Source organism: Cohnella cellulosilytica (genome assembly GCF_042431195.1).
GTDB classification, from domain to species: domain Bacteria; phylum Bacillota; class Bacilli; order Paenibacillales; family Paenibacillaceae; genus Cohnella; species Cohnella cellulosilytica.
The window spans coordinates 1-57225 of sequence record NZ_JBHMDN010000003.1; the positions used below are offsets into that span (position 1 = coordinate 1).

At 57.4% G+C, this 57225-nt stretch carries 56 protein-coding genes; 10 read left to right on the top strand and 46 right to left on the bottom strand.

Annotated features, from left to right (window positions below):
* Positions 1-475: 475 nt before the first annotated feature.
* The 14 genes from ACFFT4_RS00460 to ACFFT4_RS00525 form a co-directional block, all read right to left on the bottom strand.
* Positions 476-682: a YezD family protein gene (locus tag ACFFT4_RS00460; protein WP_378044172.1), complete on the bottom strand. Its 207-nt coding sequence runs from the start codon at positions 680-682 to the stop codon at positions 476-478.
* 40 nt (positions 683-722) lie between these two features.
* Positions 723-1592 (bottom strand): sulfate ABC transporter permease subunit CysW, encoded by an 870-nt coding sequence (cysW, locus tag ACFFT4_RS00465; RefSeq protein WP_378044173.1) that lies wholly within the window; start codon positions 1590-1592, stop codon positions 723-725.
* Positions 1593-1598: 6 nt separating this feature from the next.
* A complete protein-coding gene (gene cysT, locus ACFFT4_RS00470) occupies positions 1599-2444 on the bottom strand; it encodes a sulfate ABC transporter permease subunit CysT (protein WP_378044175.1) in 846 nt (281 codons plus the stop codon).
* 32 nt (positions 2445-2476) lie between these two features.
* The gene (locus tag ACFFT4_RS00475; RefSeq protein WP_378044177.1) at positions 2477-3592 is read right to left on the bottom strand and encodes a sulfate ABC transporter substrate-binding protein; all 1116 of its coding nucleotides are present in this window, start codon (positions 3590-3592) and stop codon (positions 2477-2479) included.
* Positions 3593-4120: 528 nt separating this feature from the next.
* Positions 4121-5545 (bottom strand): alpha-amylase family glycosyl hydrolase, encoded by a 1425-nt coding sequence (locus ACFFT4_RS00480; protein WP_378044179.1) that lies wholly within the window; start codon positions 5543-5545, stop codon positions 4121-4123.
* 6 nt (positions 5546-5551) lie between these two features.
* Positions 5552-6436: a carbohydrate ABC transporter permease gene (locus ACFFT4_RS00485; RefSeq protein WP_378044180.1), complete on the bottom strand. Its 885-nt coding sequence runs from the start codon at positions 6434-6436 to the stop codon at positions 5552-5554.
* 18 nt (positions 6437-6454) lie between these two features.
* Positions 6455-7345 carry an ABC transporter permease gene (locus ACFFT4_RS00490; RefSeq protein WP_378044182.1) on the bottom strand — a complete coding sequence of 297 codons (891 nt, stop codon included), beginning with the start codon at positions 7343-7345 and terminating at the stop codon, positions 6455-6457.
* Positions 7346-7591: 246 nt separating this feature from the next.
* A complete protein-coding gene (locus ACFFT4_RS00495; protein ID WP_378044184.1) occupies positions 7592-9319 on the bottom strand; it encodes an extracellular solute-binding protein in 1728 nt (575 codons plus the stop codon).
* 322 nt (positions 9320-9641) lie between these two features.
* A complete protein-coding gene (locus ACFFT4_RS00500; RefSeq protein ID WP_378044186.1) occupies positions 9642-11024 on the bottom strand; it encodes a response regulator in 1383 nt (460 codons plus the stop codon).
* A complete protein-coding gene (locus ACFFT4_RS00505) occupies positions 11021-12784 on the bottom strand; it encodes a sensor histidine kinase (RefSeq protein WP_378044188.1) in 1764 nt (587 codons plus the stop codon). Before ACFFT4_RS00505 ends, ACFFT4_RS00500 begins: the two co-directional genes overlap by 4 nt.
* A 329-nt stretch (positions 12785-13113) precedes the next feature.
* Complete coding sequence (locus ACFFT4_RS00510) at positions 13114-14070, bottom strand: ATP-binding protein (protein ID WP_378044190.1); 957 nt, start codon at positions 14068-14070, stop codon at positions 13114-13116.
* 84 nt (positions 14071-14154) lie between these two features.
* The gene (locus tag ACFFT4_RS00515; RefSeq protein ID WP_378044191.1) at positions 14155-15639 is read right to left on the bottom strand and encodes a DnaD domain protein; all 1485 of its coding nucleotides are present in this window, start codon (positions 15637-15639) and stop codon (positions 14155-14157) included.
* A 56-nt stretch (positions 15640-15695) separates the two neighbouring features.
* On the bottom strand, positions 15696-16124 hold the full coding sequence (locus tag ACFFT4_RS00520; RefSeq protein ID WP_378044193.1) for a GtrA family protein: 429 nt from the start codon (positions 16122-16124) through the stop codon (positions 15696-15698).
* A 39-nt stretch (positions 16125-16163) separates the two neighbouring features.
* On the bottom strand, positions 16164-16475 hold the full coding sequence (locus tag ACFFT4_RS00525; protein ID WP_378044195.1) for a YuiB family protein: 312 nt from the start codon (positions 16473-16475) through the stop codon (positions 16164-16166).
* A gap of 246 nt (positions 16476-16721) precedes the next feature.
* Here ACFFT4_RS00525 and hemQ point away from each other — a divergent pair, with 246 nt between their 5' ends.
* Positions 16722-17468 carry a hydrogen peroxide-dependent heme synthase gene (gene hemQ, locus ACFFT4_RS00530; protein ID WP_378044197.1) on the top strand — a complete coding sequence of 249 codons (747 nt, stop codon included), beginning with the start codon at positions 16722-16724 and terminating at the stop codon, positions 17466-17468.
* 58 nt (positions 17469-17526) lie between these two features.
* On the opposite strand, the gene ACFFT4_RS00535 is transcribed toward hemQ, so the two are convergent.
* The 8 genes from ACFFT4_RS00535 to ACFFT4_RS00570 form a co-directional block, all read right to left on the bottom strand.
* On the bottom strand, positions 17527-18360 hold the full coding sequence (locus tag ACFFT4_RS00535) for a carbohydrate ABC transporter permease (protein ID WP_378044265.1): 834 nt from the start codon (positions 18358-18360) through the stop codon (positions 17527-17529).
* Between the two features lie 75 nt (positions 18361-18435).
* Entirely contained in the window at positions 18436-19335 is a 900-nt protein-coding gene (locus tag ACFFT4_RS00540; RefSeq protein WP_378044199.1) for a carbohydrate ABC transporter permease, read from the bottom strand.
* Between the two features lie 65 nt (positions 19336-19400).
* Positions 19401-20816: an ABC transporter substrate-binding protein gene (locus tag ACFFT4_RS00545; RefSeq protein ID WP_378044201.1), complete on the bottom strand. Its 1416-nt coding sequence runs from the start codon at positions 20814-20816 to the stop codon at positions 19401-19403.
* Positions 20817-20901: 85 nt separating this feature from the next.
* Complete coding sequence (locus tag ACFFT4_RS00550) at positions 20902-22512, bottom strand: response regulator (RefSeq protein ID WP_378044203.1); 1611 nt, start codon at positions 22510-22512, stop codon at positions 20902-20904.
* Between the two features lie 2 nt (positions 22513-22514).
* Positions 22515-24236, bottom strand: coding sequence for a sensor histidine kinase (locus ACFFT4_RS00555; protein WP_378044204.1), 1722 nt, complete (start codon positions 24234-24236; stop codon positions 22515-22517).
* A gap of 57 nt (positions 24237-24293) precedes the next feature.
* Complete coding sequence (locus ACFFT4_RS00560) at positions 24294-25721, bottom strand: aspartate ammonia-lyase (RefSeq protein ID WP_378044267.1); 1428 nt, start codon at positions 25719-25721, stop codon at positions 24294-24296.
* Between the two features lie 132 nt (positions 25722-25853).
* Complete coding sequence (locus ACFFT4_RS00565) at positions 25854-26129, bottom strand: hypothetical protein (RefSeq protein WP_378044205.1); 276 nt, start codon at positions 26127-26129, stop codon at positions 25854-25856.
* Positions 26129-27325 (bottom strand): NAD(P)/FAD-dependent oxidoreductase, encoded by a 1197-nt coding sequence (locus tag ACFFT4_RS00570; protein WP_378044207.1) that lies wholly within the window; start codon positions 27323-27325, stop codon positions 26129-26131. The genes ACFFT4_RS00565 and ACFFT4_RS00570 overlap by 1 nt, the downstream gene beginning before the upstream one ends.
* Positions 27326-27565: 240 nt before the next feature.
* Between ACFFT4_RS00570 and ACFFT4_RS00575 the strand changes: the two genes are divergently transcribed.
* Positions 27566-28558: an NAD(P)/FAD-dependent oxidoreductase gene (locus ACFFT4_RS00575; RefSeq protein ID WP_378044208.1), complete on the top strand. Its 993-nt coding sequence runs from the start codon at positions 27566-27568 to the stop codon at positions 28556-28558.
* A gap of 316 nt (positions 28559-28874) precedes the next feature.
* Here the strand turns inward: ACFFT4_RS00575 and sda are convergent, their stop codons facing one another.
* Together sda and ACFFT4_RS00585 are read right to left on the bottom strand one after the other, a co-directional pair.
* Entirely contained in the window at positions 28875-29018 is a 144-nt protein-coding gene (gene sda, locus ACFFT4_RS00580) for a sporulation histidine kinase inhibitor Sda (protein WP_378044210.1), read from the bottom strand.
* Positions 29019-29278: 260 nt separating this feature from the next.
* A complete protein-coding gene (locus ACFFT4_RS00585; RefSeq protein WP_378044212.1) occupies positions 29279-29950 on the bottom strand; it encodes a YheC/YheD family protein in 672 nt (223 codons plus the stop codon).
* Positions 29951-30162: 212 nt separating this feature from the next.
* Between ACFFT4_RS00585 and ACFFT4_RS00590 the strand changes: the two genes are divergently transcribed.
* The gene (locus ACFFT4_RS00590) at positions 30163-30753 is read left to right on the top strand and encodes a hypothetical protein (RefSeq protein ID WP_378044214.1); all 591 of its coding nucleotides are present in this window, start codon (positions 30163-30165) and stop codon (positions 30751-30753) included.
* On the opposite strand, the gene ACFFT4_RS00595 is transcribed toward ACFFT4_RS00590, so the two are convergent.
* From ACFFT4_RS00595 to ACFFT4_RS00610, 4 genes are all read right to left on the bottom strand, one after another.
* Complete coding sequence (locus ACFFT4_RS00595; protein WP_378044216.1) at positions 30750-30998, bottom strand: Spo0E family sporulation regulatory protein-aspartic acid phosphatase; 249 nt, start codon at positions 30996-30998, stop codon at positions 30750-30752. The two genes, ACFFT4_RS00590 and ACFFT4_RS00595, sit on opposite strands and share 4 nt — an antisense overlap.
* A gap of 583 nt (positions 30999-31581) precedes the next feature.
* The gene (locus ACFFT4_RS00600; protein WP_378044218.1) at positions 31582-31995 is read right to left on the bottom strand and encodes a hypothetical protein; all 414 of its coding nucleotides are present in this window, start codon (positions 31993-31995) and stop codon (positions 31582-31584) included.
* A 236-nt stretch (positions 31996-32231) separates the two neighbouring features.
* Positions 32232-32591, bottom strand: coding sequence for an iron-sulfur cluster insertion protein ErpA (gene erpA, locus ACFFT4_RS00605; RefSeq protein ID WP_378044268.1), 360 nt, complete (start codon positions 32589-32591; stop codon positions 32232-32234).
* A gap of 66 nt (positions 32592-32657) precedes the next feature.
* Positions 32658-33107, bottom strand: a complete 450-nt coding sequence (locus tag ACFFT4_RS00610) for a hypothetical protein (protein ID WP_378044219.1) — start codon at positions 33105-33107, stop codon at positions 32658-32660.
* Positions 33108-33365: 258 nt separating this feature from the next.
* Between ACFFT4_RS00610 and mqnE the strand changes: the two genes are divergently transcribed.
* Together mqnE and ACFFT4_RS00620 are read left to right on the top strand one after the other, a co-directional pair.
* On the top strand, positions 33366-34469 hold the full coding sequence (mqnE, locus tag ACFFT4_RS00615; RefSeq protein WP_378044220.1) for an aminofutalosine synthase MqnE: 1104 nt from the start codon (positions 33366-33368) through the stop codon (positions 34467-34469).
* A 76-nt stretch (positions 34470-34545) separates the two neighbouring features.
* Positions 34546-35604 (top strand): NAD(P)/FAD-dependent oxidoreductase, encoded by a 1059-nt coding sequence (locus tag ACFFT4_RS00620; protein ID WP_378044222.1) that lies wholly within the window; start codon positions 34546-34548, stop codon positions 35602-35604.
* Between the two features lie 32 nt (positions 35605-35636).
* Here the strand turns inward: ACFFT4_RS00620 and ACFFT4_RS00625 are convergent, their stop codons facing one another.
* A complete protein-coding gene (locus tag ACFFT4_RS00625; RefSeq protein WP_378044270.1) occupies positions 35637-35903 on the bottom strand; it encodes a YuzB family protein in 267 nt (88 codons plus the stop codon).
* A 99-nt stretch (positions 35904-36002) separates the two neighbouring features.
* Here ACFFT4_RS00625 and ACFFT4_RS00630 point away from each other — a divergent pair, with 99 nt between their 5' ends.
* Positions 36003-36245 carry a NifU family protein gene (locus ACFFT4_RS00630; RefSeq protein WP_094050128.1) on the top strand — a complete coding sequence of 81 codons (243 nt, stop codon included), beginning with the start codon at positions 36003-36005 and terminating at the stop codon, positions 36243-36245.
* Between the two features lie 53 nt (positions 36246-36298).
* On the opposite strand, the gene ACFFT4_RS00635 is transcribed toward ACFFT4_RS00630, so the two are convergent.
* The 5 genes from ACFFT4_RS00635 to ACFFT4_RS00655 form a co-directional block, all read right to left on the bottom strand.
* Complete coding sequence (locus ACFFT4_RS00635; protein ID WP_378044271.1) at positions 36299-37069, bottom strand: SDR family oxidoreductase; 771 nt, start codon at positions 37067-37069, stop codon at positions 36299-36301.
* A gap of 33 nt (positions 37070-37102) precedes the next feature.
* Positions 37103-37813, bottom strand: coding sequence for a Cthe_2314 family HEPN domain-containing protein (locus ACFFT4_RS00640; protein WP_378044223.1), 711 nt, complete (start codon positions 37811-37813; stop codon positions 37103-37105).
* A 111-nt stretch (positions 37814-37924) separates the two neighbouring features.
* Entirely contained in the window at positions 37925-38887 is a 963-nt protein-coding gene (locus ACFFT4_RS00645) for a COX15/CtaA family protein (RefSeq protein ID WP_378044225.1), read from the bottom strand.
* Positions 38888-39220: 333 nt separating this feature from the next.
* Positions 39221-39598: a thioredoxin family protein gene (locus ACFFT4_RS00650; RefSeq protein ID WP_465252426.1), complete on the bottom strand. Its 378-nt coding sequence runs from the start codon at positions 39596-39598 to the stop codon at positions 39221-39223.
* Between the two features lie 9 nt (positions 39599-39607).
* Positions 39608-41173: a stalk domain-containing protein gene (locus ACFFT4_RS00655; protein WP_378044228.1), complete on the bottom strand. Its 1566-nt coding sequence runs from the start codon at positions 41171-41173 to the stop codon at positions 39608-39610.
* 285 nt (positions 41174-41458) lie between these two features.
* Here ACFFT4_RS00655 and ACFFT4_RS00660 point away from each other — a divergent pair, with 285 nt between their 5' ends.
* Complete coding sequence (locus tag ACFFT4_RS00660) at positions 41459-42520, top strand: DUF2515 family protein (protein ID WP_378044230.1); 1062 nt, start codon at positions 41459-41461, stop codon at positions 42518-42520.
* Here ACFFT4_RS00660 and ACFFT4_RS00665 read toward each other — a convergent pair.
* The 10 genes from ACFFT4_RS00665 to ACFFT4_RS00710 all read right to left on the bottom strand — a co-directional run bounded on the left by ACFFT4_RS00665 (position 42451) and on the right by ACFFT4_RS00710 (position 53013).
* Positions 42451-44076 (bottom strand): putative polysaccharide biosynthesis protein, encoded by a 1626-nt coding sequence (locus ACFFT4_RS00665; protein ID WP_378044231.1) that lies wholly within the window; start codon positions 44074-44076, stop codon positions 42451-42453. The two genes, ACFFT4_RS00660 and ACFFT4_RS00665, sit on opposite strands and share 70 nt — an antisense overlap.
* A 23-nt stretch (positions 44077-44099) precedes the next feature.
* Positions 44100-44585, bottom strand: a complete 486-nt coding sequence (locus ACFFT4_RS00670; protein WP_378044232.1) for a DUF456 domain-containing protein — start codon at positions 44583-44585, stop codon at positions 44100-44102.
* A gap of 4 nt (positions 44586-44589) precedes the next feature.
* On the bottom strand, positions 44590-45345 hold the full coding sequence (locus ACFFT4_RS00675; RefSeq protein ID WP_378044234.1) for a Cof-type HAD-IIB family hydrolase: 756 nt from the start codon (positions 45343-45345) through the stop codon (positions 44590-44592).
* Between the two features lie 151 nt (positions 45346-45496).
* Positions 45497-46381, bottom strand: coding sequence for a metal ABC transporter permease (locus tag ACFFT4_RS00680; protein WP_378044235.1), 885 nt, complete (start codon positions 46379-46381; stop codon positions 45497-45499).
* Positions 46378-47325 (bottom strand): metal ABC transporter permease, encoded by a 948-nt coding sequence (locus ACFFT4_RS00685; RefSeq protein ID WP_378044237.1) that lies wholly within the window; start codon positions 47323-47325, stop codon positions 46378-46380. Before ACFFT4_RS00685 ends, ACFFT4_RS00680 begins: the two co-directional genes overlap by 4 nt.
* Positions 47326-47331: 6 nt before the next feature.
* Entirely contained in the window at positions 47332-48120 is a 789-nt protein-coding gene (locus ACFFT4_RS00690) for a metal ABC transporter ATP-binding protein (RefSeq protein WP_378044238.1), read from the bottom strand.
* A gap of 17 nt (positions 48121-48137) precedes the next feature.
* Complete coding sequence (locus ACFFT4_RS00695; RefSeq protein ID WP_378044240.1) at positions 48138-49088, bottom strand: metal ABC transporter solute-binding protein, Zn/Mn family; 951 nt, start codon at positions 49086-49088, stop codon at positions 48138-48140.
* 225 nt (positions 49089-49313) lie between these two features.
* Positions 49314-51431 carry a peptidoglycan D,D-transpeptidase FtsI family protein gene (locus tag ACFFT4_RS00700; protein WP_378044242.1) on the bottom strand — a complete coding sequence of 706 codons (2118 nt, stop codon included), beginning with the start codon at positions 51429-51431 and terminating at the stop codon, positions 49314-49316.
* A complete protein-coding gene (locus ACFFT4_RS00705; RefSeq protein WP_378044244.1) occupies positions 51428-52576 on the bottom strand; it encodes a transglutaminase domain-containing protein in 1149 nt (382 codons plus the stop codon). The genes ACFFT4_RS00700 and ACFFT4_RS00705 overlap by 4 nt, the downstream gene beginning before the upstream one ends.
* A 2-nt stretch (positions 52577-52578) precedes the next feature.
* Complete coding sequence (locus tag ACFFT4_RS00710) at positions 52579-53013, bottom strand: hypothetical protein (protein ID WP_378044245.1); 435 nt, start codon at positions 53011-53013, stop codon at positions 52579-52581.
* Positions 53014-53186: 173 nt separating this feature from the next.
* On the opposite strand from ACFFT4_RS00710, the gene ACFFT4_RS00715 reads away from it, so the two are divergent.
* The 3 genes from ACFFT4_RS00715 (at position 53187) to ACFFT4_RS00725 (ending at position 55200) form a co-directional block, all read left to right on the top strand.
* Entirely contained in the window at positions 53187-54398 is a 1212-nt protein-coding gene (locus ACFFT4_RS00715; protein WP_378044246.1) for an MFS transporter, read from the top strand.
* Between the two features lie 223 nt (positions 54399-54621).
* Complete coding sequence (locus tag ACFFT4_RS00720; RefSeq protein ID WP_378044247.1) at positions 54622-54711, top strand: sporulation protein YjcZ; 90 nt, start codon at positions 54622-54624, stop codon at positions 54709-54711.
* A gap of 135 nt (positions 54712-54846) precedes the next feature.
* Positions 54847-55200, top strand: coding sequence for a DNA primase (locus tag ACFFT4_RS00725; RefSeq protein ID WP_378044249.1), 354 nt, complete (start codon positions 54847-54849; stop codon positions 55198-55200).
* Positions 55201-55307: 107 nt separating this feature from the next.
* Here ACFFT4_RS00725 and ACFFT4_RS00730 read toward each other — a convergent pair whose 3' ends face one another.
* Together ACFFT4_RS00730 and cyoE are read right to left on the bottom strand one after the other, a co-directional pair.
* The gene (locus tag ACFFT4_RS00730; RefSeq protein ID WP_378044251.1) at positions 55308-56033 is read right to left on the bottom strand and encodes an SCO family protein; all 726 of its coding nucleotides are present in this window, start codon (positions 56031-56033) and stop codon (positions 55308-55310) included.
* A gap of 4 nt (positions 56034-56037) precedes the next feature.
* Positions 56038-56910 (bottom strand): heme o synthase, encoded by an 873-nt coding sequence (gene cyoE, locus ACFFT4_RS00735; protein WP_378044253.1) that lies wholly within the window; start codon positions 56908-56910, stop codon positions 56038-56040.
* Positions 56911-57225 lie beyond the last annotated feature (315 nt).

The window sequence follows — 57225 nt, forward strand, 5'->3', positions numbered from 1 at the left end:
GCAGCAAGCACGTCAAAAAACGCCTCCTGTCCCACATGAACTCGCAAAATTACCGAGTGGGAGAGAAGGCGTTGTGTTTAGCCACAGTTAATCGACGGCTTCCGTCAGGCCGTTAAAAGGCTGATCAGCGGCGGATCACCGGAATAGCGGTCCGTCAGGCCGTTAAAAGGCTGATTAGCGGCGGATCACCGGAATAGCGGTCCGTCAGGCCGTTAAAAGGTTGATCAGCGGCAGATCACCGGAATAGCGGTCCGTCAGGCCGTTAAAAGGCTGATCAGCGGCAGATCACCGGAATAGCGGTCTGTCAGGCCGTTAAAAGGTTGATCAGCAGCCGAATCGCCGGAGCAACAGCCTGCGAGACCGCCAAGGAACGTTCCATTACGCAAAAAAACGGCGCCGGGAAAAGCTCCCTAACGCCGCCATTAATGATCCGTCCTCCAAGCGCTTCCGGAGACGACCTGCCCCGCCCGCCTGCTCAAGATGGCTTGAGCGATTCCCGCTGCCCCTGCTTCGGCGTGGCGCGCGCTGTGGCTGCGTCGTCGTACCGCCTTCTCTCCTTCCGCTCGATCTGCACGATTCTTCCGTCATGCACGACGATGTTGACCTCGCCGTATTCCAATCCGTTCACCTGCTCGGCGATCCGCGCCAGCCAGCGTTCGTCTACTTCTACCGGTTTAGCCATCTGCGATTCCTCCGTTTCCCTTTGTCGATGTTGACTGAGTTTAGCGATTTTCCTCGCTCATGCGGCTTTCCAAAATGGACTTAACGACAAGAGTGACGACGGCCAGCACCATCAGCAGGGAAGCGACGGCGAACGCGGCGCTGAACTGATACTCGTTATACAAAATTTCGATATGCAGCGGCAGCGTGTTCGTCTCGCCCCGAATATGGCCGGAGACGACCGATACCGCGCCGAATTCGCCCATCGCTCTCGCGTTGCACAAAATCATGCCGTACAGCAGCCCCCACTTGATATTCGGCAGCGTCACCTTGAAGAACACACGCCACCCTTTCGCCCCGAGGCTGACCGCCGCTTCCTCGTCCGTTACGCCCTGCGTCTCCATAAGCGGGATCAGCTCCCGGGCCACGAATGGGAAGGTAACGAACATCGTAGCGATCACGATGCCCGGCGTCGCGAAAATGATTTGAATGTCGTACTTGCCCAGCAAAGGTCCGAGCAGCCCTTGCGCGCCGAACAGCAGCACGTAGATCAGTCCGCTCACGACAGGCGACACCGCGAACGGCAAATCGATCAGCGTAACGAGAAAATTTTTCCCGCGAAACTTGAACTTCGTAATCGCCCACGCCGCCGCCAAGCCGAAAATCGTATTCAGCGGAACGGCGATCAGCGCGGTAATGAGCGTCAGCTTAAGCGCCGACATCGCGTCCGGATCGGTCAGGGCGCTCACGTATGCGTTCCAGCCTTTGCGGAACGCTTCCGCCAGCACCGCCGCCATCGGCAGCAGCACGATCAGGGCGACAAACAGCAGCGCGACGGCGATCAGTACGTACTTCACGATTCTCGGCTCCGACAGATGCGGCTTGGCAGCGGACTTGGTCGAAGCCCGCGGATTCGTAACGATACCCGCCATGCCCGATCAGCCCCCCTTCACGGCGCGAAGGCGGCGATTGCTCCACCTTTGCAAAATGTTGATAACGAGAAGCAGCGCGAAGGAGATCAGCAGCAGCACGACGGCGATCGCCGCGGCTTGCGCGTATTGGAACTGCTCCAGCTTCGTAATGATCAGCAGCGGCGCGATTTCCGTCTTCAGCGGCATGTTCCCGGAGATGAACACGACCGAGCCGTATTCGCCGATGCCGCGGGCGAACGCCAGCGCGAAGCCCGTCAGCAGCGGGGGGAGCAAATCCGGCAAAATGATTTTGAAGAAAATGCGCAGGCGATACGAGCCCAGCATCACCGCCGCTTCCTCCATATCGGCTTCCAAGTCCTGCAGCACCGGCTGGACCGTCCTCACGACGAAAGGGATTCCGATAAAGATCAGCGCGATCGTAATACCGATCGGGGTGTACGCCACCTTAATGCCCAAAGGCTCGAGCAGGGAGCCGATCCAGCCTTTGGGCGCATAGATGGTCGTAAGCGCGATGCCCGCTACCGCCGTCGGAAGCGCGAAGGGCAGATCGACGAGTCCGTCTATGATTCGTTTGCCCGGGAACTCGTAGCGCACGAGTACCCAGGCAAGCAGCAAACCGAAGACGAAGTTGACGGCGGCCGCGACGAACGCGGTCGTCAGACTCAGCCTGTAGGAGGCTACGACGCGCGGATCGGACACGGTCTTCCACCACTGCGCGGCGGACAGGTCCGCCGATTTGATGGCCAGCGCCGCCAGCGGGATCAAGACGATCAAGCTGAGATAGAGGATCGTAAAGCCCAAGGTGATGGAAAATCCGGGAAAAATCCGTTCTTTTTTTCGAATACGTGTCATGATGCCGCGTTAAACCTCCTGCCGGCCCTTGGTTAGGAACCCGGCGTGTAAATTTGGTCGAACGTGCCTCCGTCGGAGAAATGCTTCGTCTGCGCTTCGTTCCAGCCGCCGAAATCCTGATCGATCGTCAGCAGATTAAGCTCGCCGAACTGGTCTTTGTATTTGTCGGCCACCGATTGCAGGCGAGGGCGATAGAAGTTTTTCGCCGCGATCTCCTGGCCTTGCTCGGTGTACAGATACTTGAGGTATTCCGTCGCCGCCTCGCGCGTGCCTTTCTTGTCGACGTTCTTGTCGACGATGGCGACCGGCGGTTCGGCCAGAATGCTCAGGGATGGCGTAACGATCTCGTAGTTGTCGCCGAACTCCTTCAACGCGAGATAGGCTTCGTTCTCCCAGGCCAGCAGCACGTCGCCGATGCCTTTTTCCACGAACGTCGTCGTCGATCCGCGGGCGCCCGTGTCGAGCACCGGCACGTTTTTGAACAGCTTGCTTAGAAAATCGAGCGTCTGCGCTTCGTCGTAGCCGAGCGTTTTCGTTGCATAGCCCCATGCGGCCAAGTAGTTCCAGCGCGCGCCTCCCGACGTTTTCGGATTCGGAGTAATAACCTGGATGCCGTCCTTGATCAGATCGTCCCAGTCCTTAATGCCTTTCGGATTGCCCTTGCGGACAAGGAAAACGATCGTCGACGTGTAAGGCGTGCTGTTCTGTTCGAACGTTTGCTGCCAGTCGGGCTTGATCAGCCCCGGCTCCACAAGCGCCTCGATGTCGTAGCCGAGCGCCAGCGTGACGACGTCCGCTCCCAAGCCGTCGATAACCGAACGCGCCTGGCTTCCCGAACCGCCGTGCGATTGCTTGATCGTGATTTTGCCGCCGGTCGTTTCCTTCCAATATTCCACGAAGCTTTTGTTGAATTCTTCGTACAGCTCGCGAGTCGGATCGTAAGATACGTTAAGCAGTTCGATGTCTTTCGGAACTTCCTTGCTCGGCTCCGCGGAAGGCGAAGCGCTCGGCGATTCGTTCGCGGCGGGCGAGCTTGGCGACGCTGCGTTGGACGGCTCGCCGTTATTGTTTTTAGAGCCGCATGCCGCCAGCACGGTGACGATCAACGCCGCGATAAGTACGAATTGGAAACTTTTTAATGTTTTCATGTTTATCCACCCCAACCATTTCAATGTGATTTTGCGCTCCTTCGCTCCGGTTGGCCTTTCCGGTCACGGGTAGCGGTCCCTTTGGCGCGCCCGTCAACTCGTGTTGTGCGGAACGCGACTTATCACACAATAACCATATACCATGTAAATCTTATCTATTTACTTGGTATTGGTGAAATCTTATCAGGTGGATAAGCGAACTGTCAATAAGTGTCTATCAAAAAAACTGATAAATCCATTTTGAAAAAAAGTAGCCTTCCTGATCAGAGAGATCTCTTTTGCTCAAACCCGAATTTTGGTTTTATATGAAATTTCACACAAGATTCGGCCCTTTTCATCTATTTGAGGCCAACTTGTGTGATTTTTCACACAAATTCACCGCCCCGGCCGCTCCAACGCCATATTTTGTATGAATAATCATACAGAATGGACAGCCGGCACCCCTTAACTGCATCTGCGCCGAACCGCCAAAAAATGCGGCCTCCCTGATGACGATACCCGCATCAGAAGGAGGCCGCATTCCTTTATTTAGTCGGCAGAAGCCGTATAGATCCGATATTCCCAAGGCTGCAAATCGACGGTCAGCTCGGCGGCCAACGTTACCGATTCCCCATCCGGGAAAGCTTCGTACGCGCCTGCGAAAGCATCCGTTCGAACCTTCCCCTGTGCCGGCTCTCCGGACAAATTCGCAAGGACAATCACAACGCTGTCCTCGTGCTTCCTCACGAACGCCAGCACCGGGTCTCCCCCGGATTCCAGCCGTTCGTACGAGCCGCCCGCCACGCCGTTCCACAGCGCGGGATGGCCGTGCTTCAAATCCGCGAGCGTCCGGTAAAAAGACTGCAGCGGCAGGTCGTCCCAGCCGATCTCGTCCTTCTCGAAAAACGCCAGCCGTCTGTCTAGCCCGGCTTCCTGCCCGGAGTAGATCAGCGGCATTCCCGGCATCGTGAAAGAGAGCACCGCCATCGTCTCGACCGCCGGGCCCAAACGCTCGTATTCCGTTCCGGTCCAGGAATTTTCGTCGTGGTTCGACGTAAAATGCAGCGGATAAGCGCCTTTCGGATAGTCGGAGGCCAGACGCTCGGCATACCGGTGCAGCTGCTCGACATGGCTCTGGCCTTGACCTTTGGCGATGCCGTTCATCAGGTTATACAGACGCCATCCGTAGTTGGCGTTAAAAGCATGGCGAAGCAGTCCGAGCTGCTGATCGTCCTCCGCCAGCAGATAGACCGGCTTGATCCGCTCCAGCGCCGCGCGGGCTTCTTCCCAGAAATCGACCGGAACTCCGCCCGCATAATCGCAGCGGTAACCGTCGATATCGAACTCCTCCACCCAATACCTCATCGCGTCCAGCATGGCGGCTCTCATATCCGCATTGGCATAATTCAGATCCGCCGTGTCCGTCCAGTTCGTTCCCGGAGGCTGGACGATATTCCCCGCCTCGTCCGTCGTATACCAGCCGGGGTTCACCAGCCATTCGTGGTCCCAGCCGGTGTGATTGGCGACCCAATCCAGCACAACCTTAAAGCCCAACTCGTGCGCTCGGTCCACCAGCGCCTTGAAATCCTCTTTCGTGCCGAATTCCGGATTGACCGCTTTGTAGTCCTGTACGGCGTAATACGAGCCGAGCGTGCCGTTGCGCTTCGTCTGCGAGATCGGATGAATCGGCATCAGCCATAACATATCGACGCCCAGCTCTTGAAGCCGGGGCAGATGCTCGGCGAAGGCGCGGAACGTTCCCTCCTTCGTATACTGCCGTACATTCACCTCGTACATCACCGCCCGCTCCGACCAGGCCGGAACCGATACCGACATGGCGCTCCCCTCCTTTTCCGTCGTTTTCGCAACCGTATCCGTTGCTCCGTCTTCGCCGTCGGCGCCCGTGCAAGCGCTCAGCCCCAACGTCGCCAGAAGCAGCGAAATGGCAAGCAGCCGCTGCGGTTTATTCCGCACATGAATTCACCCCTTAACCGAGCCCAGCGTAATGCCTTTGACAAAATATTTTTGCAGAAACGGGTAGATGACGAGCAGCGGCAGCATCGAAATAAATATTTTCGCCGCGTTCAGCGTCTGATTGGACAGGTTGGACATCCGCTTGACCGATTCCTCGTCCATGCGGGTCGGATCGATGACGACAGCCACCTGCCGAATATACGATTGCAGCGGGTAACGCTCCGCCTTGTTCATTAGCACAAGCCCTTGGAAAAATTCGTTCCAATGGTACACGATCGTGAACACAAGCACCGTAGCCAGCACCGGCATCGCCAGCGGCATCAAAATGCCGAACAAAATGCGCCACGGGCCCGCGCCGTCGATCAGCGCCGACTCCTCCAGCTCCTTCGGCATGTTGCGGATATAGTTCATGACCAGAATGACGTTAAATACCGGCAGGCCGCCGCCCAGCACGAGTCCCCATATGCTGTTGATCATTCCCAGCAGCTTCATCGTCAAATACCACGGAACGAGGCCGCCGTTAAACAGCATCACAAAAATGAGCAGCCACATGATCGTATTCCGGGGACGAAACTCCCTGGACGTCTTCGATAGCGGATAAGCCATCAGCAGAACGACGATAAACGAGATCGCCGAGCCGTAGACGACCCGCTGCACGGAAATGAAAAACGACTTCAGAAACTGCCCGTCGTTCACGATCGTCCTGTAGGAATCGAAGGTAAACCCCTCAGGCAGCAGAAACACGCGCCCGGCCGCAGCCGCGGCCTTGTCGCTCAGGGAAATCGAGAGCGTGTACCACACCGGCAGCAGGCAGAGCAGCATCGTCGCAATCAGCACGAAGACGTTTAAGCCGTTAAACAATCTGGACAGCGCCGAGCGTTCGGTAACCATGGGACTTCATCCTTTATGTTAAAAAATTCGGTAGTTGGCGAATCGGTAGGCCAGGCCGTAAGAAATCGTAATCAGGAAAAATCCGACCGCCGACTTCAGCAAGCCCACTGCCGTAGCAAGCCCGTACTGCATGTCGATCAGACCCGCGCGGTAAACCCATGTATCGATAATGTCGCCGGTGGAGTAGACGGACGGATTGTACATGTTGAAAATTTGATCGAAGCCGGCATTCAAAATGTTGCCGAGACTGAGCGTAGCGAGCAGCACGGCCACGGGCAGAACGCTCGGAATCGTAATCCGCGTCAGCCGCTGCCATTGGGAGGCTCCGTCGATCGCCGCCGCCTCGTACATTTCCGGATTGATCGACGTCAGCGCCGAGAAGAAAATAATGGCGTTAAAGCCGAACTCCTTCCACACATCGCTTCCGACCAGCAGCGCCGGGAACAGCTTTTCGTTCGTAAAAAACATCAGCTTCTCCGCGCCGAGCGCCGCAAGCCCCTGATTTACCGGCCCGTTGTAGGAGAAAATGTCCAGCATCATCCCGGCCACGATAACCCAGGACAGGAAGTGCGGCAAATAAACCGCCGTCTGCACCGTGCGTGTGAAGAGGCGATTTTTCACCTCGTTCAGCATCAAGGCGAAGGCAAGGGGAACGAGCAGGTTGCCGACCATTTTCGCGAAGGCGATCACGATCGTATTTCTGAAAATCAGCTTGCTGTCGTCCAGCTCGAACATGTAGCGAAAGTTTTCCAGGCCGAGCCATGGAGACTTCAGGATGCCAAGCCCTGGATTAAAATCCTTGAACGCCGTCAGGATGCCGTACATCGGCAGCAGATTATAAAAGAGCAGCCAGACCAGTCCCGGCAGCAGCATGAAGTAATAGTGCTTGTGGAAACCTCTGTTGAGCATTTTTATTTCTCCTTATTGCGCAGCGGCTGTCCCTTAGCAATGCTGCTTGGGATGATCGATAGACAAAGAAGGGGGATGTACCTCCCGGAGACTGCCTCATACGCTCCTGAAATCACCTTACAACGGGTTTACCTATTCAAATTTCAGGGGCGTATAGCATCGGAGGGAGGTACATCCCCCTGTCACCTTGTTCATCGATTATCTTTCATAGCAACTTACTTACGGGACAGCCGCTGCGACGCCAACTCACTTCAATTCATTGACCTCTTCCGTAATCTTGTCTCCGCCCTGCTCCTTCCATTTCTGCACGAACGTATCGAACGAATCCAGCTCGGCGCTGCCCATGATGATTTTCAGGAACGTCTCGTCCTCCAACTTTTTCAGGTTCGTCCATCTCGATTCCATCGTCTTGGTCTGAGCCGTGGCGATGCTGCGCACCCAGTTGATATCGGCATCGACGAAAGCTGATCCGCCGTTCAAGTGAGCGTACAGATGAGTGAAAAAGCCTTCATCGGTCGTCTGGTCCCAATATTCGATGTCGTAGTCGTCCATCGGTTCTTTTTTGACGTTCAGCGCGTGGTTGGCCATTTCGTAAGCCCAGCCGTAATTGACCTGGTCGAAATCCTCCAGCTTCATCTTGCCCGCCAAATAATCGCGCAGCGAGTTGACCGCGTATTCGAGCTGATCCCCGGCGCCGAGAATGAGGAACAGCGGCACCTCCTGAGATGTCAGCTGCTTGCCCTGCGTCAGCGTCTGATATTCCTCGTCCTTGCCCCACTGATGCAGCGTAAGCATTTTGATTACCGTTTCCGGGTGCTTGTATTTTTTGCTCACGACAATATAGCTGCTGCCCGTCGCCGAGTTCGAATTGAACTTGCCCGCGGCGTCGACCGGAGCGGCATACGCCCGCCAGTTGGCCTTCGGATCGTTCTTGACGTTATCCGGAATGTTGTTGTACGCGGACCACCATGGCCCGAAGAAAATGCCGGTTTGTCCGCTCGCGACGACCTCGCCCGTACTTTTGCGCACGCCCAGCTCCTTATCCAAAATGCCTTTGTCGTACCACTCTCTCATCTGTGCGAGCGCCTGCTTCGTCTCCGGCGTAATCGAGCCGTATACGGCGTTGCCGCTCTCGTCCTTCACCCAGATGCCCGGATAAGCGTCATTGGCGAAAAAGATCGACGAGAAGTTGTACCAATGGTCCGTCGAGTTCAGGAAGGTTGAATACAGCGTGCCGCCCTGCTGTGTGCCGACAATGCCGATCGTGTTGTCCCCGCCCATTTTATGGTCGATAAACGCCTGGGCGATGTTCTCGATATCCTCCAGCGTTTTGGGCGGCTGAAGCCCGAGCTGGTCGAGCCAGTCCTTGCGCACCCAGGTCAGCGGAGCCGACGGCAAAGTCGTCTCCGGCAGCGCGAACAGCTGGCCGTCGAACGTAACGCTGTCCAGCAGGCCGGGGTTGGAATCGTAGACCGCCTTCAAAGCCGGGCTTGCGTACTTCTCATATACCTCGCTCAGATCGGCCAATTGTCCGGCCTTCACCATCTGTCTCAGTTGGGTTTCGTTGACGACCATCGCGTCCGGCAGGTCGTTGCTCGAAATCGCCAGGCTGACCTTCTGCTGATAATCGGTTCCCTGCGCCGCTTCCCAGGCATGCTTGACGGCGATGTTGTACTTGTCCTTGAGCCAGCGGGTATACACATTGTCCTCCGGCGTATCGGTATCGTCGAACTTGTAATTCGGATCGATCGCCCGGCCGATCGAAATCTCCGTCAGCGCATCGAATTTCGCGAACGGGTCCACGGCTTCCTCCGCCGCCGACGACGAAGGCGCGCTCGTCTCCTGGCTGCCGCCGGTCGTCGCCGCCGGACTGCCCGAGGCGCTCCCGCCGGATTCCTTGTTTCCGCCGCTGCAGGCGGACAAGCTGCCCGCAGCGACCGTAAGCGCGAGCAATAACGTCAAATGCTTTTTCATTGTGCTCCCCCTTTGAAATGGTTGCATCCTGTGACGACTTCAATATATCACGGGCTTTTACGGACGCGAGATAGAGAGCTTTGGCGGAACGGGGTAGAGAAATTCGGGTTTTAAAACAAACGGCCGCACGAAATTGTCTACCTTCATTTCGTGCGGCTCTCTACCTAGGGCGTGTATGCAAACCCGCTCAGGGGCATCTTTCACCGCCTTTTCGCCCCCTGCTTCGACCCTTTGACGTACCCCCGGTACGCCTTCGCAAAAGTTCCTGGCATGGAACGAAAATTCGGCATAATCTGCTATCCTCGGAGGTTGCATACACGCCCTAGAGCTCGTTCCTCTGGCGATATTCGCTGGGCAGCAGGCCGGTCTGCTCCCGAAACAGCCGGCTGAAGTATTTCTCGTCCGAGTAGCCGCACTGCTCGGCGATCCATTGGATCGTGCGCGTCGTGTTGCGCAGGAAACCCTTGGCCTGCTCGATGCGGATATTCCGGACATAATCGGCATAGGATTGGCCCGTATACAGCTTAAAACACTGGCTGAAATAGCTGCTGCTCATATTGACCGTCTGGGCGATTTCCCCGGTCGAGATCGGCTCGCCGACGTGCTGGCGGGCCAGGCTCATCGCCTTGTCCAGGCTGCCGCGGATTTCCGCGGAAAACTGCGGCTTCCCCCCGGCCTCGCGAATCTGCTCCCGCACCTCCGTCAGCCACAGCCGAAACCCATGCCAGCTTGCAAAATAATCCTCCATCGCGATCGGCTGCGCCAACAGCGGTCTGTACAGCCGATTCCATTCGTCCGACAACGAAATAAAAATCCGAATCAGCCGCACCGCAGGCAGCCGCAGTGCCTTCAATTCCCGCAGCATCCGCCGGAACGCTTCGTCCTCGTAGATCCATTCCGCCGCTCCCCATTGCTCGCTGATCGTCTCCATGGACGGACTTGGCTCGCCGCCGTCCCGCTCCAGCACGTCCCTGGCATTCACCGTGTACGACGGAGACGCAGGGTCGTAATCGTAAAACAAATCGTGCTTCCGGTACGAGCGAAGCAGCTGCAAAACCGCTTTGCGGCTCATTCCCTGCAAGCCGATCAGCGTCATCGCCGCAACCGCATCGTTCGTCTCCGGCGACGACCCGTCATCGGCCGCGGCGTCCGCGGGCCAATACCAGATGCCCGGCTCCGCCTCGACCGCTTGCCCGGGAAGCGCTTCCTGCCGAATGTGCTCTCCCTGGGGATGGAGCGCATACAGCACCCGCAAAGCCTCCGGCGCGCCCGCCTCCCACTCCGCGTCGGGATCGCTTCTTCCGCTCTGCAGCTGCTGCCGCTCCTTCTGCTTCCAGAGGCGGCTGATCCGACCGAGCACCTCCTCGAACTGCTCCTTTTCCAGCTGAATCTTCGCAATATAATCGATCGCCCCGAGACGGAGCGCTTCCTGGATATATTCGAAATCCCGATGCAGCGTCAGAACGACAATCTGCACGTGCGGATACCGCTCCCGAACGATGCGCATCAGTTCGATGCCGGACATGACCGGCATCGACAAGTCGGTCATCAGCAAATCCACCGGATGGGCCTCCATAAACTTCAAGGCGTTGTCGCCGTTGTTCGCCTCTCCGGCCACCTCCATCCCGAACTGCTTCCAGGGCATCGCGGAGATCAAGCCTTTGCGGACCAGCTTGTCGTCGTCAACTACGAGCACGCGTATCATCCCGCTTGCTCCCCTCTTGCCGCCGGCAGACTGAGCGTCACGATCGTGCCTTTGCCGATATCGCTTTTAATCCGCAGCGCCGCCGTATCGCCATAGCTTGTCTGCAGTATTCGCTTTACATATTTCATGCCGATTCCCATCCCCACTTTATGGCTTTCCTGGGCGTCCTCGCTCAGCAGCGCGTCGATTGTCTCCTGAGACATGCCCTCTCCGTTGTCCTGAATGACAATTTGCAGCTTGTCGTCCAGCATTCGCGCGCCGACATAAATATACCCGTCGTCGCTGACTCCGTGATACAGCGCGTTCTCGACCAGCGGCTGCAGCAGGAAGCGCGGGCTCGGCTGGCCGAGACACCGTTCGTCCACATCCAGATCGACATCGAATTGAAAGTCGTAACGGATTTGCTGCAGCTGCAAATATTCCTTAAGCGCTTCGATTTCATCGCCGATCGTCGAAGCCTCTCCCATTTTCCCCAGGTTGTAGTACAGCAGCTTGTTGAGACTCAGCACCAGCTTGTCGATCTCCTCCTGGCCGTTCATCAGAGCCAGCCAGTGCACCGTATCGAGCGAATTCATCAGAAAATGCGGATTGATCTGGTAGAGCAGCTTCTCCACCTCCAGATCGGCCCGTCGTTTCTCTTTCTGCTCGATTTCGTTGTACAGCGCCCAGATTTTCCCCTTCATGCTGCGGGTTTGGTATAGCAAATAATCGAATTCGGGAATAAACGTCGGCTCCGTCCGCACCTGCGCCTCCGAGTGGATCAGCGATTTGATTTCATGATGGAACTTGTCCAGCGGCCGGTAGACCATTTTCCAGAGCACCCATGCGACCAGCACCGCCATCAGCAGAAAAACGAGAAAGATGCCCGTGATCTGCAGCAGCCAGCGGTTGCGCTCCTGCTTCAGCTCCCGCTCCGGCAGCACCGACACGATGCTCCAGCCTTGATTGCTCGTCTCCTTGTTCCAGAAATACGGTCCGGAATAGCCCGATTCCACCTCGGGGTCGAAGCCGGGAAACCGCGAGCTTACCGGGAACGTCTCGCCGACCTCGCTGAAGGCGATGTCCCCGTCGTCGCTCAGCAGCAGCAGGCGGCGGGACGTTTCCTTCTGATTTTGCGGCGCGAACAGCGATTTAAGCGCGTTCCGTCCGGATTCGATATACAGATAAACGTTTTGATCCGGCTGGTTGACCTTGCGCATAATGCTGAATACGTATTGATTGATCGATCCGTTGTAGCTCGGATGCGGTCCGTAATAAGTAATCTCCGGGTACGCCGACAAGACGGGCAGACTGTCGGGCTCGAAGCTGCCTCTGACGCGAAAATTTTCATATTGATACTCGCGCTTGTCCGGGTAATAATACAGCACCAAGCCGACGTTCGGATTGGAAAAGGTAATGTTGTTCAGCTCACTTCTCATCTCGTTGACCAGGCGCAGCCGTTCGTAAGGCTCCTGCTCGTTGGACAGCTGCTCGAACAGCCGGTTCGTTCCGCCGCCGTAAGCGAGCTGCTGGGACACATGGCTCATATTGTTCAAGGCGTTCTCCAGCGTGATCAGGTCCTGATGAAGGTTGCTCTGCAGTGCGCTTTCCACCTTGTTGCCGATAATCGAATCGATCGTATAGAAGGAGATCACGCCCAGGCAGATGAACGGCGCAAGACTGCTGATGAGGAAAATAAAGATGATCCGGTTTTTGAACGTCACATTTTTGAAGCGCCTGAAAATCGCGTCCGTATGCGTCACCTTCCCCTGTCTGCACATTAGGTCTCCAACACAAAAATCCCCCATTCCATCATAGCGCGAAACGGCGCCATGCAGGGGGGAATTTTCTCTGAAATAAGGGTAGACGGTTTAACTGAAGGGGCTGCTCCAGCAGTCACTTAAGTGCAGCGCATTAGGATCATCGAAAATTAAGAACGGGGGATGTATCTTCTTCCGCTGCCGATACGGTCATGAAATTGGAATTGTTAAACTCGTAACAAGGTGATTTCACGACCGTATGAAGCAGGCGCTTCGCTCTACAGAAGATACATCCCCCTCCCTGCCTCGATGATCAGCGCTGCCCAAGCTTTTGGAAAAGCCCCTGCAATTTATTTCCCGAAGCCGCGATGATTGCGTCCCCGAACATGGATGATGTCGACGAACGGACGGATGCGGTCCATGAGCCGCTGTCCCTTGTGCATCTCTTCGCCTTCCTTGTGGGTGAAGCTGAAATGCCTCTCGAGATCCTCGAGATTGTGATTGGACGTGTAAAAGGTCGGCTTGCGGTTCATCCGGTAGTTCAGAATCGCGCCCAGTACATGGTCGCGAACCCAGGGCGTCAAATTTTCCGCGCCGATGTCGTCGAAGACGAGCAGGTCCGCCTCCTTCATCAGCGTCACCGTCTCCTTCAGCTTCAGCGGCTCGAACATCAGCGCCTTGGCGTCCTCGACGAAATCGGGCATATAGACGATTACGCCGGAGTAGCCTTTTTGCGCCAATCTGTGCAGCAGGTAGCCGGCCAAGTACGTCTTTCCCGTGCCGAAGTCGCCCTGAAGGAACAAGCCGCGCTTGGGCAGTCCCGATTCCTCCACGCTGTCGGCGAATTCCTGCAGCTGATCTACGGCCACGGCGCGGTTCGCATCGAGTCGGATCATCTCTTCTTCATCATAAAACTGCCCAAGCTCGGAGTTGTCCAGATACAGACTCGTCACCCGGCGGCGAATGCGCTCCCGGCTCTCGAACGCGATCCATTTGGAGCACGGCGTTTTGAAGTCGTTGATCTGCCAGCGGCCGTTTAAGCTTTCGCACGAAATGCCTGTCGAATGGCCCTGCATGTCGTTCGGACAGGCTTCGAGGCCCGGACAGGCCTGGCAGTTGCGCGATTCCTTGGTCATCTGGTACAGGCGGTTCAAGTTCAGACGCAGCGTCTGTTCGTCCAGCTCGGGATAACGACGGCGCAGGTCGACCACGAGCGGATCGGCAAGCACTTGTTCGGCGATATCGCGCCCCTGTCCCGACTGCGGACCGAACGGCAGCCTGCTCAAAGCGTCTCTTAACGATTCCATACTCGAGGCCTCCTTCTCTCGGGTCGTTTTAGATCCTGCGTCGAAATAAAGCATCGCTCAATTCGTCGCAGCTCCTTGCCGGCGTCATTTTTTGCTCTTCCGTTCCCTCGCCCGGGCCAGCATCCGCTCCAGCTCCTCCGGAGTGACCTCCTCCGTCGGTCCCGTATCCTTGACGACCGACATCGCGGGCTTCTTCCGCGCGCCGCCGCGTCCGCCGGATGCCGCGGCGCGCGGCGCGTCTTCCCCGCGGTTTTTGCGATCGAGCGCTTCGTTCAGCTTCTCCTGCTCGCGGACGTACAGAACCGCTTTCTCGAGCGTGTCGATGCCTTTGGCCAGCATGTTGGAGGCGATCGCATCGACGAATGATTTCGTCAGCCGCTGCGCCCGCCCGAGCGAAAACACGTAATGGATCAGCACGTTGATGACCGGCTCGGGCAGCTTGTAGCTTAGGTCGATGCGCTCGAATACGCGCACGAAATTGTCCGGCACCTCTCCCGGGAAATAACGGGCCAGCATCCGCGTATACGGCTCTTTGCGAAGCATCTCGTTGTAACGCTCCGCCGATACGCTCTCCTGGAACCGCTCGGGAATGGCGAGCAGCAGGGCCGGCGGAATTGCCGCCGCGGGCTCGTCCGCAGGCACACTGCCCGAACGCTCCTCACCTCTGGCGAGAAACCGCTCGCGCTCCTCCGCGCGTCTGCGATCCTGCCGGTACATCAGATTCGCCCGCTGCTGCAGGTCGTCCCACTGCAGCGTGCCGTCGTGGCGGAACATGCCGTCCTCGTCGAGCAAACGGCAAATTTCCGGCACCTCCAGATCGTATTTATAGGCCAAATAGTTGATTTGAGTCATCGCCTGCGGAGCCCGGTTCAGCCGCTCCACGAACACCCGGTTCGCCGAGCCGCGCGGAAACCGCAGCATCATCTCGCTATGGCGAATCCGCTCCGCCGGCCGAAACGAAGGCCGCTCCTTGGCGACGGCGCTCTCCGACCAGCCCGCCTCCAGCTCCGGATCGACAAAGCCGGGGCTGATGCGGAAAATTTCCGAGAAGTGAACCGTCGCCTCCTCGCGATTGACGAAACGCGCCAGCTCCGGCGGCGGCTCCGGCGCGAAGCCGTCGCGCAGCTCCAGCAGCGCGTTCTTGCCGACCTTGTCCCGCAGCAGCAGCGACAGATGCTCGCTCGCGAAAAACTCGGCGGAACTAAGCGGCCGCACAAGCGAATATTCGTACAGCGTCTCCTCCGACAGCGGATTATGATGGCGATACACCTGCAGCAGGCCGATCGCCTCCAGGCGCGAAGCCGCCTCGACGACCGACTGCCGGCCGCCGGCGTTCAGCTCCACGCCGAGCCCGAGAAACAACTTGCGCTGCGACTCCGGCGCCGATATGCCCGAGCCATCCTCTGCCATCTGATGGTAGAGCAGCTGGTAGAAGGCGGCCGAAACCGCCCCCGTTATCGGCTGATAGAGGCCGACAAACACCTTCCGGTCCAGACTGCTGAGCGCAAAGTCTCTGCTGACGATAAACCGGTGATTTTCCGTAAATTCCATTAAATTCGACACGCGCATCGCGGGATCGACACTCTTTTCTTCAAAGTGATGATCCTTCTATTGTAGCATATAAATCAAGATTCGGACTCGCCGATTTGCCCGCGTCCGGGCTGCCGCTTGCCGCCGAACACCCATAGCCGGTAGCCCGCGTAGTTCACCGCCAGGGAGACGAACACGGAGACCGCCTTGGCGGCGGCCGGCTCCAGCCCGCCGTATTCGAGTCCCAGCAATGCCGCCGTGGCGGCCGCGAACGACACTGCGTTTACAAGCACGAACCGGAGCATTTCCGCCCCGCTCCTCTTGCCTCGCACTCCGAATGTCCAATAGCGGTTCAGCAAATAGCTGTTGGCCGTGCCCGCCAAATAGGACACGACCTGCGCCCCCGCCGAAGGAACGCCCAATCCGTACACCAGCGCACAAAAAACGGCGAAATCCACTCCCGTGTTCAATCCGCCCACGAGCGCGTACTTCGCCATTTTCAACCCTTCCGTTAACCGGAGCATGCGACTCCTCCCGACTTCGCGCGGCAGCGGGGCCGCGCTTTAGAACATTTTATAGCCGCCTCGCCGCAGCGCGCGGATCGCCCAGCCGCTCAAATAAGCGCCGACGCCTCCGGCCACGATCAGAATCGTATCGGACACGAGCAGCGATTGTATATTCTCGGTAACGGTCAAGTCATCCTGCCACAGCTGCCAAATGCCGAGCGGAATGACGACGATCACGAACAGCCACAGCGGGAACCAGGTCGTCTTGATCAGCATGTTCAAAATAAAACCGATGCCGAAAAACAGCACCAGACAGAGCAGAGAACCGATAATGCCAAACAGCACTCCGCCGACGACTCCACCGATCATCGCGCAAACCTCCAAAATAAGACTCTATTCCAGTTTACAAGCTGCTCCTGTCCCAGTCAACGCAGGGGGTGTGAATGAGCTGTGAACAAAACGCCGAAAACCCCGTTTTCCCCCGATTTATGCGCCCGTGCCGTTTGCCCGCCGCTCTCCGCTTGGGCTACAATGGAAGAAACAAGCTAGAGCGTGCCTGCAAACCCGCTGTCCTCGGAGGATGCAGACACGCCCTTGGACAAGGAGAGATGACCGATGAGCGAAGCCGCTCAAACATTGGATGGATGGTACGCGCTGCACGACCTGCGCACGATCGATTGGCAAGCCTGGAACGCCGCGACTCCCGCGGACCGCGCCGCCGCGTTGGACGAGTTCGCGAAGCTGCGCGCGGAATGGACGGCGACGGAGGAGCGCAAGGAAGGCAGCTATGCTTTCTATTCGATCGTCGGACAGAAGGCCGACTTCATTCTGATGCATCTGCGCGAAACGCTGGAAGAGTTGAACGAGATCGAGAATGCGTTTAACCGCTCCAGCTTTGCCCGTTATACGGTGAAGGCTTACTCTTACGTCAGCGTTGTGGAGCTGAGCAACTACATGGGAGCTCCCGGCGTCGATCCGACGCAGGTGCCGGAGATCGCGGCGCGCCTGAAGCCGATTCTGCCGAAGAACAAGCATATTTGCTTCTACCCGATGAACAAGAAGCGCAACCTGCAGGATAACTGGTACATGCTGTCGATGGAAGAGCGCAAAACGATGATGAGAAGCCACGGCATGATCGGCCGCGGCTATGCGGGCAAAGTGAAGCAGATCATTACCGGTTCCGTCGGGTTCGACGATTGGGAATGGGGAGTGACCTTGTTCGCGGACGACGCGCTGCAGTTCAAGAAGCTGGTTTACGAAATGCGTTTCGACGAAGTGAGCGCAAGATACGGCGAATTCGGGAGCTTCTACGTGGGCAACCTGTTGACCGGAGAAGCGCTGAACGCGCTGCTGCAAGGATAACGAAGCGACCCGGGGGACCCGTGAAGCGGAACTGGTCCCCCGTCCCTTTTATCCGCGCTTACCCTTTAATCGAACCCGCCGTCACATGCATAAACGACTTATTCGCGAAAATATACACGATCAGAATCGGAAGAATCGACAAACAAGCCCCCGCCATCATCAGATGCGTCTGCATGGCCGCCCCGCTGCCGTAGCGCAAATTGGCCAGACCGACGGTTAATGTCTGCAGCTTCGTATTGTTCATCGTAAACACCAGGGGAAGAATATATTCGTTCCAGGCCGCCCGGAACGCGAACAGCGCCGCAACGCCAAGACCCGGCTTGAGCAGCGGGAGCACGATCCTCCAATAGATGCCCATAAAGCTGCAGCCGTCCAGCATGGCCGATTCGTCGATTTCGCGGGGAATTCCTTTGAAAAAGCCGATCAGAATAAAAAAGGTGGACGCATGCGCGCTGATCAGAATCAGAATGACGCCCCATAGCGAGGTGTTCAGGTGCAGCTTGACCATAAGCTCGAATTGCGGACGAAGCACAACCGCCCCGATGGAGATGAACATGGTGGAAGCCTGCAGGAACACAAACAGCCGTTTCCCCGCGAAATCCCTGCGATCCACGACGTATCCGGCCATCGTCGCCACGAGCAGCGCGCCGATCGTCGCCGTCCCGCTGACGAACAAGCTGTTCCACGTGTACAAAGAAAAATTGGCGCCCCGCCACGCTTCGAGATAGTTCGAGAATTGCCACTGCTTCGGGAAAAGGGTCGCTCCGGCGGTAAGCTCGATATTGGTCTTGAACGAGCCCAGCACCGCCATCAGCACGGGAAATAAAGTAAAGAACGCCACGACAAGTAAAAAGACCCAAAGAAAAATGCGGGCAATCGCTTTTCTGAGCAGCGCCCCCTTGCGATCCGCAAGCCTGTTTTTTCGAGGATTCGCCCCGACAACGACTGTCTCCACTTCGATCACCTCCTAGTAAATCCTGTTGAGCCGCTTCGACAAGTAGAAATAAATTCCCGTTACGCCGCCGACAATGACGGCTGTAGCGAAGCCGACCGCGCTTCCGTAGCCGATTTCCTGCAGCATTCCGCCGCCGGTCGACACCGGAAACAGCAGCTTGTACACATAGAGATACAGCACCTCGGTCTTGCCGATCGGACCGCCCTCCGTAAGCACCATAATGCTCTCGTAGCCCTTGAGGGAAATGGTGATCGCCAGCATCATGATCATCTGCATGACAGGTCCCAGCATCGGGATCGTAATGCGCCAGAACTTCTGCAGGAAGTTCGCTCCGTCGATGTCCGCGCTCTCGTACAGGTCCGCCGGAATGCCCTGCAGTCCCGCCAGGAACAGCAGCATGTAATTCCCGATCGCGCCCCAGATCGCCACGATCACGACGGTCAGCATCGCATGCTTCGGTCCGAGCCAGTCGATCGCGTCGGCAATGAGGCCGTATTTCATCAGGAATTGATTCAGCAGGCCGTTATACGAATTAAAGATCATGAAAAACACGACCGCGATCACCGCCGTACTAATAACCGTCGGCATAAAATAAATCGCTCTCAACGCATGCCGTCCCTTCAGGCCGCGATCGAGAATGACCGCCAGAATAAGCGCCACCGGAATCGTGACGACGATCTTGCCCCCGGCATAGATCGCCGTGTTCCGCGCCGCGTTCCAGAACAAGTCGTCGCCCCACAGCCGGACGAAATTGTCGAAGCCCACGTAAATCTCTTGACCGTAGCCCTTATAATCGTAAAGCATATACCGCATGCCCCAGAAGATCGGATAGATGCCCAACACGACGGTTAATAAGAAGCTCGGGAACAGGAAGCCGTAATTCTCCGCATGGGTTCGCCACTTCTTATTCAAGTTATCCGCCCCTCTCTCGAACAAGCGCGGAGGCGGCGCTCCGCTCCGCGCTTATTCCTTTCTGTTTATTGCGCCAGCATCGTTCCTTGCAGCTTCAGCGGATCGAAGCCGGGGTCCGGCGTTACCTTCACTTCGCCGGAAGCGACCGCCTTCCCGAGCGCGTCGTTGTAACGCGCATTCAAATCCTCGATCGTCTGATCCAGCGAGCCGCCGCCTTCCAGCATGTACTTCAGGAAGGCACTGCCGTAATCTAGTCCTTGAATGTTCACTGCCGGCGGCAGCGGCCACAACGCGTCGTATTCCGTCAGCATGAAGCCGTCGCTATTTTTGATGTCCGGCTTGCTCGCCTTGGAGGCGATGGCGGGCACCGCCGCTACGCCCAAGCCGCGCTCGTGATAGGTTTGCAGCACGTCGTCGCTGTACATATACGTCAGGAACTTCCAGGCCGCTTCCTTGTTTTTCGACCCGCTCGAAATGGCGAGCCATTGTCCGGAATTGGCGAAGCCGGCCGCTCCTTTCACCGTGCCGTCGATGGACGGCGCCTGCGCGGCTCCCCAATTGATCTCTGTCGGGAACTGGTTGGAGTATACGCCCACCTCGGCCGAATACGAGAGGTACATCCCGATTTTCCCTTGGGCGAACTGCGCGCGCAGCGGGTCGATGTCCAGCGATTCCACGCCGGGAAGCATGCTTCCGTCGTCCTTCATCTGCTTAAACGCTTCGATGATCGGCGCATAAGGGCTGAAATCGAATTTCCCCTGCCGGATGTCGAAGCCGAAGCCGTCATAGCCGCTTAGCTGCAAAATCTCCCGGGCCGAACGATCCAGGGCGCTCTTCGGGCTTTTGAAATTCAGCGCGAAGCCGTACTGCCCGTCCGCTTTCCCCGCCTCCGTAATCGCCTTGGCCGTCGCCACCAATTCCTCCAGCGAAGTCGGCGGCTTTTGAATGCCGGCTTTATCGAACAGATCCTGGTTGTAGATCAGTCTCAGCGTATAGCCGAAGTTGGGAAGCGAATACGTTTTACCGTCGAACTGATTCACTTGATCCTGGAAGGTGGGGCCGAATTTCTCCTTCATCTCCTCCGTCAAATAACCGTCCAAAGGCTCCAAATAACCTTTCTTCACAAACGGAATCGTCGTATCCTGGTTAGGCCGCAAAATGTCGGGGGTCTGATTGCTCGAAAAAGCGATGTCCACCGATTGCACGTAATTTTCCGCCATCGAGGTCACTTCGACTTCGATGTTGTCGGGATTCGTACTGTTGTACCGGTCCACGACCTCCTTCACGAAATCGCTGTCATGCCGGTCGAAGGTCCAGAAGACGAGCTTGATTTTGTCCCCGGACGGCGCTTGGGACGACTCCGGCGCCGCGGAAGGCGAAGAGGCGGTATTCTCCTGCTTGTTATCCCCGCTGCCGCTGCAGGCGATCAAGCTCAATATCAGGATGAAAGCCAAGCCAATAAATAACGTTCTACGCTTCATAACTTTCCATTTCCCCTCTCCGTGTTTGTTTTACAAGCCGATTATATAAAAATTCCCACTCGGACGAGTGGGACATTTCAAAGCATTAGGGAGAATATTTACGGGTATATTCGGAAGGGGTCATTCCCTCGGCTTTCTTGAATACGTCGCTGAAGTAGCGTCGATCCTCGTAGCCGACCTCGGCGGCGATCTCCTGCACCTGACGGCCTTCGAGCAGCAGCGTCTTGGCTTTCTCGATGCGCGCTTGCGTCACAAACTGAACGAAGGTGCGGCCGGTCTGCCTTTTGAACACATTCACGAAATAGTTGGGGCTCAGATGCACGTGCTTGGCGCAATCCGCAACCGTTATGTCTCTATGCAGATGCTCTTGAATAAAGGCGATCGCTTGATCCACCATGCCGGCCGTCATCGAACGCTGCCTTCTCTCCGTTAACCGGCAGCCCTCCTCGCATAAATCCAGGATCAGCTGCTGGAGTTCCTTAAGCGGGAGCATCGTCGACCACGACCGATCGCGAAGCTTCTGCTCCATGGGCTGAATGTCCGAATAAGGAATCTTCTCCAGCAATATCCGCAATATCTGGGAGGCCAGCTCGTAATAGACGCCGACGAGGTTCATCGGCTCCGGCAGCGTCGGGCCGCCGGACAGCTCATCAAAGATAAGATTTAACGCCTCGCGCGCCCTGGCAACGTTGCCCGAACGCAGAGACACCGCCAGCTCCTGCTCGTAATCCTTCGAATACCTCGGCAGCTTCTTCTCCCGGCCCGCCACATCCTCATACGCCAGCACGACGTTGCCGCCCGTATAGAACTGATAGGACAGCGCCAGATTCGCCTCCTGATACGCTTCGCTTAATTCGCCCGCATGAGCGGCCGTCCTGCCTTGACCTATCGTGACCGTAAATTTCGTATAAGCGGCAATATGCTCGCGGCACTTATCGGCAATCCGCGTCAGCTCCAGATCCTCCCGGTGATGGTAGATGGCCGCGAAGCGGCTTAAGGTGTCGCGGAAGATTACCCCTTGCGCGTAAGCGGCTATCGTCTCCTCCACAATGTTCTGCAGGGAAAAGCGGATGAGCTCCACTTCCTCGACGGATAAGTCCGTCTGCTTCTCCGCCAGCTGATCGATCTCGAACACCAGCACGGTTAAATTCTGCAGCGGAAGATCCAACTGGAGAAAATCCCACCGTCTGCGGATATTGTCCTCGTTCGTCCGGTGATGCAGCAGAAGGCTAAAAAACTCCTGCCGCAAAATCGGCAGGCTTTCCTTCAGCTTGCTGCGGATTTCAAGCGATTGCAGGTCCTCCATCGCCTTCGCTTCGATGGCCTGCTTCGCCCGGAGGATCACTTCGATAATTTGTTCGTCCGAATGCGGCTTGGTGATGTAATCGTAAGCGCCGAGCTTTAACGCCTGCTGCGCATAGGAGAAATCGTTGTAGCCGCTGAAGAACACAATTTTCCCCTCGTAGGAGTCCTCTCTTAATCTCTCCAGCATCTCGATCCCGTCCATATTCGGCATGCGAATGTCCGTCAACACAATATCCGGCCTCACGCTCTGCACGAGCTGCAGCCCTTCCCCCCCGTCAAGCGCCGTTCCGACGACTTCGATTCCGTATTGCTCCCACGGAATATGCTCGGAGACGCCCTGTACCACGCTGGCGATATCGTCGATCACGCAAAGCGTACACGGCACCTTCATAATTAATCTCCTCCCAAAGGAATTTGCAGCGTAATGACGGTCCCTTCGTCGGGGACGCTCTCGAAGGTCATGGAAGCCTGCTCGCCGTAATACAGCTTAAGCCGATGATCGATATTGCGCAAAGCGTATCCATGGCCGTTCTCCGCAAGCCGCGGATCGCTCAATCGCTGCTTGATCGTCCTTGCATCCATGCCCCTGCCGTTGTCGCCGACCGTGCAGATCAGGCAGCCGTCTTGTTTTCGTACGGCAATGCGAATGATTCCGCCCTCCCGCCTGTTTTTGAATCCGTGCAGAATCGAGTTTTCGACCAGAGGCTGAAGCCATAATTTCAAGACCGGTTCGAGACGAAGCGACTCCTCCTCCACCGCGATCTCGTAACGGAATAAATTCTCATAGGAGCTTTGCTGCAGCAGCAGATATTGTTCGACGTGGGTCAATTCGTTGCCCAGAGTCGTCATCTCGTTGCCCCCGTTCAGCCCCAGCTGGAACATCCGGGACAGCGACAGCACCATATCCCCGACCTTTTGGCTTTGCTTCATTTTGTTTTTCCAGTAGATCGTATTGAGCGTGTTATAGAGAAAATGGGGAGAAATTTGGGCCTGTAGCGCTTTCACCTCGGCTTTGCTTTTCTCCTTGTAGATGCGCTCGTTCATCTCGTTCAGGCTGGAGATTTGCTCCAGCATGCGGTTAAACCTCTCCCCCACAAGGCTGAACTCATCCGAATAAGGGCTCGCAAAGCGCACCTTCAGATCGTTGCTCTCGGCTCTCTTCATCAGCGTTCGCAGATGATGAAGCGGTTTCATCAGGAAGGTCATCAGCATTCTCGACACCAGCAGAGCGACCAGGATGCAGCCCGCCGCAACGGATATCATAATCCATTTGATGCGGTTCAGTTGCTGCAGCACCTTCGATTTGGACTGAACGCTGACCAGCGTCCAGCCTTCTTTCAAATTCAGATCGGTATAGCTCAAAATGTAATCGCTCTCATTACTGGTCGTCAGCATCGGCTTATTGTTTTCCATCTGAAACTTCCACAGCCGGGGCGAGGATTGGAGAACCTCGGAGCCGTCCGGCTGAATCAGAATCATATCGTCGTATCCTTCCGCCTGGTTGGCGCGCATCACGTCCTTGAACGAGCTTTCCAGCACGTTGACGACAATATAAATTTGATCCACGTTCGTAATCGGCTTCATCACAAGCGAGATCACCTGTTGATGGCTGGCGAAATAAGGATCGACATGCCCCCCGACCCACAGATCGGTCTTCGCTTCCGTATGCAGGCGGTGCAGCTCCGAATCGAGGAAGGGAACCGCCACGTTCCGCGTATTCCCGGTCTCGTAGAAGTCCCCCATCGGCGTCGAGATCAGAACCGATTGCGTCAACGGCTCGTTCAGCTTGATCTGGGCAAATACCGGCTGCATGGAGGAAAGCAGCTTGTAATAATTCGAGTAATCGTACAGCGAGACGTCCCGCACCGTATCCTTGAACACGTCGCTGAACATCAAGGTCATAACGGAAATGGCAATATGCCTCATTCTCTCGTCGAGTACCTGCTTGGTTCTGAGAATCGCCTCCTGGCCCGACTTCTCGGCATTGCTCTGCACAATGTTCGAAGCGAGCCAGTAAGCGCCTCCCCCGGTTAACGAGACCGCCAGCACGATAAGCACAATAAAAGCGGCTTGAATTTTCGTCTGAAAAGAAAGCTTGTAATACGCTGCGAGCATCGGTCGCCGTCCCCCATTGGACAAGTTAAATAATAGTCGCTTCCTGGCCCGAGCGAGTTACCCTCTCCCGTCCAGCAGATGTTCCCCGGCAATCCCCGGCGTCGTCATCTGCAGCGGATCGAGAATTTCATTCATCTCCTCCGCCGTCAGCAGCTGTCTTTCCATAATAATATCCTTAATATTGCTTCCCGTGGCCAACGCCTCCTTCACAAGCTGCGAGGCCACGTCATATCCCAGATGCGGATTAAGCGCCGTAACGATCCCGAAGCTCTGATCGACATAGGCCTGGCATCTTGCCCGGTTCGCCTCCATGCCCTCAAGCGCGTATACGTTAAAAACATGCAGCGCCTTCTGCATAATGTGCAGCGATTGCAGCAGATTAAACGCGATGACCGGCCCCATCACATTCAGCTCGAATTGTCCGGCCTCCGAAGCCATGGCAATCGTAAGATCGTTGCCCATGACCTGAAAAGCGACCTGGTTGACCACCTCGGCCATAACCGGATTGACTTTTCCCGGCATAATCGACGAGCCCGGCTGTCTGGGCGGCAGCAGCAGCTCGTTTAACCCGGCCAGCGGGCCCGAAGCCATCAAGCGAATGTCGTTGCATATTTTGGACAGATTAACGGCGCATACTTTTAACGAGGCCGACAGCTCCGTATAGGCATCCGTATTTTGCGTCGCATCGACCAGATCGGGGGCCGATTGCAGCGGCAGCTTAAGCTCGTCGGCCAGATGACGAACGACAAGACGAATATAATCCACGCTTGCATTCAGGCCCGTCCCGACCGCGGTGGCCCCCATGTTCACAATAAGCAGGCCGGACGAAGCGCGGCTGATTCGGCCGATGTCCCGCTCCAGCACTTTCCCGTAAGCGCCGAACTCCTGCCCCATGCGGATCGGAACGGCATCCTGCAAATGGGTTCTCCCCGATTTCAGCACGTCGTCGAACTCCCGCTGCTTCCGTACGAACCCCGCACGCACTTCCCGCATCGTGCCTAGCAACCGCTCCGTCAACAAATAAGCGGCAATTCTTATCGCTGTCGGAACCGCGTCGTTGGTCGATTGCGACATATTCACATGATTGTTCGGACTGCAATGAAAATAATCGCCTTTGGAATGCCCCATCAGCTCCAGCGCGCGGTTCGCCAACACTTCGTTCATATTCATGTTGATCGACGTGCCCGCCCCTCCCTGGATGGAGTCGACGACGAATTGGTCCGCCCACTGTCCGGCGATCACCTCGTCGGCGCTGCGAACGATCGCCTGCCCGATGGACTCCGGCAGTCGTCCCAAATCCATATTCGCCTTCGCAGCCGCTTTCTTCACATGAGCCAAAGCGGCGACGAGCTCGGGATGTATCGTTACCCCCGTAATCGGGAAGTTTTCCAGCGCGCGCTGCGTCTGAATGCCGTAATAGGCGGAGGCCGGAACCTCCTTCATTCCCAAAGAATCCGTTTCCGTTCGTACCGTCGTCAAGCCAATCCCCTCCAGCTGGTGGAATACAATACCTGATGTTAATATTACCAGATTTCGACGTTCTTCTTCATCTAATCGAAAAGGCGGGTTGCCCATGCGCCAATGCGCATCGATAACCCGCCTTCGTCTAAAGCTATTTTATTCGCTCTCGTCCAGCTCGCGCATTTGCGCTTCCCATTCGGCGCGGCGTTTCTCTTCGAGATATTCCGCCGTCATCCGGTCGCGCTGGCGGCCCTTCTCCTTCAGCCGTTCAATGCCCGGCTGGATGAGCAGATCCACTTCCGCCTGCACGATAGCGACAAGGTCGTAGCGCTTCTGCGTCTCCAGATAAGAGCCCACTTCCATCAGCGCGTTGTAACGGTCCAGTTCGTCTCGCGTCAACAGGCCCCGCACTTGCACGCTGCAGTGTCTCATTACAGGAATTTACCCTTGCGCAGCACAAGCGGAATGCCGCCGATGATGAACAGGTAGCGCAGGTCGATTGCCTTCTTGAGCCATGCCGCCGTGCGGCCTTTGTACTTCTTGCCGAACGCTACGCCGATCGCTTCTCCCTTGCCGAGCGACGCCACGGCGCCCTTGTTGCTGAATACGAACGGCTTGAGCGGCTGGTTGCGAATCGACGCCACCAGGTTGTGGGCGCAGTTGACGCCCTGCTGCATCGCGATCTGGGCCGTCGGCGGGTAAGGACGTCCGCCGTCCGGATTGAACACGAGGGAGTTGTCGCCCAGCACGTAGACGTTCTCGTGACCGGGAGCGCGCAGAAACTCGTCGACTTTCACCCGGCCTCTCATCGTCTCGATGCCGGCTTCCTCGATCAGGCGGTTGCCGCGAACGCCGCCGGTCCAGATGACCGTCTGCGACTTGATCTCTTCGCCTTCTCCGACGATAACGCCGTCCGCCGTGCACTCCTTGACGGCCGTGCCGATGCGGAATGTGACGCCTTTCTTCTGCAGCACCTGCATCGCGTATTCGACCAGCTCCGGATCGAAGCCCGGAAGCGCGGTCGGAGCCGCTTCGATGTTAATAATTTTAACGAGCGATTGGTCGACGTCGAACTGCTTGCACAGCTCGGGAATGCGGTCGGCCAGCTCGCCGATGAATTCGATGCCCGTGAAGCCCGCGCCGCCGATGACGAACGTCAGGTAATCGGTGCGGTGCGGCTCGCGCTTGAAGCGCGCGAACTGGTACTCGATATGCTCGCGGATGAGGCGAACCGAGTTAATGCTGCGGATGTTGAACGCATGCTCGACCATTCCGGGAATGCCGAACGTCTCGGGCTCGCCGCCCAGACCGATGATCAAATAATCGTAAGAGAGCGTTCCGTCCTCCAGAATAACCTTGCGATCCTGAGGGCGAATCTGTACGACCGTCGACTTGACGAAGTCGATCTTGAATTCGTCGATCAGCTTGGAAATGTTGACGCGCGCGTTCTCCGGGTTGTCCGTTCCGGCCGCCGGCATGTGCAAATGCGTCGTGATGTAGTGGTAATCGTGCTTATTGACCAAAGTGACATCCGCTTCATTATAATTCAATTCCTTCTGCAGACGAAGCGATGTCAATACACCGCCATAGCCTGCGCCCAGAATGACGATTTTAGGTATACTGCTCATTGATGATCCCATCCAATCCCTTTGTGTGATTAGTTTGTGAAAAATTACACAATCTCTTTCGCTAAGCCACTTAACGAAACTCTAGTGTAGATCATATCGGCTTTTCCAACAATTTTCAAGGTTCTTTTTCACGAATAAATTTGGGCATCCGTACAAAAAGCTTTCTTCTGTTTGTCGACAAGTTTATAATGGAAACGTTTAGTCCCTACTATCGGCATCATTACACGGAGGTGTCGCATTTTGAATTCCAGCATTACGCCAGTGGACGTCGCGATTATCGGCGGAGGACCCGCCGGCCTGTTCGCGGCTTTCTACGGCGGCATGAGAAAGATGTCCGTCAGCCTGATCGAAAGCATGCCCCAGCTCGGAGGCCAGTTATCCGCGTTGTATCCCGAGAAAAATATATATGATGTTGCGGGATTCCCCAAAGTGACCGCCCAAGAGCTTGTCGAAAACTTGAAGACTCAGTTGGAGCTGTTCAAACCCGACGTTTACTTGGAAGAAAAAGTGTCGAAGCTGACCAAGCTCGAAGAACGTCTCTTTGAAATTGTTACCGACAAAAGGGTTCACCATGCACGCGCCGTCATTATTGCGGCCGGCGTAGGCGCGTTCGAGCCGCGCAAGCTAGAGCTGCCGGAGGCGGCAGCTTACGAGAAGACGAATCTCCACTATTTCGTCAGCGACCTGGAGAAGTTCCGCGGGCAGAAGGTGCTGATCAGCGGAGGCGGCGACTCGGCGCTCGATTGGGCGCTCATGCTCGAGCCGATCGCGGAGAAGGTAACGCTTGTCCATCGCCGCGATAAATTCCGCGCTCACGAGCACAGCGTGGAGCTGCTCAACCGTTCCGCCGTGAACGTCGTCACGCCTACGGAAATTACCGCACTGCACGGAGAGGGTGCGATTTCCCGGGTTACGCTAACCGACGTGAAGTCCGGAGACGTCACGGAGCACGAAGTGGATGCGGTGATCGTCAACTTCGGGTTCGTCAGCTCCCTCGGCCCGATCGCGGAATGGGGCTTCGAGATCGAAGGCGGCTCTATCCTCGTCGATTCGCGGATGGAGACGAGCATTCCCGGCATTTTCGCCGCCGGCGACATTACGACGTATCCCGGCAAGCTTAAGCTGATTGCCGTCGGCTTCGGCGAAGCGCCGACCGCCATCAACAACGCCAAAGTCTATATCGACCCGGACGCCAAGCTGTCTCCGGGCCACAGCAGCAACATGAAGTTTTAAGTCCGAATCGCGATCGTCGGACAACAATAAGGGCATCCTAGCTTAGACTGCCGGTAGCCGCCGGCCTAAGGAGGATGCCCTGTTTGATATGTCCGGTTTGCAACGCCTTAAGCCCCCTAAAGATTTCTTGTCCGAATTGCGGTTCCCCGACCGAAGACGAAGGTCGTTCGAGCGATTGGAGCGGTCCCTATTCTCCCTACGAACCCGATCTCGTCTCCTTCGAGGAACCTGTCGCCGCCCAAGGGACCTGCCGGCACGTCGTCCGCTGCGTCGGCTGCCAGCATGAGTTCCCGGTGAACATTGCCGCATGGCATATTTAGGCGAACCTCTCTTCGGGGACCGACAGCTTCCTTCTCCGGATTTCCGTTCGCAGCAAGCGTACGAACTCTCTGTCCAATTGCATGCGCAGAGCGCTGCGGTAAGCGTCCAACAACAGTTCATCGGTTAATAGCGGCAACATGCCCCACACCCTCTCCCAAGGTTTGTGAAGGCATCATAGCATGCCCGGACGAAGTCGGACAAGCCGACAATTATCCACAAGGGGATGTGCGTAAGTTGTGTGTATTTTGTTGAAATCTGCCACAAATCCTTTAATGACGGTGTGTATATTGTGGATGAAGTTATACACAGATTTTTCGAGCGGATTCCAATAAAGAACTTTCATAACCGCAAAATATTCCATTACCGCTTTCTATAGAGAAGATTGTCGGCTGCGCTCGCTTACTGCGGTCGAGTATTGACCTCCAGCATCCAAATATGTCCTTTCCGGTCGATGCCGTAGTCGTAGCCGAGCTGGCCGATGCCCGGATAACGGCTCTCCAGCAGCGCCGTTGACGTTTTCGTCAAATGTCGCATTTCGCGTTTCTTCTTGGCGACAAGCCTCGCCGACAGAGAGCGGCGGATGCCTTGCGCGGCGGTCATCTGCGTGCCTCCTCGGCACAGGTTGGTTACGAACAGCCCGCGTCGGGCCAATCTCCCCACCATCGAACGATAGGTCCAGACTCCGTTTTCCTTCACGTATTTCACCCGGTAATCGATCGGCCGTCCTCCGATGGTCGCAAGCCGGATGCCTTTTTGAATCAGATACGCTCTTTTAAGCCGGGTAGCGTTCAGGGCTTTCATCAAGCCTTTAAACGACGACAAGGTTCTTCTGCTGGATTTATGCGTAAGCCTGTACGACGAGCCGAGCTTCTCGATTTTGATGACGCCGACTCCCCCTCCGCCCCGGACCGGCTTAACGACGACCATCCCGTGACGGGCGAGCATTTTCCGTAAATTTGCCGCGTTTAACAGCCTTGAAGGCGGGATATGCCCGGCGATATAGGAGTTCGAACGCAGGGCGTTCGTCTTCGTCCATTTGTTGGCCAGCTGCCTGCTAATCGTGACCTCCATCTAACGGCTCCTTTCCTGAGGGTATGTTTATACATACTCGTTTCGCAGGACAGGTTCTTGGATGGATGACGCCGGAGATTCGCCCCAATTTGCCGAATGATCGACGGCTTTGACGATTGCGGAGCGGCGGAGAACGAGAGAAATCGACATGAGGACACGCTCGCGGCCATACGGATATAGTGATGCTCGATTTGCCGGGGGAGGGAATTCGAATGAGCGGCAGGAACGGAAAACGACCGCTCGCGCGCATGATATCTGTGCTGGCGGTGCTAATGAACGGGGTGAAAGCGTTGACGGGGCAACGAGGGGAACAGACGGCGGAAACCGCAGAGCCGTCGAGAGGTCGTTCTTCGGGCGAGAGAGAACAGGATGATGCGGCGAACGTATCGGAATCGAGCGGCGGGGTCGACGACAGCCTTCCGGATTTCCCGATTCCCGAGGAGGCCGAACAATTGCGCGCGCTCAGCACGAGCGAATCCGATCGCATCGGTTGCTTGTGTACGTTTAATCTGCGCGGGAACGCCGAACAAGCCGGCGATTATTATCGACGAGCGTTTCGGCAGCGAAGCTTGGCGTTCGCGGAATACGCGGACGAATCGACCGTTCATCTGATGGGCGGCAACGACGATTGCAGTCTGCTGGTGGGCATTTTCCCCAACGAACTGGCGGAAGGCGTAACGGTTACGTTAACCTACAGCACGTACAGAACGCCTTCGGCGTCCCTGGAGCGGAGAAAACGCGATGTCGGAGACGTATCAGAGAAGGACGCGGACAGCCGAATATCCGGCCGGAACGACCGTTAGACTTGCACGGACAAATTCGTGGCGCGCCGAGGACGATAAACGAACGTATGGCCGTTGCTGGCCGTTCTTGCCGTTGTGCGGCATTTCTCATAACGATTCAATTGCTCGTCGAGCAGCTGGGAAATTTCCAGCACCTGCGCGTTGCGCATATCCGCCCCGTTTTTCACGTAGGCCAGAATCATCTCGTTGCGCAAGTTTTCAATGTTGCGCTTAATGAGCTTCAGCTTCTTATCCCGAAAATCCACTTTGCGATCCCTCTCCCGAATAATGTACCCATTTTCCATATCATGTTATAACTTATCATAAAACGAAAATTTTTGGAAAGTTCCACAAGAAATATTAAGCAAATGTTAGGGGTTTCGTCAATACTCAATAATCGTCGCCATGAACAAAAATGCCCGATTCGACGCGCCTTTTTCCCATTCTCCCGGCGTTCCTTTAGTCATATCCTCCCACTGCGGTCCGGCAGAATTTAGACGGATGTCGTCGAATCGTTGGCTTTAGAGGCATAAAAATGATTCGCAGGTCTTAAAACGCCTCAGCCCTCTGCCCGGCTTATTTTCCTGTTTAAATTCTCTAAATTTTTTTATTTTCAGGGATAAAATTTTGGCGTTTTTGGGGTTGTTTTCAGTTCGAATTTTCTAAATCTCGGTCATCGTCTGAACGATCGTGTCGTCTGAATGGCAACAAGCAAAAACGCCTGCGGCATCCTTAGGATGACGAACGCGTTTTTGTCGGAGACGATACAGTCAATGATAACGGTGAAACTTATAAATTCTGTATCGTAAATATAAGAGCCTCGCGGCTCTTTTCAATTCGAATCCGTGTCTATTCGATTAGCTTCAACTCGAACCTTTTTGTTGTAATGTCGGCTTCTTTTCTAATTTTGATCATTTCGCTGAACAGCCGTTCAAAGTTCGTATTGATGGCTTCGAATTTTGCATCCATTGCCTGAAATCCCGTTCGCACTTCCTGACGCAGTTCCTCAACCTCCTGCTTCACTTCCTCAACATCCCGTTTTATATGCTCAACTTCCTGCTTCACTTCCTCAACATCCCGTTTTACATGCTCAACTTCCTGCTTCACTGCCTCAACTTCCTGCCTCACTTCATTTACTTCGCGCCTAACTTCCTCAATAGCGAAAATGGCTTTGCCATTCATTTGTATCAGCTGAACGGTCATTTCAGCCGTCTGTTCCGTGGTCCGCTTCAATTCGTCGATTTGCACTTGAGTTTGCTCCATTTTTCGCCCTCAATTCTTGGATAAATGACCTGCCGTCCGCTGCTCTATCTTGCTTGTGATCTCAGTATTCAGGAAAGACGTAACAATTGCAAGGTCTCTTTTTGTTCTCTACGCGATCGATCGCATTCACCTGAACGACAAACAAAAAAACCTCCCAGCATGCGTAATACATCACACATGTAAGGAGGTTCTTCCAACCTACACCCGAACGATTCAAGATTATCCAAATCCCTTAATCAGCAAGGCTCCGCAGCCGGATTTCCCGCTTCCGTGGCCGTTCTGAAGCTCGAGCCGCAGCCGCATGTGGCAGTCGCGTTCGGATTGTGGATGGTGAAGCCGCCGCCCATGGCGGATTCCTTCCAGTCAATCTCCAGACCGTGCAAATACTTCATGCTGTCGCCGTCGACGACAACTCTCACGCCGCGGATCTCCATCTCGCTGTCGCCGTCATGGGTCTCGTCATCGAAGCCCATGCCATATGAGAAGCCGCTGCATCCGCCTTCCTGCACGCCAATGCGCAAAAACAAATTCGGAATTTCTTCCGCGGCAAGCATTTCCTGTATTTTCTCCGTAGCCGACTCGCTGATATTCACCATTGTCGTCATGATCGGTTTCCCTCCTTAAGTGCTGTCGTTCTCTATATAAGTATACTCCAGAGAACCTCAAGCCTCAAGAGAGGCATCGCCCGTCGCCGGCTGCGCGATCGCCTTCAGCTCGATGCGACAGCGGAATTGCCCTTTCTCGTTAAGCAGGAAGTCGGCCAGGCGGCGAAATACGAGCGCCAGCTCCTGCCCCGCGGATTCCGTATCCAGAGTATAGCGGAATTGATCCGCGGACAAGCTGCGCACGGTTCCACGGTCGGTCTCGAGCGCCCCCGTCGCCTGCATCCTTTTCCACTCCTTGGAGGGATCGAACTTGTCCGAACGGCGCACGATTTTTTCGTAAATGCGCTGCTTCTTCAACCACATATAATATTGAATCGGATTGTTCAGGTTCCAGGCTTGGCTTAAATCTTTAATCGTATATGCCGCCCTGTACTGCTGCAAAATTTGAATCTTCTCGGCTTCCTCCATTTTTTCCAGCTCGCTGAGTGGCAAAACGTCCGGCTTCAATGATCACACACCGCCTCATTCGATATTTTAATTCTACATTAACCATATTTTTCTTATTATTCAAGTTGATTCCCGCTTTTGCCAGAGTTTATACCTTTTCTATTTCCAGTTGCCGTAAGGGGGGTTCAGGTTTATAATGTTTACAGGTTGTTTACGTTTGGATTTATAGGTTTTCGTGGAAAGTTATTTTTTTCACAAATAGTCGATTTTCTTAATCGCACTACTTTGTTATCTCAATTACGGCTGGAGGCGCATGCCATGACTCTCGTTACGACGCATCCCGACCGCCAGATGGCGGAAATCGCCGACAAAGTCAGGAACGGCGAACGCTTGACCTTGGAGGACGGAGTTTTCCTCTATCGTTCCGACGATTTGTTGACGATCGGGCAATTGGCCAACGAGGTGAATTTAAGAAAAAACGGCAAAAAGGTTTATTTCATCGAAAACATGAGCCTTTATTTTACGAACGTGTGCGAGGAACGCTGCGCGTTCTGCAATTTCCGCAAGGACGAAGGGCAAGACGGCGCTTATACGCTGTCGCCCCGGGAAATGATTGATTACGTCGAACAGCACATCCATCCCGGCGTTCGCGAATTCCATATCGTCGGAGGCCACAACCGCAACGTTCCGTTCGAATATTATATCGAATCGCTTCGGGCGTTAAAGCAGCAGTATCCGAACGTTACCCTTAAAGCCTATACCGCGGCCGAAATCGACTTTTTCTCCCGGCATTCGGGTCTGACTTACCGCGAAGTGCTCGAACGCCTGATCGAGGCCGGCCTGGAGACGCTGACCGGGGGCGGAGCGGAAATTCTGTCCGATCATTATCGGAAAAAAATGCGCGTTCACAAAGCGAACATCGAGCAGTATTTGGAGGTTCACCGGACGGCGCACAACCTCGGCCTCCGCACGCATACGACCATGCTGTACGGCTCCGTGGAGACGCTGGAGGAACGGGTTCAGCATATGCTTCATATTCGGGAGCTGCAGGACGAGACGAACGGCTTCCAGGTGTTCATCCCGCTCTCGATGCAGCCTATCAGCCCGAAAGCGAGCATTCGCCGCAGAAACTCCGCTTACGACGATCTGAAGGCGATCGCGATCAGCCGGCTGATGCTGGACAATATTCAACATATTAAAGCTTATTTCATCAATATCGGCACGCAGCTGACGCAAGTCTCCCTGACGATGGGGGCTTCCGACGCGCACGGCACGATCGTGCGGGAGAAGATCAGCCACGCGGCGGGCGCGCTGACTCCTTCCGGCATTACGAAGGAGGATCTGATATGGCTTATCAAAGGCGCCGGACGAATCCCCGTGGAACGCGACACGTTCTATAACGAAATCAAAATATACGAATAATTCGGAGTTCCCCGTCGGCTAGACGGGGGCTCTTCTGTGTCATACTAAGGCTAACCGACATCAAAGGAGAACAGGTATGAGCAAGGTCGTTATTTTAGGCGGCGGGTATGGCGGAATCATGATCGTTCAAGAGCTGCTGGAGCACATTCCTCACGATGCGCAGCTCGTTCTGGTGGAACGCATGCCCTATCAAGGTTTAAAAACGGAGTATTACGCTTTGGCGGCAGGTACGGTATCCGACCTGGAAATACGCGTCGGATATCCCGTTCACCCCCAACTGCAGATGGTTTACGGCAATATTACCGATATCGATCTCGATCGTCGAATCGTTCATGTGTCCCAGCAAGAGCCGATCGCTTACGATTCGCTCGTCATCGCCCTCGGCTGCACCGACAGCTACCACGGCATTCCCGGCGCGGCCGATTATACGTGCAGCATTCAATCCTTATCGGCGACTCGGCGCACCTTCCAGCAGATCAACGACATTCGCCCCTACGGGCAGCTGTCCATCGTCGGCGGAGGCCTGAGCGGCGTCGAATTGGCGGCCGAGCTGCGGGAAAGCCGCAAGGACATCAATATCCGCATTCTCGACCGCGGCAACAGCGTCATGTCCGCCTTTCCGGGCAAGCTTCAGGAATACGTCGCCTCCTGGTTCCGCGAGCACGACGTGGAGATGCGTTCGCACATCGGCATCACCTCGCTGGAGCCGGGCGTCATCCACAACGGATCCGAAACCATCGTGACGGACGTCACCTTGTGGACCGCGGGCATCCAGCCGGTCGAGCTCGTTCAGAGATTGGCGCTGCCGAAGGATCCCCAGGGCCGTCTTATCGTAAACGAGTATCACGAGCTTCCGGACTACAGTCATGTCTACGTCGTCGGCGACTGCTCCAGCCAGCCGTTCTCCCCGAGCGCGCAGCTTGCGGGAGCGCAGGGCAAACAGGTAGCCGAAGTGATTCGCGCCCGTTGGCAGGGCAAGGAAGCGAGACTGGGCCGCATCAAGCTGAAGGGCGTCCTCGGCTCGCTGGGCAAAAAAGCGGGCTTCGGCTTAATGGGCGCCACTCCGTTGCTCGGCCGCATTCCCCGCATGCTGAAGAGCGGGGTGCTGTGGAAGAGCAAGCGCCACTTCGGCTAGGGGCGTGTCTGCCTACTCCGAGGGCAGCAGAATCAGAGATCGTCCAGCAGTTTATCCAGGGCGCTTCGCTCCTGGTCCTGCCGGGCCATCTCCTCCACCACCAGATCGTACAGCCGCTCGGCCGTCTCGGCCACGACGCTCTCGCCGTTCACCAAGGCGTAAGGAGACAGAAAGCATTCTCCGCAGTTGCCGAGGCAGCCGTATTCGATCACTTCGACGTCCGGGAGCCGTTCCAGCCGCTTCAAGACTTCGTCGGTCCCGTGATGAGCGTTGCTCACGCAAAACTCCACGATGTTCATCGCGTTCATTTTCCTTTCCTGATGCAAAAATGCTAAACATGGTCTGTTTGAAAATGCTCCTATTTGTACTATAATAGAGGGAGAAAGGAGTGGATGATCATGAGTACCAATGCTCCAAGCATGTACGACGAAGTGAGCGACGTTCTTGACAAGCTGCGTCCGTTCTTGCAGCGCGACGGAGGAGACGTCGAACTCGTCGACATCGAAGACGGCATCGTCAAGCTGCGTCTAATGGGCGCTTGCGGCAGCTGCCCGAGCTCCACGATCACGCTCAAAGCAGGGATCGAGCGCGCATTGCTGGAAGAAGTCGAAGGCATTCAGGAAGTCGTTCAAGTGTTCTGATTTTCCTTCATCGGGAAGCTTAGAAGGTCCTGCCGATCCGGCAGGACCTTTTGTCATCGCTTAAGCATCGTCCGGATCGGGTCCAATCCTCCGGATACGTCGATCGTATTGCCCGTAATGAAGTCCGATTCCGGCATGCACAGGAAAGCGATCATGCGCGCGACGTCCTCGCCGCTTCCCGGCCGGCCGCGCGGCGACTCGTCGTCCATGAGGCCGACGACGTCGGCGATGCTCTTCTCCTTGTTGCCGCCCCGGATATCCCCCGGACAGATCATGTTCACCGTAATCCCGCTCGCCGCTTCCTCCACCGCCAGCGTCTTCGTGAACGACACGAGCCCGACTTTGGCCGCCGCGTACACGGCGCGATGAGGCCAGGATCTCGCTTCCGAAGCATGGCCGAAGCCGAAGTGGATAATTCTCCCCCACTGCCTCGCCCGCATGCCGGGCAGGACGCGATGGTCCATCAGCATCGTGCCGACCAGGTTTCCGTTCATCAGATAATGAATGTCGTCCTTGGAATAATCCGCGAACAACCGCCGTTCGCGAATGAACGGTCCGGCGTTGTTAACGAGAATGTCGACTCCCCCGAACCGTTTCTCCGCCTCCGATACGAGGCGCTCCGAATCGGCGGAAAGCGCGATATCCGCTTGGATCGCGTAAGCTTTGCGTCCCAGCGCCCCGATTTCCTCGACAAGCCCTTCGGCTTCGTCCCGGCTGTTCACGTAATTGATCGCCACGTCGCAGCCGTGGGCCGCCAGCTCCAGCGCGGTGCGTCTTCCCAATCCTTTGGCGCTGCCCGTGATCAGCGCGGTTTTGCCCAACAGCTTCACGCGGTTCCCCTCCGTCCCGTTGTCAGCTTACTCCGTCCGGCGCAAGTAGGCGCACGCATAGCGAAAAGCGGCATGCAGCGAGCCCTGAACCATCGCCCAGCCCCGATCCAGATCCTCCATGTTGGGGCCGAGATTTTCCAGCGTTCTGCTGCCCCCGTTGTTCGCGAGACTTTGGGACAAGTCGTCCCGCAGCTCCGCGTTCATCTGGTGAATCTCGATGTTTCTGCGGCTCCGCAGACGGCTCATCGCGCGCTGGTGCTGCTCCTTGAGCTCGTTGAGCGGCTTCGCCAGCTCCGAATGAAGGCCGTTCTGATTCATATTCCGCAGCATCGTAAAGTAGGAATAATGGGCTTTCATCCGCTCCGTCCGAAGATCGAGCAGTTGATTCAACAGCGTTCCCAGCTTGTCCAGCAGAGCAAAGAAACGGATATAGGCGTTTTTGTCAAAATAAACGTGGCGGTCGTAGCTGATCCTCTCGTCGTCCGTGAAATCGTCGATCCGCGAGTGCGTGATCCGCTGCGCGTATTTCTTGGCCGCGTAACAGCTCTGCTCCAACTCGTCCATCGAACGAAGCAAGCCTTCCGCCCAGATCGCATAAGTGCGGTACTTCTTCGCCTGTTCCGGCCTCCGGTCCGCAAGATCGGCGCAGCGCCGGGCGAAAGCTTCGATGGAACGGGCCGTCTCGAGCGGCATCCCGGTCCATTCGCGCGGCCGTTCTCCGAACAGAACTCTAAGCAAATGGCTTTCCCCCCAGCATCGGTTAACGCATCTTGTCCCATTGTAACGCAAAAGAGACGGCGCGCTCAACCGGACGTCGGTTCCGCGCCGTCTCTTCTCTCCGACGGAACTTTATTTTTTCATCGATTGCCGCATGCGAATCGCCAGCAGCACCAGCATGCTGAACAGAGCCGATATGATGACCGTATGCAGCAATCCGGTGAAAACGTAGGCGTCTTCGTTCGTTAACGTAAAAGACAGCAGGCCCCCGCTCAACACTTGCAAGACGACGAGAATCAGCGCCTTGTTGCCGATGGAAGTCAGCTCCGACGAAGCGCCGGCCGCCTTGCGGACGTAAATCGAGACAATCGCGATCAGCACCAGCAGCAGCAGCGCGGCCAGCCGGTGGGCGAACGCGACGGCGGTCGATCCGGACAGCTCGGGCACGATCGCTCCGTTGCAGAGCGGCCAGCCTTCGCACGCCCCGCCCGAGCTTGTATGGCGGATAAACGCGCCAAGATAGACGACGCCGTAGCAATAAGCGATAACCGCGATCAGACCTCCGTACAGCCTATTGGAAACCGATCCCGCCGCAGAAGGCTGCCGGAGCCGCTCCTTCTTGGACGAGACCGCCTCCGCTTGGCCGTTTTGCTCCGCGGTCTGACGTTTGACAAGCTTATATAGCAGCCAGGTGCAGGTGAAGGCGAACAGCGAGATGCCGAAGTGGAGCGCCATAACAATCGACGACTGCTCCCACTTTACCGCCATCGCGCCAAGAATGGCCTGCATCACGGTAAACAGCAGCGCTCCCCCTGCGTACAGCAGGTTTTCGCGGCGGCGAGCCGGCTTCCAGAAGTGCGTAACCAAATACGTCGCGCCGACGAGCAGGCCGACGATGCCGCTAATCATGCGGTGACTGTATTCCACCATCGATTCCACCGTATACGCGGGAACGAATTTGCCGTTGCACAGCGGCCAATCCGTGCCGCAACCGCGGCCGGAATCGGTATTCGTCACAAGAACGCCCGCGATCAGAACGAGAAACATGCCGATGCAGGTCAATAATGCCAGCAGACGATATCTTTGGAAAGTCATTGCATATCCCCGATTTCATGTGAAAGTTGGCTCAAGGTGCCCGTTCCCATTATACCGAACCTCCATGGCTAAAACCATGTTCATAATGTGAACTTTGCCCGCCGCAAAGAAGCTGTCCCTCTAAGCCGACCAAGCTGCTTTGAAAGACAATCGATGATAAATGGGAAAAGGGTATGTACCTCCTTCCGATGCTATACGCTCCTGAAATCTGAAATGGTAAACCCGTGACAGGGTGATTTCAGGAGCGTATGAGGCATTCTCCAGGAGGTACATACCCTTTCTTTGTCTATCGATCCTCTCAAGCAGCTCTGCTTACGGGACAGCTTCTTTGCTTCAGCCCGGGATCGCAGCGGACACTTCGACGGCCCGATCGAGGAACTGCTCGATTTCGTCGCGCGTCTTGCGAAGCTTGCTGACGAATCGGACCAGCTCGCGGCCCTGCCGGAAGGCGATAAAGCTCGGAATGCCCAGAATGTTCAGCTCTCCGCAAAGCTCCGGCAAGTCGTCGCGGTCCACCTCCACCATCGACAGCCGATCGGCGTACGCCGTCTCGACTTCTCCGATGAACGGATCGATAAAATGGCAATCCTTGCACCAGGTCGTCTTGAACACCGCCACCGTCAGCCGATCTCCGGCGATTTGTTCGCGGAAAATCGATTCGTCGGTTATTTTCAGCATGGGCGCCCACTCCTTCTTTTCTCCTGATGCTATTATAACGCCTTACAGATCTCGCGCAACCTGCATGATCATCTCCCCGTATTCCTCCAGGTCGACAACGCTGTACTCCGCGCCGAGCAGGCCGAACAGATCATCCGCCGCTACGTAGGTGATATTCATGTCGTTCACGAGCGGATGCGTCAGCTTGACGGCTTCCCCGTTCACCGTTGCCTGATCGGAGTCCTTACGGAAAACGATCGATTTGCCCGTAGGCCGGTCGTAGAAACGAATTTCCAGCTGCCCGTCCGCGGGAATCTCCAGGCTCGGACGAATGTTGAATTCTCCGAGCGTCTCCCGAAGCGGCACGAAAGCGGTGCCCTCCTCGTCCAGATAGAACGGGATGCCCCACTCGCTGCTCAGCTGGAAGCTCTGATCGTCGATTTGGAAGTCGTTCTTCAACAGATCGTACAGCACCGAATCCGTCTCGAACAAGCCGACGACCCGGTAAGGGTCGAAGCTGTCCAGTTCCTGAATCGTCAACGCGTTGCGCGGCACCTCCACGGCCGGAATATCAACGGCTCCGTTCACGTTCCAATTTTCGCCGGACGCGCTTATCGTGACGCTGCGAACGGGGCTGGTCTCTTCGGCGAACGCCGCCGGAACGATAATCGCCTCGAAGTTCGACTTGCGAACGTACAGCGATTCGTCCACGTACAGATCGGTTTTCAGCTTAATGCCCTTATCGAAAATCGCCGCCCATTCTTCCGATTCCCGGAAGCTGTCCAAATCTTCCTTGATTTCGAGCAATCCCGGATACAGCGCCGTCTCCACGAGCGACTCGGCGAACAAGTCGATATCCGTTTCCGGACCGACGATCTCGTCCGCTCCGAAGATTTCCTTAAGCTCCGGAGGCAATTCGGAGATCCAGCGCAGAACGTTGGCGACGACTTCCGTCATCCCGTCGATGTCGCCGATCAGATTTTCCAAATACACCGGAATCAGCTGTCCCAGCTGCTCGCCGTCCAGCTCCGCATGCACCTTCGACAGGCCGACCGTCTCCCCGTGAATCGTCTCGTTCGTCCGGTCCACCGTGATGGAGGGAGGATTGGGCAGTCCTTGGACAAAATAGCCGGCGACGCTCTTGACCAGTCCGCGCACCGACTCCGCAAGCGCCTGCTGGAGCTCCCCGGTCGAGCCGAATCCCGCGCCGAGCGTCTCCTCCAGTTCCGCAAGCGACAGGACAAACGGACGCTTCGCGCCCTCCACGTCGATTCTGATCGTCCGGCTATCCGAATGAAGCGTAAAAGGAAGGCTTCCCTTGCTTGTCGTCAGCGTTCCCGTCAGCCATTGGCTGCCTTTCTCGTCCGTCTTGGCCTGGGCGATCTCCACTTTGACGCTGCGGAACAGATCGACACCCCTCGTCGTTTCCTCGTCCTCCAAGGCCAGCAGCTCCTCGTTGACGTCGACTTTCAGTTCCAGCGTCAACGACTGCTCCTGATGGGTAACGTCGAGCTGTTTGGTCAGCATGTCGTTCAGATTTAAACCGCCGACCGGCTCGCAGCCGACGATAAAGGCCAACAATAATGCGCATACTAGCCATCCGAACCTTTTTGTTGCTTTTTTGTTCACGAATGATTTCCCTCCCGCAAAATAACTGGCTGACAACGCCCTAACAAGCTGCCCGGCCTACTTTCTACTTTCGACGAACCCGCCGGGATTTCCTGCCGATCCCGCTGCCGTCGCCCGAAGGAGAGGTTTGTTATCGTCATCGGCACGATCCGGCGACTGTTCGCCGCGCTGTCCGGCAAAGCTGCCGGTCTGTGGCACTCTCGCCGCCTCACCCGCGTCAGGCTGCCGCTTGATTGCGAGCCCTGCTCTCCCCCGTCCGTCCAGCCTCCCGCATCGCGCCTCCGCATGGCCGGGGACCAGGAGCTGATTTCCCGCATCCGCGGGGAGACGGCGGAGCTGAACCGCAACAACGTAACCCGGACGGCTGCCTATTGGGAGCTGTACCGGGCTTTTCCCGAGCTGCACTGGGCGTTCCTCGCCCATATGGTATCGCGCAACGGAGGCTGGGGCATGACCGATTTAAAAGGAGAGTGGCTCCCCCGTCTGCTCGACGACCGGCTGGCCGGGGCGATCTTCGAGATGCTGGAGACGTGCAACGGATTGATCTTCGGCGACGCCTATCCGCAATTGCGGCTGTACGCCGAGGGCAGACGTTCGGGCCGCAATCTGTCCGGCCTGCTCCCCGAATTCGGCATCTCCACGTTTATGCCGCCGTTCTGGGAGCGGTTCTGGGCGGACGGCAACCCGGTTCCTCTCACCGAAGCGCTCGTCGTTAACGAACAGAACAACCTCCAGCTTCGCGTCGTGGAGGACGCCCATTACCGCCGAACCGTGCTGGATTCGCCGGCGTTCCGAAGCCAGGCGCTGCTGCAGACGAATCAAATCGTTTTTCCTTTATGGCAGGGAGAGGCCGCGGGCGGAGCCCGGCCGCTTCGGCTGGCGGGAAGGGTACTGGAGAGCTTCGAGGATTTGCGGGAAAGAATCGAGTTCGGGATTTCCCTTTACGGCCTGCTGTTCGGCTATCCCCGGGTGCTTCGGGCCGTCTCGGCCTTCGCCAGGCACGTTCCCCATACCGGCTCGAGAGCGGATTACTGGCCGCACCGTTTCGCAACGAACGCGCACGGCAAAAACGGCGAATTCGCCGGGGCGGATCGAGCCGCCGGGAATTCGCCGTGGTTAAGCCCTCGTTTGGCGCAAGCCTGGTCCGACAGGGCGCCGCCCCGTGTCGAACCGCGGGACTGGTATCGCGACGCCGGGGCGTTCGGCTATATCGAGCCGGTTCGCCCTCCGCGCATCGTCGATCTGACCCATGAGCATCTGTTCGGCCAATACAAGCTTCAAGCCGCCGTTCTTCTGGAGCGCAGCCTCATGAAGGGCGCCAGAAGCCGCCGTACCGGCTTGGGATAGGTGGAGATTTCCTCCGCCGTCACGACGCCGAGATAGACGAGCAGCGCCGGGTACAGCACCGCCAGCACGCCGCCCATCACCCCGCAGGCCAGGAAAAACGTCAGCTTGGCCGGCAGTCCGCCGCAGATCGCCAGCACGGCCCATTCCGCGGCCCAAATAACCGCCGCCGCGATCGCTACCGTCAGCAGGAACGGAACCCAGCGCTTGCCGAGAAACTTGAAGCGCGATCGTTTCCTTAGGCTGAGGACGTTAAAGGCGAGCGCCCAAATAAAGCACACCGTCGTCGCCGCGATAATGCCGTAGACGCCGAAGAACGGCGCGAGCGCAAAGCTGAGAACGATTTTGAGCAGAATGCCGGTCAGCGCGTGAATCGTCGCCTTCTTCGGCTCGGAGATGCCCAGCAGAATCGAATTCGTCACCATCATGCCGATCTGGAAAATGGTGCCCAGCGTCAGCATCCCGACGATCTGGCTGCCGATCGGCTTCTCGAACAGCAGGCCGTTCACGCTGTAAGCGCCGACCCCAAGCAGCAGCACGACCGGCATGCCGCTGAACAGCGCGATCCGCACCGCCAACGACGCTTGCTGGCCGACCTTGCCGGCATCCTTCAGCGCATGGGCGGACGAGATGTGCGGAATGATCGACTGGCTGAGCGCCACGGCCAGAATGATCGGAATGCCGGCGATCGATTGGGCGTTCATCCCGTACACCGCCGCCCAATGGTTGATCGTCTCCTGCTCGAAATGGCCGACCGTCAGCGATTTGATCATAAAATTGTCCAGCGTATACAGAAGCTGAACGGTGATCCCGGTCATCACGACCGGAATGGACAGGTTGAACAGCTCCTTGTAGATGGAGCGCAGGCGCAGCTGGCGCGACGAATCCGGCTGCAGCCGGGACTCCAGACGGTCGCTCGCCTTCAGCTTGCGCGAATAATACAGCATCACGGCGAAGGCGCCGATGCTGCCGAACACGCTGCCGAAAGCCCCGCCGGCCGCGATGCCTTCCTCGTTGGCCGGATTGATCGAATAGAACGCGTAGGCGATGACGACGGCGGCCACGACACGCAAAATCTGCTCGACGATCTGCGAGATGCCGCCCGCGGTCACGAATTGCCGGCCCTGAAAATAGCCCCGCATCATGGCGATCATCGGAAACAGCAGCAGAGACGGCGCGATCGCCCGGATCGCCGTCGCGGCTTCCGGCTCCTTCAGAATCGACGAGGCGATAACCGGCGCGATCAGCCACAGCCCGACCGTAATGACGACGCCGGCAACCATGCCGAACAGCATCGCGGCCCGGTACACCTGCTGCGCTTCCTGGACGCGTCCGATCGCGTAGCGGCCGGACACCATTTTGCTGACGGCGCTCGGAATGCCCGCGGTCGCCACGATCAGCAGCAGCAAATAAATGGAGTTCGCGTTGTTGTAATAGATGTTGCCGAGATCATCCATCAGATAATCGAGCGGCACCCGTTGGAAAATGCCCAGCGCGCGCGCGACGAGAGCGGCGGCGGCCAGAATGAGCGTGCTTTTGAGTAAGGTGTCTTTTTTCAAGGTGACCTCTTCGTTTATCTAAGTTAATTAAAAATGAGCCAAACGATAAAAAGAACGATCATCGCCGCCTGCAGCAGCACCTTCACGACAGTGCTTGTGAACAGGCCGACGAGCGAGCCCCAGCCGACCTTCAGCGCGCGATTGAATTCCGAGCCGTGAATCAGCTCGCCGAGAATGGCGCCGGCCAGCGGTCCGATAATCAAGCCGAAGGCGGGGATGACGAACGGGCCGACCAGAATGCCGATCGTGCTGCCGATGACCGATGCCCGGGAGCCTCCGAACTTCTTGACCCCCCACGCGTTCACCATATAATCCGCCACGAACAGCACGACCACGATCAGCGTCTGGATAATCCAGAACCACCAGCCGAACGGCGCGAACGAAAAAAACCACCCATAGATGAAAAAAGCCGCGTAAATCGCCAGAGCTCCCGGCAAAATCGGATAAATCGCCCCGGCCATGCCGACGGCAAACAAAACAACGATAAGGATCCAGCCTAAAATATCCACCGCGTCACGTCCTCAATACATATTGCCGAATCACTTGGGCGACGCCGTCTTCCTGGTTCGTCCCCGTCACGGCGTTGGCCGCCCGCTTGACCTCTTCCTGCGCGTTGCCCATCGCCACGCCGAGCCCCGACGCGCGAATGGCGGCGATGTCGTTCAAGCTGTCGCCGACCGATACGACCTCGGACATGTCGAAGCCTTTCAGCCGGCACAGTTCCGCCAGAGCGCTCGCTTTCGAAATGCCCAGCGGGTTGATCTCGATGTTGTTCGGCGAAGAATTGGTAATCTCCAGTCCGTCCCAGCCGGAAATTTCCTTCAGAATCTTCCCCAGCTGTCCGAGATCCTCCGTATAATAGCCGAACTTCAGCCATTCGTGCGACTTCGGCTCCTCGGCCCAGATTTCCTTGTTATAAATTCCTTGCGTCGAGTAGGCCCAGAACCAGACCTCCGGATAATCGAGCGCCAGCTTGTGCAGGCCGATCACCTTGTCGGAATCCAGAATCGTCCGCTTGTGCAGCGAATGGGGCTTCTCCCAGATCTCTCCCCCGTTAACCGTAATCATCGGCGAATCGAGACCCAGCCGCTCGACGATCGACACCGCGCTCTGAAAGCCCCGGCCCGTGGAGGCGCACACCATGACGCCCGCTTCGACCGCGTGGCGGATCCATTCCGCGTTCGTCTCGCTCACCTCGCTGCGGTCGTTCAGCAGCGTGCCGTCCAGATCCAATGCCAGCAACCGGTAGCGCTTCATTTCATATGCCAATTTTTCAACCCGCTCCCTCATTCGTTCTGTCTGTCATATACCGATCATTTTATCATATTTCGCCCCTCGAATCGAAAACAAATAAGAGCCGCCCGGAACCGTCCAGGGACGGATTCAGGCAGCTCTGGCCGACGCGGGCCGGCCGAAGCTCTCAATAAGCTTCGCGGGCCGTCGAGAGGCGCTGTCTCAGCTTGCGTACGACAAACCCGTGCGACGGGGAAAAGAGGAAGGCGAGCACGAACAGCGCGCCCGCGACGCAGACCATGCAGCCCGCGATCGACGCGTCCAGCGCGGCGGCGGCGTAGTATCCGCCCACCGAGCTGACGACGCCGATGACCAGGCTCAATCCGATCATCGCGCCCAGACGATCCGTCAGCAGATAAGCCGTTGCCGGCGGCACGATCAGCAGGCCGACGACGAGAATCGCGCCGACGCTCTCGAACGAGCTGACCGTCGCCATCGACACCAGCCCCATCAGCACGTAGTGGAACAGCGCCACCGGAATGCCGATGGCCGCCGCCAGCGCCGGATCGAACGCGCACAGCTTGAATTGCTTGTAGAACAACGTGACGAGAGCCACGATAATAAACAGCGTAACGCCGAGCAGCCATACCGCCTTCGGCCCCATGTCGACTCCGCCCAGGACAAGCGAGTTCCACTGCACATAGGCGATCTCCCCGTACAGCACGCAGTCCAGGTCCAGATCGACGTTCTGCGCGTTAAGGCTGACCAGCAGCACGCCCGCCGCGAACAGCGAGGTGAACACGACTCCGATCGACGCGTCGTTCTGCACGCCGCTCTGCTGGAACATCTGGATGAGAAATACGGTCAGGAAGCCGAGGATCGCCGCCCCGAACAGCATAAAGAACGAATCCCGCGAGCCGCTGACCAGGAACGCGATTACGATGCCCGGCAACACGGAGTGGCTGATCGCGTCGCCCACAAGCGCCATCCGGCGCAAAATCAGAAAACAGCCCAGAATGCCGCAGCAGGCCGCGACCAACGCGCCCGTCAGCATAATCCAAAATCCGCTCATACCGACACCCCCCGTTCCTTCGCCGATGAGCTAACTCCCGTTCCCGCTTGCTTGGCGCTCTCCGTCGCCCATTCCCGCTTGGCCGAGCGCCGCCGGACGAGCTTGGCAATCACGCCGCGGCGCGGTCCGAACAGCACGGAGCCGACGAACACCGCCGTCGCGGTCAATACGCTGAGCGGCCCGGTCGGAAGCTGCTCCGTCCCGGCGCTGACCCAGGTGCCGATCGCGCCGCTCAGCGCGCCGAACAATCCGGACAGCGCCGTCATGACGCCGAGCCGGTCCGTCCAGTACCGAGCGGATACGGCCGGCGTAATCAGCAGCGCCGCGACGAGCACGACGCCGACGGCCTGAATGCCGACGACGACGGCGATCGTGACGAGCCAGAGTAGCAGCTGCTCCAGCGTCGTTACCGAGAAGCCCAATCCGCGGGCATAGCCCGGATCGAAGCTGATCAGCTTGAATTCCTTGAACAGCACCGCGCAGACGACGATCAGCACGACCGCGACGCTGGTCATCGTGTAGACGTCCTGGGCCGTCATCGAAGCCGCCTGCCCGAACAGAAACTTATCAAGCCCGCTCTGGTTGCCGTAGGAGCTGTGCTGAATTTGCGTCAGCAGCACGATGCCGATGCCGAAAAATACGGACAGCACGATGCCCATCGCCGCATCCGGCTTAATGCGGGAAAATCTCGTAATCCAGCTGATGCCCGCCGTGGCGATCATCCCGGCGACGATCGCTCCGATCATGAACAGCCCGACGGACTTGACCTCCGTCAGCATGAAGGCGATGCAGATGCCGGGAAGCGCGGCGTGCGCCAGCGTATCCCCGATCAAACTTTGCTTGCGCAAGTAAGCGAACGTCCCGACGACGCCGGTGCTGAGGCCGAGCAGCATGCTCCCCAGCAAAATCCATTGCAGGTTCGGATCGGTAAACAGATTAAGCATCGCTCGTCATCCCCTTCCCGCAATCAGGACGGGCTCTTCGGCGCCGCCGCCGCTTTTCAGGAACGTTAATCTTCCTCCGTAAGCCTTCTGCAGCTTCTCCTCCGTAAAGGTCGAAGCCGTCGGGCCGTAAGCAATCAACTCGCCGTTGAGCAGCATAACCGAATCGAAATATTGCTCCACGGTCGCCAGGTCGTGGTGTACGACCAGCACCGTCTTCCCCTGCCGCTTCAGCTCGTTCAGCAGCTGGATAATCGCCTTCTCCGTCGCGGCGTCCACCCCCGCGAACGGCTCATCCATAAAGTACAGCGTGGCGTCCTGGGCCAACGCCCGGGCGAGAAACACCCTTTGCTGCTGCCCGCCGGACAGCTGACTGATCTGCCTCGTTGCAAAATCGGCCATCCCGACTTTGGCCAGGCAATCCATGCCGATCGCTTTTTCCTTGGCGCCGGGCCTTCTGAACAAGCCCAATCTTCCGTATCTGCCCATCATCACGACATCCAGCGCGTTCGTGGGAAAATCCCAATCGACCGACTCCCTCTGCGGGACGTAACCGACGAGCCTTCTTTGCGATTTATAGGGTTTGCCATAGACGAGCGTCTCCCCGCTCAGCGACGGCTGCAAGCCGAGAATCGCCTTGATCAGCGTCGATTTGCCCGCTCCGTTTGGTCCGATAATCCCGATCAGCTCGCCCTCGGTCGCTTCGAACGAGACGTTCCGGACGACGGGCTTCTTCTGATACGCGACCGTCATATTCGTTACCGTCAGCGGCGCGATGCCGGATTGATTTGTGGCCATCGTCTCTCTCCCCTTTCTTATTTCAACGCTTCGACGATCGTATCTACGTTATGCCGGACCATTCCGATATAGGTCCCTTCCTCGGTACCGTCCTGGCCCATCGCGTCGGAGAACAGCTCTCCTCCGATCTTGACCTCGCGTCCCAGCTTCTTGGCGCCTTCGATAACCGCCTCGATCGATTTCTTCGGCACGCTAGATTCCACGAATACAGCTTTGATCCCCCGCTCCACGAGCATATCGCGCAGCGCGGTCACGTCCTTGGAGCCGTACTCGGCCGCCGTGCTGATGCCCTGCAGGCCGACGACCTCAATGTCGTATGCGTCGCCGAAATACCCGAAGGCATCGTGCGCGGTCACCATCACCCGTCCCTGCTTGGGAATTTCGGCGATCCGTTCCCTGGCGTAGCGATCCAATTCGTCCAGCCTGCCGAGATAAGCGTCGGCGCGCTCACGGTATTCCGCTTCGTGCTCCGGATCGTTCTCGATCAGCGCGTCGCGAATCGTCTCCGTCGCGCTCATCCACAGCTTGACGTTAAACCAGACGTGCGGATCGTACGTTCCGTCTCCGACCTTCCGCAGCGACGACTCCGGAATGTTCTTCGTCACCGGGACGACCGCCTTTTTCTTGCTCATTTTCTCGAAAATTTCCGTCATCTTGCCTTCCAGATGCAGTCCGCCGTACAAAATGAGGTCCGCTTTCTCCAGCTTGGCGATATCGCCCTGCGACGCTTTGTACAAGTGCGGATCGACTCCCGGACCCATCAGCCCGATCGTCTCGACGCGGTCGCCTCCGACCTCCTTGACGACATCGGTGATCATGCCGACCGTCGCCGTCACGTGCAGCTTGCCCTCTTCCTTGAACGCCCCCGAGCCCGGCCCGCATCCCGTAACGACCGCGGCGAACGGCACGACGAGAAAAATTAAAGTCATAATGAATCGTTTGATCGACGATGGCAATTGCTTCCTCATTCCTGTATCTCTCCTCCCGAATGCTCTCTCTTTGCCTTTAAACAACTGTTTTGCTAATACGACGAATACTTTCCCCAGAGACTCTTTGTTTATATTATACAACTAAGTTTACCTAATGCAACATTTAAATTAAAAAAATTTGCTTCTTCGCAAGCGGCCGACCTGATCCCCGGTCCGCATCCGGCACAGAAAGGGGCCGCCCCAAGCGGGACGACCCTGATCGCACTATTCTTCCCGCGTCCCCTCGACCTGCAGTCCCGCATCCGCATTGGCGGCGTTCGCGCCGTCCTGCTGCGTATCTCCCGCGTCGGTAGAGCCCGAGGCCGGCTGAATGCCGTACAACGACGGACGAGGCGTGCCGTACAGACCGACCTGCGCGTCGTACGCGTCGAAAATTTGCCGCGCGATCGGCGCCGCGCCCCAGCCGCCGTAGCCGCCGTCCGGCACGACGACCGCGACCGCCAGCTTCGGTTTGTCCGCGGGAGCGTAAGCGATAAATACGGCGTTCTCCACGCGGCGGCGATTGCCGACGTCCTGCTGGGACGTTCCGGTTTTTCGCATGTACGTATACGGGACGCCGTCGAAGCCTTGAACGCTGACCGCGGCCATCCCCTTCTCGATCGTCTTCCAATATTCTTCGGGAATGTCGATCGAATTGAGCATTTCCGGCTGGAAGTCCACGGTGACATTGCCGTCGACGTCGCGGATTTCCTGCACGAATTGCGGCTTCATGCGCTTGCCGCGGCTGGCCAGCGTCGCCGCGTACTGCGCGAGCTGCAGCGTCGTGTATTTGGCCTGCTGACCCCAGGAGGAGCGGATCAGCGCGGATTGAAGACCTTCGGTTTTCGTGCTCTTGAAGTAGTCGACAACGCCTGCGGATTCGCCCTGCAGCCCGCTGCCGGTCGTCACGCCCAGGCCGAACTGCTTCATGTAGTTGTCCCATATTTGCAAGCCTTCGTCGCCTTTGTAATTCAAGTAAAGCTTGTTGCCGACCATCGCCGACATGAAGGCGTTGGACGACTTGGCGATCCCCTGCCATGCCGTAATTTTTCCGTTGGCCGCGTTGCTGGCGTTCCAGATGCGAACCTCGTGGCCCTTGCGCCCGAATTCGAAATAGCCGGGATCGTTGAATACCGTACTCGTCGTAAACAGCTTCTCGTTCAGCCCGAGCAGCACGGACAGAGGCTTCTGCGTGGAGCCGAGATACACGAGAGAGGACGGATGGTTTTTACGCTCGTCGTAATTCTCGTACGGAGGCTGAACCTCGCGGATCGTGCCGTTGTACTGGAAAAACGTAATCGCGTCCAGATCCTTCTGGCTGATCCCGCCCTGCCAGACGCTCGGATCGTAGTCCGGCATGCTGGCCATCGCGACCACCTTGCCCGTGTCCACTTCCATCGCCACGGCGTAGCCCGTCGTCGGATGCGCGTCCTGGTACTGCTTGCCCTTCGCGTTCCGCACGAATTCGATATGCTCCATAATCGCCTGCTGCGTCTTCAACTGAACGCTGCGGTTGATGGTCAGATACAAGTTCTCGCCCTTGACCGGCTTCGTCAGCTTCATCGGCCCGATAATTTCCCCCTGGTTGTTCACGGGGTACTCCTTGACGCCGTTGCTGCCGCGAAGCTCATCCTGGTACATCAGCTCCAGCCCGTCGAACCCGACGTCCTCGGTATCGAGGTACTTCAGCGCCTTGTCCGGCTGATCCTTGTCGATCTCCTTGTACTTGTCGAGATCCTTCGCGCCCTTCAGCTTCTTCATATAGCCGACAAGCTGCACGGCCACGCGGTCCTCGCTGTACTGGCGGATGCTCTCCTCGACGACGTCGATCCCCTTGAACTCCTGGCGATGCTCGGAGAAATACGCGATTTCTTCCTTCGTCAGCCCCGTCTTGATCCGCCTTTGCTGGTGCAGAAGATGGACCCTTCCCTGCAGGTCCATATCCTCGTAGACGTCCTGAACGGTAAGTGGGGGAGCGCTCTTGTCCCCCAGGCGGTCGAACACTTCGACGAGCCGCGCGGCAAGCGCCTTCGCTTCCTCGCTCTTCATCTTCACGTCCAGCGTAAAATACAGCGATTGCGTCGAGATCGAATAGGCGATCTCCTTCCCTTCCGAATCGTAGATGTTGCCCCGGATCGGAGGGACCGGAACGGTTCGGGAGCCGATCTGGTGCTCCTTCGCCTTCAGGTTGTCGCCTTCCACGAACTGCAAATAAGCCAATCTGACGATAAGTACGGAAAACACGAAAAAAGTAAGGAAGAAAAACAAGTTTAACCGAAAGCTGAAATGCCGCCTGTTGCGTATTTCCCGCTTCTGTTCTTCTTCCGTCCTGCTGCTGCTCACCCGGTTACCCCTCCTTGCCGTATATGCGTATCGGCAAATCCGGGAGAATCGAACCAATTGCCCGTCTTTGCCCACGTCGAATCGAGCGGAATCCATCTTTGTTCTTCATTCGCGTAAATTTCGTTCCAGGCGTGCGCCCCGTAACCGCCGCGGCCGTCGTAGCCCAGTCCGGTCACCACGCGCACGTCCAGGCCGACCGCCCGGGCCATCGCGGCGTACAGCCGCGCATAATCGATGCACACTCCCTTGCGGGTGACGAACGTCGCCTCGGGATTCTGCTCGCGCCATTCCCCGAGCTCCTCGTAGGCCCGCACCTTGTCGTCGTCGTATGAGATGCGTGTGCCGACCCAATCGTACAGCGCCCGCGCCTTGGCTTTGTCGCCTTCATGCTCCTTCGTGACGGAGAGCGCCGCCGCCACGACATCGCCGGGAAGCTCCGCGTCGATGACGTCGTACCGCTTCTGCCAGAGCTGGTCCAGCTCGCCGGACATCGCCTTCGCGAACACCGGCAGCCGTTCCTCCAGCACGATCCCCGCGGCCGGACGGATAATCTGCGCGGCGACTTCCCGATACAGCCCGGACTGCTGGATATAATCGGTCAGCGGTCCCAGAGGGAACAGCGCGCAGTAGGCGAACAGCGTCGCCGTCAGCAGCAGCGCCCGGCCGGTTCCCAGCGCCGCTCCGAGCGCGCCGCCGGTCGTGCGGCTGACGATCCCTCCCGAAGAGGACGGGGAAGCGGCGGTCCCGGGAGAACCGGGCAGAATCGCCTTCGCCGCCAAGCCGGCCGCCAGTCGAATCAGCATGTACGCGATCAGAAACAGCGCGGCGAACCGCAGCAGCGGCAAATCGCGCAGCCCCGTTACGACCGTGTAGAAAAACTGCCGCAGGGCGGCCGAATCGGCGCTCGGCCGCGACAGGCTGCGCTCCGCCAGCCACGTCTGCAGCCCGGGCGACAGCTCCGAGGCGGCGATCGCCGCCAGCGCGACCGCCAGCACCGTCAGAACGGCTTCGCCCAGGAAAGAAGCAAGCCGCTTGACGGAGCCGGAAGCGCCTCTGCGGACGCCTTGATACAAGGACAACGCGATAATCGCAAGCAATGCCCAGGTGACGAGATTGGCGTCGACAACCGTCCCCCAGCCCTTCATCGTTACTTGGCCGCCGCCCGCGCCTTGACGACAAAGTCGCGGACCTCGCCCTCCATTTTCCACGTGCCCAGGGAAATGCCGCGGAACTTCACGCCGACCTCTCCGGAATTCGGCACTCCGGCAAGCTCAAGGTTCTCCGTCGTAATCGTGTAGGAACCGTCCGCGTTCGCCGTATAGACCGCAGCGCTCGCTTCTCCGGCCATCGCCTTGATCGCCTGATCTTTGGCTTCCTCCGACACTTTGCTCCCGACTTCCTTGATATCGTCGATCGTAATGCCGCTGTAGGTGACGATGCCGATGACGATCGCGGCGACGAGCACCCATTTCAGCACCGTCTTGACCAGCTTGAGCACGAGCAGGATCGCCAGGATCGCGACCGCGATCACGATCCAATTGTCCTGCAAAAACGTCAGCCATACATCCGTATCCAGATTCACTCAAAACTCCCCCCTTAAATCTTTGTCTCGATTTCGCATAATTCCTATTATAGCGTAATCGCTCGGCCGCAGTAAACGACGGGCATATCCGCCGGGGCTCGAACGTACAAGTAGGATAAGCCCGGTTGCGGACAAGGGGGCTCGTCCCCGTCACGATTAGGAGGTCGCGGAAGATGAAAACCGCCATATGGCTTTATTTATTTTTGTTCGTTGCGTTCTTCGACTTGCACGCCCAGTACCCGATGCTCACGCCGTTCGCCGTGTCGCTCGGGGCCGCTCCGTCGTTTATCGGCCTGGTGATGGGCATGTATTCCTTGACCCATCTGCCCGGCAACCTGATCGCCGGCATCGCGGTCGATCGCCGCGGAAGCCGGCTGTTCATCGTCTTCAGCCTGATCGGAGCCGGCATCCTGCTGCTCTTCCAGGCCCGCGTGACGGATCCTTGGCAGCTGCTGTACATTCGTTCCCTCAGCGGCTTCGTCCTCGCCTTCCTGTCCCCGGCGTGCATGTCGCTGCTCGCCCGGCTGGCGAAAAACCATATCCAGCAAGGCAAGCTGATGGCCGGCAACGGTCTCGTGCATACGATCGCCTCCGTCGTCTCCCCGGCGGCGGGCGCCCTCCTCGCGGCCAAGCTCGGCTTCAGCCAGTCGTTCGCCTTACTGGGGTGGATCCTGCTCATTACCGGAATTTTGTCGTTCTGGTTCGTCAAGGAGCCCGTTCCCGTCGCCCACCCGGAAACCGGGGGAACGGCGCCCGGACAACCGGTTTCCCCGGCGGCGGCGAAACTGGATGCGCCGGATCCGCTCCTGCAGTCTCCCGCGGCCGGCTTTTCCTGGAGCGTATTCGTGCTGCCGATCGGCATGGCTTGCGCGCAAGGCATCCTCGCCTTCGAGCTCCCTTTGCGGGGCACGGACGCCGCGACGATCATGAGCACCGGCATCCTGTTTTCCGTAATCAGCCTCGGCTCTCTCGTGACGCTCAGCCTGCTGTTTCTTAACCGTTACTTGCCGTACCTGCGGACGGTGGTCGGCGTGATGCTGCTGGCGATCTGCTATTACGGACTCGCCTCCGACTGGCCGGTCTCCCTGCTGGTGCTGCTCTTTGCGGCCGGCATGGCCAAGGGCGTCATTTTCCCGGCGATGACCTCTTTCCTGCTGCAGCTCAGCGGTCCGACTCGGTACGGAAGAACGTTCTCGATTCTGTCCATCTCCCTGTCGATCGGCTCCTTCCTCGGTCCGGTCGCCGCCGGAGCCGTCCGATCCTATTTCTCGCCTTATTTTCTGTCGTTCCTCGCGCTTATGATCGCCCTGGTTTTCCTGTTCCCGCGCGAAGCGTTCAAGGCCAACTGGAATCCGAACGGCGCGCTCCCCCCTCATGCCCATTGATCCCTGCCAAAACGCTTCGCCGTCGCCAGGACGGGAAGCCCGTTTGGGTCGGAGACGATTCCCCCGAATCGTTGAAGAAAAGCCGGGCAAGTTTTGCGCGTCTGGGTATCCGCACACTTCCCGGCCGGGATGCTCGCATATGGTGTAAAACAGCCCAGGTCCGACCGGTCTCTGCCGCGGCCGTTCGGGCCGAATCCGAAGCTGCCGAACGGGGTGAAAGCCCATGTCCCAATTCGCCGCGGGAAACGGCGCGACGACAACCATCGTGCTCGTGCTGTTCATTCTTCTCGTCCTTGTGCTTCGCGCCCATTAAGGCCGATGCCGAGCGCCGCCGAGCCGCCTCGGCGGCTTATCGGCGGCCGCGGCGGGGACAAGCGCGTAGCAAGCGCAACAAAAGGCGGGAAAATGGTACAATAAGGGGCAAACGCCGAAGACGGAGGAACCCGCCATGAATATCGCCATTATCGTCGAAGGAAAAAACGACAAAAGCCGTCTCGCGCGCGTTCTCGCTCCGGAAGTGCCGATCCACTGCACGTTCGGCACCTTGAATACCGACCGCATCGAAGCTCTCCGCAAAGCGGTCGGGGATCGCCACGTTTACCTGTTCACCGATCACGACGCCTCGGGACGCCGCATCCGGGGCATTCTGCGCGACGTGTTCCCGGACGCCGACCACCTCTACACGCGCAGAGGATATAGCGGCGTCGAAGGGACGCCGGAGGAATATTTGATCCAGCAGCTCGAGAAAGCCGGTCTGGAGGAGTATATCGTCTATCCGGAGCCGGACGGGCCCTTCGTTTGATCCGGGATCGAACGCGCAGAACCGTCGCATTCCGGCGCGGGTCCGGGAACGCCAAAGGGCCGTCCCTAGTCGAACAGCGACTACGGACGGCCCTTTGACGGCTTCGTCTACAAAACGCTTTTGATAATCTTGGCCATCTCGCTCGGGCTGAGTATATCCGAGCCGGCGCCGGCTTCCATGTCGATATAATCGTTGGCCGAAATCCACTCGCGGATTTGCCCTTTCTTGTCGAGCAACACGATCAGGTTCATGTGGCCGAAATTGCCGTCTTTGTCTTTATTCACGAGAATTCCGTATTTTTCGGCCAAGGCGGCCGTCTCCTTCTCGTCTCCCCGAAGGAACTTCCAGCCCTCCGGATCGGCTTCGAACCGTTTGGCGTAATCCTGAAGAAGCTCGGGCGTATCGCGTTCCGGATCGATCGTCACGGACAGGAACTCCACCTCTTTGCCGAACAAGCCTTCCTCCTTGAGCTCGTCCTGCACCTGGGACATGACGAACGTGGTCGGCGGACAGACGTCGGGACAGTTCGCGAAGAAGAAATAGAGCAGTCTGGCCTTGCCGTTCGTGCCGCTGAGCGATACGGTCTCTCCGTTCATATCCGTGTAAGAAAACTCCGCGCCTTGTCCTTGTACCGGAAGCTCGTCCTTCTTGTTCTGCTGCTGCAAAATAAAATACCCCATCACAACGCACAACGCCAGCACGACAAGCGAAAAGCCGTAGCGCTGAATCCACGGCCTCTGAGGCCTGTCCGGCTTGACCGGCTCGACGACGACGTCCACTTCGGAAGCGGCATGCCGCTCCGCGGGCACGCTCTCATCCTTCGATTGATCCATCCTCTTATCCCCCCGTCGTATTCAACACCATCGTTAAAAACATAATCATCAAATAGTTGATCGAAATCATGAAATCCCTTTTCGCCCACTTCTCGTCGTCCTTGGCCCGCAGCCCCGAGACGGCGTGTGCGAACCAGACCGCGGCGATGCCGACGGACAAGATCAGAAAATAAATGCCTGCATAGTGGTAGGAGTACATCAGAACGGATGCGGGAATCAGCAGCAAAATATAAGGAAGCATCTGCCATTTGGTGCGCGTTACGCCCTTGACGACCGGGAGCAGCGGGAAACCCGCGGCCTTGTACTCCTCCTTGCGCCGGATGGCCAGCGACCAGAAGTGCGCCGGCTGCCACAGGAACAGCAGCGCGAACAAAATCCAGGCTCCGGCATCGACCGCGTTCGTCACCGCGCAGTACCCGATGACCGGCGGCATCGCCCCGGAAATTCCCCCGACGGAGGTGCTCCAGGTCGAGCTTCGCTTCAGCCACATCGTGTAGATGACAATGTAGACGAACATCCCGAGCAGTCCCAGCCAACCCGTAAGCGGATTAACGAGCAGGAACAGCACAGCGAGGCCCGCAGCGCCGAGCCCGATGCCGTAGCCGAGCACGAGCGCGGGAGACAGCCGTTTCTGCGGGAGGGCCCGGTCGCGCGTGCGCTCCATTTTCAAATCGAGATCGCGGTCCCAATAATTGTTGATGACGCAGGAAGAAGCCATCGTTAAGGTCGAACCGACCAGCATCCAGATTAGAATCCATATATCCGGGTGCCATTTGGAAGCGACCCAATACCCGCCGAAAGCGGCAATCAAATTCAAGCGGATAATTCGCGGCTTGGTTAGAGCCACTAGATCTTTAAGCACGGAGCTCCTCCTCATACCTACCTGATGTCTGTTCAATGATACCGCAAATATTCAAGCATTGACAATGTTCGCCTGTTCGAGTTCATCAAATTGCCATGACATGCGGACCAACCGCGAACCGGGGCGGGAAAAATACGTTCCGCCCAGGCACACAATCCGGGCCGCCTAAATACACTGTAGTGCGACAATCGCCCAATCCCGCCGCTTCATCTTGACGACGGCATTCGGATGCCGGCCCGTCCTCAAGGGAGCCGACAGCGAAGGAGATCCGGGCAGGCTCGAACGTGTACTTACCTTTCAAGGAGGAAGATGTGCGATGTTGAACAACAA

What these genes read in the sequence shown, in the direction of transcription:
- ACFFT4_RS00720 (WP_378044247.1), top strand. Translation starts at nt 54,622, where the DNA reads ATGTCCCAATTCGCCGCGGGAAACGGCGCGACGACAACCATCGTGCTC.
- ACFFT4_RS00645 (WP_378044225.1), bottom strand. Translation starts at nt 38,887, where the DNA reads ATGACTTTCCAAAGATATCGTCTGCTGGCATTATTGACCTGCATCGGC.
- ACFFT4_RS00485 (WP_378044180.1), bottom strand. Translation starts at nt 6,436, where the DNA reads ATGGTTACCGAACGCTCGGCGCTGTCCAGATTGTTTAACGGCTTAAAC.
- ACFFT4_RS00545 (WP_378044201.1), bottom strand. Translation starts at nt 20,816, where the DNA reads ATGAAGCGTAGAACGTTATTTATTGGCTTGGCTTTCATCCTGATATTG.
- ACFFT4_RS00715 (WP_378044246.1), top strand. Translation starts at nt 53,187, where the DNA reads ATGAAAACCGCCATATGGCTTTATTTATTTTTGTTCGTTGCGTTCTTC.
- ACFFT4_RS00460 (WP_378044172.1), bottom strand. Translation starts at nt 682, where the DNA reads ATGGCTAAACCGGTAGAAGTAGACGAACGCTGGCTGGCGCGGATCGCC.
- ACFFT4_RS00725 (WP_378044249.1), top strand. Translation starts at nt 54,847, where the DNA reads ATGAATATCGCCATTATCGTCGAAGGAAAAAACGACAAAAGCCGTCTC.
- ACFFT4_RS00690 (WP_378044238.1), bottom strand. Translation starts at nt 48,120, where the DNA reads ATGGCCACAAATCAATCCGGCATCGCGCCGCTGACGGTAACGAATATG.
- ACFFT4_RS00500 (WP_378044186.1), bottom strand. Translation starts at nt 11,024, where the DNA reads ATGATACGCGTGCTCGTAGTTGACGACGACAAGCTGGTCCGCAAAGGC.
- sda (WP_378044210.1), bottom strand. Translation starts at nt 29,018, where the DNA reads ATGTTGCCGCTATTAACCGATGAACTGTTGTTGGACGCTTACCGCAGC.
- ACFFT4_RS00520 (WP_378044193.1), bottom strand. Translation starts at nt 16,124, where the DNA reads ATGCTCCGGTTAACGGAAGGGTTGAAAATGGCGAAGTACGCGCTCGTG.
- ACFFT4_RS00680 (WP_378044235.1), bottom strand. Translation starts at nt 46,381, where the DNA reads ATGAGCGGATTTTGGATTATGCTGACGGGCGCGTTGGTCGCGGCCTGC.
- ACFFT4_RS00565 (WP_378044205.1), bottom strand. Translation starts at nt 26,129, where the DNA reads ATGAGACACTGCAGCGTGCAAGTGCGGGGCCTGTTGACGCGAGACGAA.
- hemQ (WP_378044197.1), top strand. Translation starts at nt 16,722, where the DNA reads ATGAGCGAAGCCGCTCAAACATTGGATGGATGGTACGCGCTGCACGAC.
- ACFFT4_RS00570 (WP_378044207.1), bottom strand. Translation starts at nt 27,325, where the DNA reads ATGAGCAGTATACCTAAAATCGTCATTCTGGGCGCAGGCTATGGCGGT.
- ACFFT4_RS00630 (WP_094050128.1), top strand. Translation starts at nt 36,003, where the DNA reads ATGAGTACCAATGCTCCAAGCATGTACGACGAAGTGAGCGACGTTCTT.
- cysW (WP_378044173.1), bottom strand. Translation starts at nt 1,592, where the DNA reads ATGGCGGGTATCGTTACGAATCCGCGGGCTTCGACCAAGTCCGCTGCC.
- ACFFT4_RS00585 (WP_378044212.1), bottom strand. Translation starts at nt 29,950, where the DNA reads ATGGAGGTCACGATTAGCAGGCAGCTGGCCAACAAATGGACGAAGACG.
- erpA (WP_378044268.1), bottom strand. Translation starts at nt 32,591, where the DNA reads ATGGTGAATATCAGCGAGTCGGCTACGGAGAAAATACAGGAAATGCTT.
- ACFFT4_RS00730 (WP_378044251.1), bottom strand. Translation starts at nt 56,033, where the DNA reads ATGGATCAATCGAAGGATGAGAGCGTGCCCGCGGAGCGGCATGCCGCT.
- ACFFT4_RS00510 (WP_378044190.1), bottom strand. Translation starts at nt 14,070, where the DNA reads ATGGAATCGTTAAGAGACGCTTTGAGCAGGCTGCCGTTCGGTCCGCAG.
- ACFFT4_RS00600 (WP_378044218.1), bottom strand. Translation starts at nt 31,995, where the DNA reads ATGGAGCAAACTCAAGTGCAAATCGACGAATTGAAGCGGACCACGGAA.
- mqnE (WP_378044220.1), top strand. Translation starts at nt 33,366, where the DNA reads ATGACTCTCGTTACGACGCATCCCGACCGCCAGATGGCGGAAATCGCC.
- ACFFT4_RS00475 (WP_378044177.1), bottom strand. Translation starts at nt 3,592, where the DNA reads ATGAAAACATTAAAAAGTTTCCAATTCGTACTTATCGCGGCGTTGATC.
- ACFFT4_RS00695 (WP_378044240.1), bottom strand. Translation starts at nt 49,088, where the DNA reads ATGAGGAAGCAATTGCCATCGTCGATCAAACGATTCATTATGACTTTA.
- ACFFT4_RS00490 (WP_378044182.1), bottom strand. Translation starts at nt 7,345, where the DNA reads ATGCTCAACAGAGGTTTCCACAAGCACTATTACTTCATGCTGCTGCCG.
- ACFFT4_RS00525 (WP_378044195.1), bottom strand. Translation starts at nt 16,475, where the DNA reads ATGATCGGTGGAGTCGTCGGCGGAGTGCTGTTTGGCATTATCGGTTCT.
- ACFFT4_RS00505 (WP_378044188.1), bottom strand. Translation starts at nt 12,784, where the DNA reads ATGTGCAGACAGGGGAAGGTGACGCATACGGACGCGATTTTCAGGCGC.
- ACFFT4_RS00515 (WP_378044191.1), bottom strand. Translation starts at nt 15,639, where the DNA reads ATGCGCGTGTCGAATTTAATGGAATTTACGGAAAATCACCGGTTTATC.
- ACFFT4_RS00685 (WP_378044237.1), bottom strand. Translation starts at nt 47,325, where the DNA reads ATGCTTAATCTGTTTACCGATCCGAACCTGCAATGGATTTTGCTGGGG.
- ACFFT4_RS00620 (WP_378044222.1), top strand. Translation starts at nt 34,546, where the DNA reads ATGAGCAAGGTCGTTATTTTAGGCGGCGGGTATGGCGGAATCATGATC.
- ACFFT4_RS00625 (WP_378044270.1), bottom strand. Translation starts at nt 35,903, where the DNA reads ATGAACATCGTGGAGTTTTGCGTGAGCAACGCTCATCACGGGACCGAC.
- ACFFT4_RS00550 (WP_378044203.1), bottom strand. Translation starts at nt 22,512, where the DNA reads ATGAAGGTGCCGTGTACGCTTTGCGTGATCGACGATATCGCCAGCGTG.
- ACFFT4_RS00660 (WP_378044230.1), top strand. Translation starts at nt 41,459, where the DNA reads ATGGCCGGGGACCAGGAGCTGATTTCCCGCATCCGCGGGGAGACGGCG.
- ACFFT4_RS00555 (WP_378044204.1), bottom strand. Translation starts at nt 24,236, where the DNA reads ATGCTCGCAGCGTATTACAAGCTTTCTTTTCAGACGAAAATTCAAGCC.
- cysT (WP_378044175.1), bottom strand. Translation starts at nt 2,444, where the DNA reads ATGACACGTATTCGAAAAAAAGAACGGATTTTTCCCGGATTTTCCATC.
- ACFFT4_RS00590 (WP_378044214.1), top strand. Translation starts at nt 30,163, where the DNA reads ATGAGCGGCAGGAACGGAAAACGACCGCTCGCGCGCATGATATCTGTG.
- ACFFT4_RS00705 (WP_378044244.1), bottom strand. Translation starts at nt 52,576, where the DNA reads ATGAAGGGCTGGGGGACGGTTGTCGACGCCAATCTCGTCACCTGGGCA.
- cyoE (WP_378044253.1), bottom strand. Translation starts at nt 56,910, where the DNA reads ATGAGGAGGAGCTCCGTGCTTAAAGATCTAGTGGCTCTAACCAAGCCG.
- ACFFT4_RS00495 (WP_378044184.1), bottom strand. Translation starts at nt 9,319, where the DNA reads ATGAAAAAGCATTTGACGTTATTGCTCGCGCTTACGGTCGCTGCGGGC.